The organism is Pseudoalteromonas sp. UBA2102, from assembly GCF_002331165.1.
Lineage (GTDB): Bacteria > Pseudomonadota > Gammaproteobacteria > Enterobacterales > Alteromonadaceae > Pseudoalteromonas > Pseudoalteromonas atlantica.
The window spans coordinates 1-46,750 of record NZ_DCYU01000138.1 but is presented as its reverse complement, the minus strand read 5'-3'; the positions used below and the strand labels follow the sequence as shown (position 1 = coordinate 46,750).

The 46,750-nt window shown below is 41.3% G+C and carries 42 protein-coding genes; 20 read left to right on the top strand and 22 right to left on the bottom strand.

Going from position 1 to position 46,750, the window contains the following annotated elements:
* Positions 1 to 2,106, bottom strand: a 2,106-nt coding sequence (katG, locus tag B2R65_RS17820) for a catalase/peroxidase HPI (RefSeq protein ID WP_286744875.1), incomplete at its 3' end; no start/stop codon positions are given.
* A gap of 658 nt (positions 2,107 to 2,764) precedes the next feature.
* Here katG and B2R65_RS17815 point away from each other — a divergent pair.
* Positions 2,765 to 3,643 carry a tetratricopeptide repeat protein gene (locus B2R65_RS17815; RefSeq protein WP_024032988.1) on the top strand — a complete coding sequence of 293 codons (879 nt, stop codon included), beginning with the start codon at positions 2,765 to 2,767 and terminating at the stop codon, positions 3,641 to 3,643.
* A 335-nt stretch (positions 3,644 to 3,978) separates the two neighbouring features.
* Here B2R65_RS17815 and B2R65_RS17810 read toward each other — a convergent pair whose 3' ends face one another.
* From B2R65_RS17810 to B2R65_RS17790, 5 genes are all read right to left on the bottom strand, one after another.
* Positions 3,979 to 4,299, bottom strand: coding sequence for a hypothetical protein (locus tag B2R65_RS17810; RefSeq protein ID WP_004589283.1), 321 nt, complete (start codon positions 4,297 to 4,299; stop codon positions 3,979 to 3,981).
* Between the two features lie 16 nt (positions 4,300 to 4,315).
* Entirely contained in the window at positions 4,316 to 5,047 is a 732-nt protein-coding gene (locus B2R65_RS17805) for a nuclear transport factor 2 family protein (RefSeq protein WP_029773547.1), read from the bottom strand.
* A 92-nt stretch (positions 5,048 to 5,139) separates the two neighbouring features.
* Entirely contained in the window at positions 5,140 to 5,883 is a 744-nt protein-coding gene (locus B2R65_RS17800) for a ferredoxin--NADP reductase (RefSeq protein ID WP_286744870.1), read from the bottom strand.
* A 398-nt stretch (positions 5,884 to 6,281) separates the two neighbouring features.
* Positions 6,282 to 6,983 carry a purine-nucleoside phosphorylase gene (gene deoD / locus B2R65_RS17795; RefSeq protein ID WP_004587192.1) on the bottom strand — a complete coding sequence of 234 codons (702 nt, stop codon included), beginning with the start codon at positions 6,981 to 6,983 and terminating at the stop codon, positions 6,282 to 6,284.
* A gap of 15 nt (positions 6,984 to 6,998) precedes the next feature.
* Complete coding sequence (locus tag B2R65_RS17790) at positions 6,999 to 8,216, bottom strand: phosphopentomutase (RefSeq protein WP_096042662.1); 1,218 nt, start codon at positions 8,214 to 8,216, stop codon at positions 6,999 to 7,001.
* A 194-nt stretch (positions 8,217 to 8,410) separates the two neighbouring features.
* On the opposite strand from B2R65_RS17790, the gene udk reads away from it, so the two are divergent.
* The 3 genes from udk to B2R65_RS17775 all read left to right on the top strand — a co-directional run bounded on the left by udk (position 8,411) and on the right by B2R65_RS17775 (position 11,337).
* Complete coding sequence (gene udk, locus B2R65_RS17785; protein ID WP_004587190.1) at positions 8,411 to 9,040, top strand: uridine kinase; 630 nt, start codon at positions 8,411 to 8,413, stop codon at positions 9,038 to 9,040.
* Positions 9,041 to 9,057: 17 nt separating this feature from the next.
* Positions 9,058 to 10,281, top strand: coding sequence for a NupC/NupG family nucleoside CNT transporter (locus B2R65_RS17780; protein WP_004587189.1), 1,224 nt, complete (start codon positions 9,058 to 9,060; stop codon positions 10,279 to 10,281).
* Positions 10,282 to 10,635: 354 nt separating this feature from the next.
* The gene (locus tag B2R65_RS17775; protein ID WP_054982063.1) at positions 10,636 to 11,337 is read left to right on the top strand and encodes a substrate-binding periplasmic protein; all 702 of its coding nucleotides are present in this window, start codon (positions 10,636 to 10,638) and stop codon (positions 11,335 to 11,337) included.
* A gap of 96 nt (positions 11,338 to 11,433) precedes the next feature.
* Here B2R65_RS17775 and B2R65_RS17770 read toward each other — a convergent pair whose 3' ends face one another.
* Positions 11,434 to 12,114: a substrate-binding periplasmic protein gene (locus tag B2R65_RS17770; RefSeq protein ID WP_095206752.1), complete on the bottom strand. Its 681-nt coding sequence runs from the start codon at positions 12,112 to 12,114 to the stop codon at positions 11,434 to 11,436.
* Positions 12,115 to 12,310: 196 nt separating this feature from the next.
* Positions 12,311 to 12,520 carry a cold-shock protein gene (locus tag B2R65_RS17765; RefSeq protein WP_004587186.1) on the bottom strand — a complete coding sequence of 70 codons (210 nt, stop codon included), beginning with the start codon at positions 12,518 to 12,520 and terminating at the stop codon, positions 12,311 to 12,313.
* Positions 12,521 to 13,078: 558 nt separating this feature from the next.
* Between B2R65_RS17765 and B2R65_RS17760 the strand changes: the two genes are divergently transcribed.
* From B2R65_RS17760 to B2R65_RS17750, 3 genes are all read left to right on the top strand, one after another.
* Complete coding sequence (locus B2R65_RS17760; RefSeq protein ID WP_286744857.1) at positions 13,079 to 14,875, top strand: glycoside hydrolase family 3 protein; 1,797 nt, start codon at positions 13,079 to 13,081, stop codon at positions 14,873 to 14,875.
* A 19-nt stretch (positions 14,876 to 14,894) separates the two neighbouring features.
* Positions 14,895 to 15,629: a 5-oxoprolinase subunit PxpA gene (locus tag B2R65_RS17755; RefSeq protein WP_248532887.1), complete on the top strand. Its 735-nt coding sequence runs from the start codon at positions 14,895 to 14,897 to the stop codon at positions 15,627 to 15,629.
* 362 nt (positions 15,630 to 15,991) lie between these two features.
* A complete protein-coding gene (locus B2R65_RS17750; RefSeq protein WP_286744853.1) occupies positions 15,992 to 18,028 on the top strand; it encodes a S9 family peptidase in 2,037 nt (678 codons plus the stop codon).
* Positions 18,029 to 18,518: 490 nt separating this feature from the next.
* Here B2R65_RS17750 and B2R65_RS17745 read toward each other — a convergent pair whose 3' ends face one another.
* Complete coding sequence (locus tag B2R65_RS17745) at positions 18,519 to 20,120, bottom strand: isocitrate lyase (protein WP_286744851.1); 1,602 nt, start codon at positions 20,118 to 20,120, stop codon at positions 18,519 to 18,521.
* 236 nt (positions 20,121 to 20,356) lie between these two features.
* Between B2R65_RS17745 and B2R65_RS17740 the strand changes: the two genes are divergently transcribed.
* Positions 20,357 to 22,549 carry a malate synthase G gene (locus B2R65_RS17740; RefSeq protein WP_286744848.1) on the top strand — a complete coding sequence of 731 codons (2,193 nt, stop codon included), beginning with the start codon at positions 20,357 to 20,359 and terminating at the stop codon, positions 22,547 to 22,549.
* Between the two features lie 292 nt (positions 22,550 to 22,841).
* On the opposite strand, the gene B2R65_RS17735 is transcribed toward B2R65_RS17740, so the two are convergent.
* From B2R65_RS17735 to B2R65_RS17720, 4 genes are all read right to left on the bottom strand, one after another.
* Positions 22,842 to 23,567 carry a YebC/PmpR family DNA-binding transcriptional regulator gene (locus tag B2R65_RS17735; protein ID WP_024032996.1) on the bottom strand — a complete coding sequence of 242 codons (726 nt, stop codon included), beginning with the start codon at positions 23,565 to 23,567 and terminating at the stop codon, positions 22,842 to 22,844.
* A 178-nt stretch (positions 23,568 to 23,745) separates the two neighbouring features.
* Entirely contained in the window at positions 23,746 to 24,363 is a 618-nt protein-coding gene (locus B2R65_RS17730; protein ID WP_004588262.1) for an HAD family hydrolase, read from the bottom strand.
* A 257-nt stretch (positions 24,364 to 24,620) separates the two neighbouring features.
* Positions 24,621 to 25,112 carry a DUF6702 family protein gene (locus B2R65_RS17725; protein WP_004588263.1) on the bottom strand — a complete coding sequence of 164 codons (492 nt, stop codon included), beginning with the start codon at positions 25,110 to 25,112 and terminating at the stop codon, positions 24,621 to 24,623.
* The gene (locus B2R65_RS17720) at positions 25,112 to 27,547 is read right to left on the bottom strand and encodes a M1 family metallopeptidase (RefSeq protein ID WP_286744845.1); all 2,436 of its coding nucleotides are present in this window, start codon (positions 27,545 to 27,547) and stop codon (positions 25,112 to 25,114) included. The genes B2R65_RS17725 and B2R65_RS17720 overlap by 1 nt, the downstream gene beginning before the upstream one ends.
* A gap of 382 nt (positions 27,548 to 27,929) precedes the next feature.
* Between B2R65_RS17720 and B2R65_RS17715 the strand changes: the two genes are divergently transcribed.
* From B2R65_RS17715 to B2R65_RS17695, 5 genes are all read left to right on the top strand, one after another.
* Positions 27,930 to 28,166, top strand: coding sequence for a hypothetical protein (locus tag B2R65_RS17715; protein WP_004588265.1), 237 nt, complete (start codon positions 27,930 to 27,932; stop codon positions 28,164 to 28,166).
* Positions 28,167 to 28,301: 135 nt separating this feature from the next.
* Positions 28,302 to 28,538, top strand: coding sequence for a hypothetical protein (locus B2R65_RS17710; RefSeq protein WP_004588266.1), 237 nt, complete (start codon positions 28,302 to 28,304; stop codon positions 28,536 to 28,538).
* A gap of 77 nt (positions 28,539 to 28,615) precedes the next feature.
* On the top strand, positions 28,616 to 29,863 hold the full coding sequence (locus tag B2R65_RS17705; RefSeq protein ID WP_286744840.1) for an exonuclease SbcCD subunit D C-terminal domain-containing protein: 1,248 nt from the start codon (positions 28,616 to 28,618) through the stop codon (positions 29,861 to 29,863).
* Positions 29,860 to 33,510, top strand: coding sequence for an SbcC/MukB-like Walker B domain-containing protein (locus B2R65_RS17700; RefSeq protein WP_286744837.1), 3,651 nt, complete (start codon positions 29,860 to 29,862; stop codon positions 33,508 to 33,510). The genes B2R65_RS17705 and B2R65_RS17700 overlap by 4 nt, the downstream gene beginning before the upstream one ends.
* A gap of 12 nt (positions 33,511 to 33,522) precedes the next feature.
* On the top strand, positions 33,523 to 34,179 hold the full coding sequence (locus tag B2R65_RS17695) for a class I SAM-dependent methyltransferase (protein ID WP_096042652.1): 657 nt from the start codon (positions 33,523 to 33,525) through the stop codon (positions 34,177 to 34,179).
* Between the two features lies 1 nt (position 34,180).
* Here the strand turns inward: B2R65_RS17695 and B2R65_RS17690 are convergent, their stop codons facing one another.
* Complete coding sequence (locus B2R65_RS17690) at positions 34,181 to 34,351, bottom strand: hypothetical protein (protein WP_157683944.1); 171 nt, start codon at positions 34,349 to 34,351, stop codon at positions 34,181 to 34,183.
* Positions 34,352 to 34,454: 103 nt separating this feature from the next.
* Positions 34,455 to 35,060, bottom strand: a complete 606-nt coding sequence (locus tag B2R65_RS17685; RefSeq protein WP_054982054.1) for a short chain dehydrogenase — start codon at positions 35,058 to 35,060, stop codon at positions 34,455 to 34,457.
* Between the two features lie 144 nt (positions 35,061 to 35,204).
* On the opposite strand from B2R65_RS17685, the gene B2R65_RS17680 reads away from it, so the two are divergent.
* On the top strand, positions 35,205 to 36,086 hold the full coding sequence (locus B2R65_RS17680; RefSeq protein WP_286744832.1) for a LysR family transcriptional regulator: 882 nt from the start codon (positions 35,205 to 35,207) through the stop codon (positions 36,084 to 36,086).
* A gap of 125 nt (positions 36,087 to 36,211) precedes the next feature.
* Here the strand turns inward: B2R65_RS17680 and B2R65_RS17675 are convergent, their stop codons facing one another.
* From B2R65_RS17675 to B2R65_RS17665, 3 genes are read right to left on the bottom strand one after another with little or no spacing between them, the layout of a single operon-like run.
* A complete protein-coding gene (locus tag B2R65_RS17675) occupies positions 36,212 to 36,604 on the bottom strand; it encodes an ACT domain-containing protein (protein ID WP_096042650.1) in 393 nt (130 codons plus the stop codon).
* A 17-nt stretch (positions 36,605 to 36,621) separates the two neighbouring features.
* Entirely contained in the window at positions 36,622 to 37,164 is a 543-nt protein-coding gene (locus B2R65_RS17670) for a DUF6942 family protein (protein ID WP_286744827.1), read from the bottom strand.
* A gap of 1 nt (position 37,165) precedes the next feature.
* Complete coding sequence (locus B2R65_RS17665; RefSeq protein ID WP_004588273.1) at positions 37,166 to 37,621, bottom strand: YaiI/YqxD family protein; 456 nt, start codon at positions 37,619 to 37,621, stop codon at positions 37,166 to 37,168.
* 120 nt (positions 37,622 to 37,741) lie between these two features.
* Here B2R65_RS17665 and B2R65_RS17660 point away from each other — a divergent pair, with 120 nt between their 5' ends.
* On the top strand, positions 37,742 to 38,263 hold the full coding sequence (locus B2R65_RS17660) for a lipocalin family protein (RefSeq protein ID WP_004588274.1): 522 nt from the start codon (positions 37,742 to 37,744) through the stop codon (positions 38,261 to 38,263).
* 238 nt (positions 38,264 to 38,501) lie between these two features.
* Here B2R65_RS17660 and B2R65_RS17655 read toward each other — a convergent pair whose 3' ends face one another.
* From B2R65_RS17655 to B2R65_RS17645, 3 genes are read right to left on the bottom strand one after another with little or no spacing between them, the layout of a single operon-like run.
* A complete protein-coding gene (locus B2R65_RS17655; RefSeq protein ID WP_248462103.1) occupies positions 38,502 to 38,843 on the bottom strand; it encodes a DUF3325 domain-containing protein in 342 nt (113 codons plus the stop codon).
* Positions 38,840 to 40,435: a PepSY-associated TM helix domain-containing protein gene (locus B2R65_RS17650; RefSeq protein ID WP_286744820.1), complete on the bottom strand. Its 1,596-nt coding sequence runs from the start codon at positions 40,433 to 40,435 to the stop codon at positions 38,840 to 38,842. The genes B2R65_RS17655 and B2R65_RS17650 overlap by 4 nt, the downstream gene beginning before the upstream one ends.
* A complete protein-coding gene (locus B2R65_RS17645) occupies positions 40,432 to 40,770 on the bottom strand; it encodes a hypothetical protein (protein ID WP_286744817.1) in 339 nt (112 codons plus the stop codon). Before B2R65_RS17645 ends, B2R65_RS17650 begins: the two co-directional genes overlap by 4 nt.
* A gap of 222 nt (positions 40,771 to 40,992) precedes the next feature.
* On the opposite strand from B2R65_RS17645, the gene B2R65_RS17640 reads away from it, so the two are divergent.
* The 4 genes from B2R65_RS17640 (at position 40,993) to B2R65_RS17625 (ending at position 45,372) form a co-directional block, all read left to right on the top strand.
* The gene (locus tag B2R65_RS17640; RefSeq protein ID WP_006793291.1) at positions 40,993 to 41,349 is read left to right on the top strand and encodes a VOC family protein; all 357 of its coding nucleotides are present in this window, start codon (positions 40,993 to 40,995) and stop codon (positions 41,347 to 41,349) included.
* Positions 41,350 to 41,499: 150 nt separating this feature from the next.
* Positions 41,500 to 42,090 carry a uracil-DNA glycosylase family protein gene (locus tag B2R65_RS17635; RefSeq protein WP_286744812.1) on the top strand — a complete coding sequence of 197 codons (591 nt, stop codon included), beginning with the start codon at positions 41,500 to 41,502 and terminating at the stop codon, positions 42,088 to 42,090.
* A complete protein-coding gene (locus B2R65_RS17630) occupies positions 42,087 to 42,824 on the top strand; it encodes a phytanoyl-CoA dioxygenase family protein (protein ID WP_286744809.1) in 738 nt (245 codons plus the stop codon). Before B2R65_RS17635 ends, B2R65_RS17630 begins: the two co-directional genes overlap by 4 nt.
* 163 nt (positions 42,825 to 42,987) lie before the next feature.
* Positions 42,988 to 45,372 (top strand): TonB-dependent receptor, encoded by a 2,385-nt coding sequence (locus B2R65_RS17625; RefSeq protein WP_286744806.1) that lies wholly within the window; start codon positions 42,988 to 42,990, stop codon positions 45,370 to 45,372.
* Here the strand turns inward: B2R65_RS17625 and B2R65_RS17620 are convergent.
* On the bottom strand, positions 45,356 to 46,285 hold the full coding sequence (locus tag B2R65_RS17620; protein ID WP_024033009.1) for a LysR family transcriptional regulator: 930 nt from the start codon (positions 46,283 to 46,285) through the stop codon (positions 45,356 to 45,358). The two genes, B2R65_RS17625 and B2R65_RS17620, sit on opposite strands and share 17 nt — an antisense overlap.
* 90 nt (positions 46,286 to 46,375) lie before the next feature.
* Between B2R65_RS17620 and B2R65_RS17615 the strand changes: the two genes are divergently transcribed.
* The coding region (locus B2R65_RS17615) for a class II aldolase/adducin family protein (protein WP_286744804.1) at positions 46,376 to 46,750 on the top strand (375 nt) is incomplete at its 3' end.

The window sequence follows — 46,750 nt, the reverse complement described above, 5'->3', positions numbered from 1 at the left end:
GTTGTCGTCTTGTGCGTAAAATTCGCTTAGTGCACGTAATATAGAGTTTGAACCAAACACTAAATCTATACGTGTTGCGGTCCATTTTATGGTGCCTGTTTTACGTTCAACAATGTTGTAAACACCTGGCTCAGACGGTTTCCAGTTGTTGGCCATGTCGGTTAAGTTTACAAAAAAGTCGGTAGAAAGCGCACCTACGTTGTCGGTAAATACGCCGTGTTTGCTGCCTGCGTAGTTTGTGCCTAACACGCGCATTCCACCAAACAGTACGGTCATTTCTGGCGCTGTTAGGCCCATTAACTGGCTACGCTCTAAAAGTAGCTCTTCTGGCGATACGCTAAAGTCGCCTTTAAGGTAGTTTCTAAAGCCGTCGTGTACTGGCTCTAACGGTTCGAACGACTCGGCATCGGTCATTTCGTCGGTTGCATCGCCGCGCCCTGGCGCAAACGGTACTGTTACATCAACGCCAGCTTGTTTTGCAGCTTGCTCTACAGCTGCTGTGCCACCTAATACGATTAAATCTGCAATACTGATAGGCTTAGCTAAGCCAGCTTTAAATTTTTCAAGGGCACTAAGTACGCTTGCTAGGCGCTCTGGCTCATTACCTTGCCAATCTTTTTGCGGAGCTAAACGAATACGCGCACCATTTGCACCACCACGGCGGTCTGAACCTCGGTACGTACGTGCGCTATCCCATGCTGTAGTAATTAAATCGGTTGCGCTTACGCCACAATCAAGAATTTGTGCTTTTAGCTCGCTAATTTCGTCATCAGATAGGGTGTAGTCAACCGCTGGAATTGGGTCTTGCCAAATTAGGTCTTCGCTTGGTACATCTTTACCTAAGTAACACGCTTTAGGACCTAAGTCGCGGTGCGTAAGTTTAAACCACGCGCGGGCAAACACATCAGAAAAATACTCAAAGTCGTTGTTAAAGCGTTCAATAATTTTACGGTAGATTGGGTCTACCTTCATGGCCATATCGGCGTCGGTCATCATTGGGTTTAAGCGAATTGATGGGTCTTCTACATCTACCGGCTTGTCTTCTTCTTTAATGTTTACAGGCTCCCATTGGTGCGCGCCTGCTGGGCTTTTAGTTAGCTCCCACTCGTAATTTAATAGTAAGTGACAGTAGCCGTTATCCCATTTTGTAGGGTGGGTAGTCCACGCGCCTTCTAGGCCCGACGTTACAGTATTGCGACCAAAGCCGCCTTCTTTAGTGCTGTTCCAGCCTAGGCCTTGCTCGTGTACGTCGGCCGCTTCTGGCTCTGGGCCTAAGTGCTCAGCTTTACCGTTACCGTGGGTTTTACCTACCGTGTGACCGCCTACAGTAAGCGCTGCGGTTTCTTCGTCGTTCATTGCCATGCGAGCAAATGTTTCACGTACGTGCTGCGCGGTTTTTTGCGGATCGGGTATCCCATTTACGCCTTCTGGGTTTACGTAAATTAAGCCCATTTGTACTGCAGCTAATGGGTTTTCCATGGTGTCGGGTTTTTCTACGTTGTCGTAACGCTCATCACTCGGTGCTAGCCATTCTTTTTCTGCGCCCCAGTAAATGTCTTTTTCTGGATGCCAAATGTCTTCACGGCCGCCCGCAAAGCCATAAATTTTTAGGCCCATTGATTCGTATGCCATGTTACCGGCTAAAATAAATAGGTCGGCCCACGATAATTTGTTACCGTATTTTTTCTTGATTGGCCACAATAGGCGGCGTGCTTTATCTAGGCTTGCGTTGTCTGGCCACGAATTTAGCGGCGAAAAACGCTGGTTACCGGTACTTGCGCCACCACGACCGTCTGATAATCGGTACGTACCCGCAGAGTGCCATGCCATGCGGATCATTAAGCCGCCGTAATGACCCCAATCGGCAGGCCACCAATCTTGGCTATCGGTCATAAAGGCTTTTAGGTCTGCTTTTACTGCGTCTAAATCGAGAGATTTGAATGCTTCGGCGTAGTCAAAGTCTGTGCCGTAGGGGTTTGATTTTGTGTCGTGCTGATGAAGAATGTCTAAATTTAGAGTATTTGGCCACCAATCTGTGTTTACTTTAGAAATAACTGAGTTACTACCGTGCATTACGGGACATTGACCCGATTTAGTGCTGCTCATTTTCAGCTCCTTACTTTAAATGAAGAGTTTAACTATTTTACTCAAGCCCCAGCGCTTACATTTAAAGTTGCACGCTAAGGTTTATTAATTTTGTGCATAATTTTTATTTACTGCTCAAACAATATAGACCCCTAATATTACATTCGCCAGCGTATTAACTTGAATTAAATCGATTGAAACCATTGGTTTAATGAATACAGTTTAAACTCCACAATTAGTGTGATCGGATTAAATAGATAACGCGTAATGGTATGTGAAGGGTTTGAAAGTGGCTTTTAATTGAGCGCACATTGGAATACCCCCCTTCACCATGAAATTAAAGTTGTTTATAAAGGTGCATTACTAAGCCCAATGCACCTTTACTTTATAACTTATTGAAATCTATTTTGAATAATTAAGTAAATGTTCAGATTAACTTGATTATTATGACCACTCACTCCTGTTATTTCCCTGCGACAATTTATTGTTGTTTTAAGCAGTTTTGCCAGCCCACATTGGGCTGGCTTTTTTTTGCCTAAAATTTAAAATCCTTTAAGGCTGTGTGAACAGTTGTATGATTTTGTTAACTTGTTTAATGTTCAAAGCCAACACGCCCTAGTGCCAATAAGCCTTGCATGTTAAAGTGCGATTAGTCACTAATAATTAACTAGGCGTACCCATGCGTTTTTATATAACTATTCTATTTGTTTGTTTTGTTTCGCTTTTAAATACTGTTAATGCCCAAGAATCTGCTGCACCAACAGAAGAGCAACAGCAACAAGCGTTAGCGCAATTAAATGAGCCCATGTATAAACCGCTTTTAGAACGCTATATTCTTGATGAGTTAAAAGCCGTTCGCCAAGACCAACAACAATTACGCGAAGATGTGACAAAACAAGTTACACACGCCCAGTTAGATACCGCCGACAGAGCGCTTATTTACACCACCGACACTATTAATAACGTGTTTTTTATTATTACTGCTACGGCCTCTATTTTGGTTTTAGTAGGCTGGAACTCGCTGCGCGATGTTAAAAATAAAGTAGAAGACATAGTAAATACGCGTGTCAGTGTGATCACTGACGAGTACGAAGATCGCTTAAAAATTCTTGAAGAAAAACTGCGTGTACGCTCAGAAGAAATACTCAGTAACCAAGAGCGTATATCGGTCACTAACGAGGTGCACTCGTTATGGATGCGCGCAAACCTAGAAAGCGACTTTGCAAACAAAATTGAAATATTTGACGAAATTTTAAAACGTAAGCCAGAGGATGTAGAAGCCATTGCCTATAAAGCCGATGCATTATTAGAGCTAAACGAAACCGCCAAAGCCATTGAGTTATGTAACCAAGCCATTGATATAGATAGCGACTACGGCTATGCCTACTGGCAGCGTGCGTGTGCGTATGCACTTACACACAAACATGCCGATGCATTAGCCGATATAAAAATGGCCCTTGAATACTCGCCAAACTTACGTAATGAGCTACTACACGAAAGTGCATTTGCCAGCCTACACGACAACGACAGCTTTAATACCATAGTAGCGGGAAGCTAGAGTTTTGTAGGCGCGTTATTGGCGTAAAGTGCGAAGCCCACAATAGCAGTAGCAGCGGCTTTATGCCGCGAAAAAAGTTCAATATAAAACGCGAGGTAAACTCGCTGCTACGTAGTTAGCTCATGCTTTCGTTTAAAAGTGATTATCTCACCACCGAGAAGTGAAGGAGGAGAACAGGAGAAAAACTGAAGAAATAAATCACCAATACCTGTGCGCGAAGCGCCTCTGTGCCCTCTGTGGGGCAATTAATGAGAAAATACGCATCCCCCTGAGTAAACTAGGCGTATACAGGCAAAATTAGCTACAGGGTAAAACTTGTATTCAGGCGTTTATAATTATCGTTTAAAGTATAAATCGATGGCTTTGGTGAGGAGTTCGTCGAGTTGCTCTTCGAAGGTATCTATATCAATTTCAAAATGGTTTAAATAGGCCTTGGCTTGCACTCGCGATAGGTTGCGGTTTTTTACGCTGTATTGACGCTCATCTTTTTGTTTGTCAAAACGTGGTAAAAACAAAAATTGCCCGTAATAAGGTGATTTAATATGCTTATTAGCATAACGACAAAAGTCTTCTATGTGATCTGCGCCCTGCGGCCCTAAACACCCTGGCTCAACGCGATACATTAAGCGAATTTTTTTGTCGTCTGCTAACTGCATAGTATGCCTTTTATAATTATCTAAAAAATAATACGCGGATTATTTTTCCGTCTTTTATTTGGTAGCTCGATACTAACTCAGAGCGTTTATCTACCACGTTTTCGTCTGTTGAACAGGTTTCTGATAGCTCGTGGTCTATTACTATATCGCCGTGCACAATACGCTTTATTGGCGAGCTATTAATGCACTTTAATTTTTTAAACATTAAGCCATAACGGGCTATTAGTTTTTCTTTTCCTTTAAATAATAGCTCATTAGGAAAAATATAAAACTCTACATCTTCATCGTACATACGAATAAATTGTTCAATATTACGTGCGTTATAGGCTTCTACTAATTGCTCTACAACAGCAAGCGACTCGCGAGATTGTTTAGCTTTAGCTTGCTGCTTAGCGGTTAATGCCTCTTTGGCTTGTGTTACCGCTTTTTCTGCCTCGGCCACAGCTGCTGCTTTTTCTACTTTGTTTTTTGGTTTTTCTACCGGTTTTGGGGTTTCGCTACCCAGTACTTTTGAGTCGTCAGGTTTAGTAGTATCTACTGTTGGCGTTTTAAGCTCAGGGGCTTGGTACTCAAGCGTGTTTAACTTTTCATCTTTTGCTTTTGTTGGTGAATTGCTGGCTTGAGTAGAGCTTGACGCTTGCTCGGTACTTTTTTGCTCTTCTTGAGTCTCTTCGGTTTGCTCTGCTGCATAACTGATCAGGGCAACAGTGGCAATAAGCGAGGCAAAAATAATAGATAACGATTTCATAACTTTCCTAATATGAACATATAACGCTGTTAATGCTGCAACATAACAAATTTGAGCGTTTTCGGGTAGCAATTAAATGATTGTTATACACTTTACCAATACTGCTCAACCGTTATGTGCCCTGGGTCTCTGCGACGATTTCGTTTAAAGTTTTTGTCTAAAAGTAACTGTGTGGTGTCTTTTACCATTTGTGGGTTACCGCAAATCATAAATTGCGAATTACTCGGGCTTGGGGTTTTAGAGGCTTTACTAAATAGCTCACCGTTTTGAATTGCTGTAGTTATACGCCCTTTTAGGCCTTGCTGTGGCTCCTCACGGCTTACAACCGGAATGTAGTTAAGTTGTGTAGGGTGTGCGTTTATTAGGGTGTGTATTAGATTTTGATAGCTTAAATCGGCATTAAAACGTACGCCGTGCACTAAATTAATCTGTGTGTATTTTTGCCATACCTCTTGTTGCTGCAAAATAGATAAAAACGGCCCTATTGCAGTGCCTGTACTTAGCATCCATAACTGCTCGCTTGGCGGTATTTCGTCTAAGGTAAAAAAGCCTGTGGCACGTTGCTCTATTAATACAGTGTCGCCTGGTTTTAATTGCGCCAATCTAGGCGATAATAAGCCGCTCTCTACATTGATAAGGTAAAATTCTAAATCGGGGTTATTAGGCCCGTTTACATAAGAGTATGCCCGAGCAATTCGTTTATCGCCCTCCATAATCGAGAGCTTAGTAAACTGCCCCGCTTTAAATGGCTCTACGCTTGCGTTTACTACCAGGCTGAAAAGTGTATCGCTCCACCATGTTACTTTTTTTACGGTTGCATCTACCCAGTTAGACATAGTCAACTCCATAGCTTAACGGTTAAACAACAAAAACAATAAATGGTTGTAATTTATACACTAGCATTAACTTAGTAAGAGTGACACTGGGTGTAGTGACTTTTTAAACGTAATGCTTTTACTTTGGGTGTTATATTGGTTTGTTTAAAGAAGATGAGTAGCAGCGGCTTTATACCGCGAAAAAGATTAATACCAAACGCGAGGTGAACTCCAGCTACGTGGTTAGCTCGTGCTGTGCAGCTTGCTGGCGCTTTAAAAACACCGCTTTTATAGGCATAAAAAAAGCCGCATAAAATGCGGCTTTGGGGGTTTAGTCTCACTTCACTTTGGGCGTGTCTCCAAAACTTAGTGAATACGTTACCAAGGAACTGTTTGCTAATTTAATAAAATTGCGTTTATTAAATAGACTCTAAAGCGATTTTAACCATTTCGTTAAATGTGCTTTGGCGCTCATCTGCAGGTGTTGCTTCACCGGTGATCACGTGGTCACTTACGGTAAATAGTGCCATTGCGTTAGCACCATACTCTGCAGCTACACCATATAAACCTGCTGTTTCCATATCTACAGCTAGTACACCTAGTTTATCTAGGTCTTTGTAGAATGTGTCGTCAGCTTGGTAGAAGGTATCGGTAGTAAATACGTTACCTACTTTTGCTTTAATGCCTAGGTCTTTAGCGGCGTTAACACCGTTTAAAAGTAGGTCAAAGTTAGCAATTGCTGAAAAATCATAACCACGAACGCGTGCACGGTTTACGTTTGAGTCGGTGCTTGCGCCTTGTGCAAAAATTACGTCGCGAATTTTAATATCTGTACCAATACCACCACAGGTACCAATACGAATAATATTTTTAACGCCAAAGCTTACAATTAACTCACGCGCATAAATAGACATAGATGGTATGCCCATGCCCGAACCCATAATACTTACAGGTTTACCTTTGTATGTGCCTGTAAAGCCGTACATGTTACGTACGCCTGTTACTTGTACTGCATCATCTAAAAAGTTTTCAGCAATGTATTGTGCACGAAGCGGATCGCCCGGCATTAATACTGTTTCAGCGAAGTCACCAACGTTTGCACTAATATGCGGAGTACTCATTAATTGTTTTCCTTTTTATTTAGGCGCGTTTAGCTTATTTAAAAAGCCGTCACCGTATTCAAGTGCAGGTAAGTTAAACCACTGTGCAAGGGTTTGGCCTATATCTGCAAAGCTATTGCGCTCGCCAAGCGGGGTATTTTGCATGCCCGGTTGATAAGCTATAACTGGTACATATTCGCGGGTGTGTTCTGAACCTGGAAAGGTTGGGTCACAGCCGTGATCTGCAGTGATCATTAACACGTCATCTGCATTTAATTGGTTTAGTATAGTTGGTAAGTAATCGTCAAATTCTTTTAACGCTTTTGCATAACCAACTGGGTTGCGACGGTGGCCAAACTTTTCGTCAAAATCAACTAAATTGGTAAAAATTAAGCTGTTATCTGGCGCACTTGCTAATACTTCGCTGCTTTTTTCAAGCAAATTCATCAGCCCTGGGGCTTTGTGTTTTTGGGTAATGCCTTGGTGTGCATATATATCTGCAATTTTACCAATGCTTATTACTTCACCACCGTGTTTAGATAGCACATCTAATAGGGTCGGTGCTGGCGGCAATACTGAATAATCGCGACGATTACCAGTACGGGCAAAATCTGCGTTGCTTGTGCCTAAAAATGGCCTAGCAATAACACGGCCTATATTTAGTTTATCAAGTAATTCACGGGCAATTTCACACACTTCGTAAAGGCGCTCGAGGCCAAAAGACTCTTCGTGTGCGGCAATTTGGAACACGCTATCTGCAGAGGTGTAACAAATTGGTTTGCCTGATTTTACATGCTCTTCGCCTAGCTGCTCTAATATGGTGGTGCCTGATGCATGGCAGTTGCCTAAAATGCCAGGTATACCGGTAGCGGCTATAAATTCGTCTACAAATTCTTGTGGAAAACTCGGCTGTGTTTTAGGGAAGTAGCCCCAATCAAATAACACAGGTACGCCGGCCATTTCCCAGTGCCCTGATGGCGTATCTTTACCGCTTGAAAGCTCTTTTGCATAACCCCATGCACCTTGCGATGCTTGACGCTCAGAAACTAAACACGTTTCACCGCCCGCTGCCTCACAGGCATCGATTAAACCTAATTTAGATAAATTAGGTAACGATAACGCTTTACCCGTTTCGTCGTGGTATGCTTTTAATAAGTGGGCGAGTGTATTTGCTCCAACATCACCAAATTTGTCTGCATCAGGTGCTGCGCCTATACCTAGGCTGTCTGCCATTAAGATGATTGCTCTTGCCATGTTGACCTCACTTTGCTTCTAGGTGGTTACTTTATCCGCTGATCGAATTTTCCGTACAGGACATAAGTCCTGTTTCATAAAAGCTAAACATTATAAATTTGCGTTCTTAAGCAAAGCAAAAGAGATTATTCGTGTCTTTTTTGCTATTGTGATCAACCAAACAACTTTTCCTTTCTGTGTGGGTGAGAACTTTAGTGACACGAACTATTATAGCTATTGCTGGCGCATCAGCGTCGGGCAAATCTCTTTTTAGCCAAACTATTTACAATGAGTTGGTTAATGAGCTTGAACCAGGCGCTATCGCCATTATTGAAGAAGATGCTTATTACAAGGATCAGTCGCATTTGCCTATGGAACACCGTACGCAAACTAACTACGACCATCCTGATGCATTTGAACATGAGTTAATGCTTGAACATTTAACTCAACTTCGTAGTGGTAACTCTGTCGAAGTACCTACTTATGATTATGCACAACACACACGAAGCGATGAAACTCGTCGCGTTGCTGCAGCTAAAATTTTAATAGTAGAAGGTATTTTATTATTAAGTGATAAAGCACTTAATAAAGAATTTGATATTAAGGTATTTATAGATACACCCCTTGATATTTGCTTAATGCGTCGTATGCAACGAGACATGGAAAAAAGAGGCAGAACATTACAATCTGTTGTTGAGCAATATCAAGCAACTGTTAGACCGATGTTTTATCAATTTATTGAGCCTTCAAAGCATAACGCTGATTTGGTTGTGACTCGAGGCGGAATGAACCGCGTTGCGATTGATATTATTAAAAGTAAAATTAAGTATTTACTACAAGAATAATAACGGGAAACATCTGTATGACAACATTTATGAGCTTAGTAGGCATGTTTGTACTACTAAGTATTGCTTTTGCGGCTTCGACTAATCGTAAAGCAATAAACTTACGCACCGTAGCGATAGCCTTTGCTATGCAAGTAGTTATTGGTGGGTTTGTACTGTTTTTTGAAGCAGGTAAAAATGTGTTAGCAAGTATGTCTAGTGCCGTCTCTTCGGTAATTAGCTTTGCAAACGACGGGATTGGGTTTTTATTTGGCCCACTTGCTTCGCAAGATACACTCGGTTTTATTTTTGCTATTCAAGTTTTACCGGTCATTGTGTTTTTCTCAGCACTTGTTGCTGTGCTTTACCACATTGGCATTATGGATTGGATAATTAAAATTCTGGGCGGCGGTTTACAAAAACTATTGAAAACCTCTCGCACAGAGTCGCTCTCAGCAACGGCTAATATATTTGTAGGCCAAACTGAAGCACCCTTAATTGTTAAGCCGTTTATAGCAACCATGACTAAGTCTGAGTTGTTTGCAGTAATGGTAGGTGGCTTAGCCACGGTAGCAGGCTCTGTAATGGCAGGTTACGTAATTATTGGTGTAGAGCTTAAGTATTTAATAGCCGCCAGCTTTATGGCTGCACCAGGTGGGTTTTTAATGGCCAAAATGATTGTGCCAGAGACCGAAACACCTAAAGATACGCTTGCTGATTTAGACACCGATGAAGACAAGCCAGTTAATGTTATTGATGCAGCAGCATCAGGCGCAGCTAACGGCATGCATTTAGCGCTAAATGTGGGCGCAATGCTATTAGCTTTCGTAGCATTAATAGCGTTATTAAACGGTTTACTAGGCGGTATTGGTGGGTGGTTTGATTACCCTACTTTAACGCTACAAGAAATTTTAGGTTATGTATTTGCTCCTGTTGCATGGTTACTTGGCGTACCATGGGATGAGGCAATCATAGCTGGTAGTTTTATTGGTCAAAAGTTAGTAGTAAATGAATTTGTTGCTTACTTAGACTTTATAAATTATCGCGATACGTTAAGTGCGCACACTCAAGCAATTGTAACATTTGCGTTATGTGGGTTTGCTAATCTATCGTCGATAGCTATTTTACTAGGTGGATTAGGCGGTATGGCGCCTAGTCGGCGAAAGGATATCGCACGCTTAGGGCTCAGAGCAGTGTTAGCAGGATCTATGGCTAACCTTATGAGCGCAGCAATTGCTGGGTTTTTCCTCTCGCTAGCTTAGAAACTTAATGAGATGAACACCGGTGTTGCAAAACAAGAAGATAGTACTTTAAGGGGTTAAAGCACTATCTGACTTGAACGATACTTCACCAAGGGCCGCAAGGCCCTTTTATCGTTTTAAGGCCCTTATAAATATATTCTTCCTGTTAAAAACAACTTTCTCTTTCTTACCTTTAAGTACATATATGCGCATGGTTTTTTATATTTTTGCGATAAATTTGTATTATTGAAAAGTGGTAAATTATAAATTTTAGGCCACACTTAGGTTTATCCTAATGTAACCTACTGTTTTATTGATGCTCTACCTTTAAGCACACTCATAAAATAGCCGCTGTTGATAAGTCGATTTGTATAAATGCGTAAACTTTTATTAGTATTGTTGTTTGTTTTTTTTAATAGCTACGCAAGCTCAGACCCTCTTTTAGTTGTCACGGAACTCTCGCCACCCGATCAAATACTCGTTAATGAAAAAGTGACAGGCAAAGGCACTGAGTTTATAAGGGCTATTTTTGCAAAGGCTAACCTAACGCCCGACATACAAATGTATCCATGGGCGCGAGCATTTAGACTTGCCAGTACTATTCAAAACACCTTTATTTACACCATAGCGCGCACCAAAGGGCGAGAAAACAACTTTCATTGGATAGGCCCAGTTTCGCATTTTGAGCTTGCTTTTGTTGCGCTTAAAGAGCGTGACGACATAATTATTAACAATACTGAGGAAGCAAAAAAATACAAAATAGCGATGCAACGTAACGACTTTTCTACTGATATATTAACCAACTTGGGGTTTGAGGTTGTGCTCACCACCGATATACAAAAATCGTATGCGTTATTGGTTGCCAAAAAAGTAGACTTAATTGTTGATGACCCCGAACTAATACATCAAATAAGTCAGTATTTGCCCACCCCTGACGCTGAATTTAAAGCCATATATAATGTAGAAGAACTCAAGGTAGATGCCTATTTAGCAGCAAATAAAAACACCGATATGCGCTATATAAACGCGCTACAAAAAGCCTTTTACACACTTAAAAATACCCAAGGGCTACCCTAGCACCTAAGCTAAACCTTGCTTATTTAAGCGCAGTTTAAACGCTTAGTTACGTTAATTAGTGGCTAAGTAATGAAATTTAAAATAGGGGCTTAGTGATTAATTATTGCTATATGGCGCTATGAACGAATCGAGACTGCGCTCTTGTTTTAGCACTTTAAAGGCACGTTGAAAGCGATCTACTATGTGCTGCGGCACCGCTTTATTAAACGCTAAATAATTATCTTTAAGGTCGTTACTTACAGGTAGCTCAGTAAGTTGCTCTACATCAAGTAAGCTCACGTTATAAGGCTTTAATTGGTTATAAATAACGTGTTCGGAGCCTAAAATAAGATCTATTTTATTGTTTATAAAAAGCTGAATATATTGTTGCTCTTCACCAAAAGTCATTAAGTTTTGCCCATTTACAAACCCTATTTTTTTGACCAATGATTGATATATATCTCCCCTTACCATGCCTAACGAATAAAGAGTGGTGTCGTTAAGGGTATTTACAGTGACATCAGGACGGCTTTTTAACTTATAAAAATAAGTTCGTGCAGTAGTTAACGGGCCAAGCCAATTAAATAAAGGAATTCGGTTAGTATGTTGCGCCATTGAAAAAATGGCTGAATAAGGCTTTTTATGCACAAGCATTGCGGCACGCTTCCAAGGCATGACTTTAAAGTCGCACTCTACTTCTGCTTTAATACACAGTGCGTTGACTATATCGTAGTTAGCGCCAACAAGTTGGCCGTGCTCGTTAATAAAATTATAAGGTGCAAACTGATCTGTATAAATAACTAACTTAAAATGGTTTGCATAAGTAAACGTGCTTAAGAAGAAACAAGCAATAAAAGGAAAGAGTTTTAGAATAACCGCACCACTACATTAATTTATATTATTAAATGATAGATGGCGCTATTTTACAGTCAAATTTTAGGCACAAAAAAAGCGCCTTAAGCGCTTTTTTTTATTTTTACTTTAAAAGTAAAAATTATAACGGAGTGATGTTATCCGCTTGAGGACCTTTTTGACCTTGTGAAAGAGTGAACTCTACACGTTGGCCTTCAGCTAAAGTTTTGAAACCTTCGCTTTTGATTGCTGAGAAATGTGCGAAAACGTCTGGGCCGTTTTCTTGCTCGATGAAACCAAAACCTTTAGACTCGTTGAACCACTTAACTGTACCTGATACGATGTTAGACATTGTAATATCCTGATATAAAAATAAAAAATATGCTCATAAGAGCGGGTGTAGCAAAAAATGAGATGGTACTTAAAAACTTCAGGACGGTACTACAAGTATTACTTATACAACAACGAAATAAAGATTTATAAATTACATGCTTTCTTTCTAGCTGCGGCCTACTATATAGAGTTAACTATTTATGTCAAGCCTTTATAGTAATGCAGGCAATAAATAGTGTTTGTGCTTAGCCTTTAATAACTCCCGTGGCTAGCCTATAGCTTAACCCCTGCGCGGCTTTAATAGTTAACTGGCCAATTAAAACAATGAACTATTTAATCTTTAGTTTTTAAAAACGGTGGCAATGAGTACAGCTAATTTAACACCTACTCACCATTTAGATAAAACGTATTCAGCCATGATACACGCCTTACAATTTACCCTGTGTGTACAAACAGCTGCACTTTGCAGTTGTACACAAAAATAGATAAGCTACTGCCACTTATCTATTTAGCGTTGGAGTGTGTTTTGCTAAATAAATGCTTTATTTCGTCTGTTGTTTTTTTATCTGGGTGTTTAATGCCATTACAATCTTCTTTTGCTAAGCCTACACTGTCTCTTGAACAACAATTGGGGCAAAAACTAATTCTCGATTTACGCTATTTTTGTCAGCAAGGGTCAAGCAAACAATGCAGAACACCGGTTACTACCCTACCTGATGAACTAGCAACGGCCATTGCAAAGCATAATATTGGTGGTGTAATTTTATTTTCTGAAAACACCCAATCTATTGAGCAAACCATTACCCTTAATAGTCAATTACAAGCTGCGGCGAGTAAATCAAGTTCAAAGCTGCCGTTATTTATTTCGATAGACCAAGAAGGCGGCCGAGTAGCGCGTTTACCACGCGATGTAGCCACTTCATTTACTGGTAATATGTCTATTGGTGCAACTTATAAAAAGTATGGCACTCAATACGCAACCCAAACTGCCACTGTTATAGCTAAAGAGCTTAATTCGTTAGGTATTAATGTTAACTATGCCCCTACGGTAGATGTAAACATGAACCCCGACAATCCGGTAATTAATGTGCGCTCGTTTGGTGAAAACCCAGCGCTTGTCAGTAAGCTAGGCGCAGCACAAGTGGCAGGATTTGAGAGCAACGGCGTTATTACATCGTTAAAGCATTTCCCAGGGCACGGCGATACCAACGTAGACAGCCACACAGGGTTACCACAAGTAAATCACTCCAAAGAAGACATATATCAACAAGATTTAGCTCCCTTTAAACACATAATTGCCACGCAAAACCCAGGTATGATTATGACGGCGCATATTCAATACCCACAACTCGATAACAGTACGTTTGTAAGTGTTGATGGCAAAAGCATGATAAAACCCGCCACTATGTCGCGTACTATAATTACTGACATTTTAAGAGGGGAGTTAAATTATCAAGGTGTGGTGGTAACCGACGCTTTAGATATGGCTGGCATTAGTCACTTTTTTACCCCAACCCAAGCGGTAATCAATACCTTTGCAGCAGGCGTTGACCTAGCGCTTATGCCAATAGAGATCAGAACACCGGCTGATTTAAACGCACTCGACAAACTAATGGATGAATTAGTCGCATCTGTTACTAATAAACAACTCAGTAAAGACGAAATGGCTCAATCGGCTGCGCGTATAACCGCTTTAAAAAATAAATTTAAATTAACCACACAGCTAGACCCATTAAGCACTTTGACTAAAGCAAAAGATATTATTGGCTCTCAAGCACATCGCAAAATAGAAGCTGAGCTTGCCGTAAATGCTATTACTGAGGTTAAAAATAACAATAATGCATTGCCTCTTAATTTAAGCAAAGGGCAACACATCCATATTATTATGCCCGATACCCGAAAATGCATAGCCATGCAGCAAGCGCTTAGCGCTATAAGTACTGCGGCGCTTAAATATAGTTGCAGTAGTTTACAAGGGTTTGACCCTGTAAAGGCGCGTAGCTTAATTAAAAATGCAGATGTGGTAATTGCAGGCAACGCTACGCCTAATCAAAGCGCTGTAGAGATTGGCGGAATGGATGATTTGAAAGACGACCCTCGCTTTGCACTCAACACCGCTGAGCAACCTAAAGCGCTGTCATCATTGCTGGATATGGCTGCATCAGTGAATAAAAAAACAATATTTATAAGTTTACGTGCCCCCTACGACATAGCGCAGTTTGGTAGCAGAGCTAATGCAGTTCTTGCTTCTTATGCGTATAATATAGATACAGATAAAAACAATGCTGTTGCGGGGCCTGCGTTTACAGCGCTTGCTAAGGTATTGTTAGGCAATGCACACGCTCATGGCGTACTGCCAGTTACCATAAAATAATAATAACAAGGGATAAAAAATGAAACTTAATTGCGATTTAGGCGAAAGCTTTGGCGCATGGAAAATGGGGTTAGATGATGAGGTAATGCCTCATATTGATATGGCAAATATTGCGTGTGGTTTTCATGGTGGAGACCCAGATGTAATAGCCGATACGTTGTATTTAGCAAAGCAGCACAATGTACAAATAGGTGCGCATCCAAGTTACCCCGACCAACAAGGCTTTGGCAGGCGCTCTATGGCGCTTAGCGCGCAAGAACTGACCAATTGCTTACATTACCAAATTGCCGCCCTTGATGGCATGGCTAAAGTACAAGGCTTAACACTTAGCTATGTTAAGCCACATGGTGCTTTATATAACGACATGATGAAAAACGATCATATTTTACAAACAGTTATTACTGCTATAGCGCACTACCCTGCACCATTAAAGCTTATGCTGTTAGCCACAAAAGACTCTGCAAAACACACCTTTGCCGCCAATAGTTTAGGTGTAGATCTTATTTTAGAAGCCTTTGCTGATAGGCAATATACAGACGAAGGGCATTTAGTATCTCGCCACCTTGATGGCAGCGTTCACGACAAGCCAGCACTTTTAGCACAAGTAAAACAGCTATTAACCGACGGCTGTGTAACCACTCGCTCAGGAAACACCCTGAACTTAAATGCCAACAGTTTGTGCGTACATGGCGATAACGCAGCCGGTATAGCACTTATTAAAGAAATTAAATCACTGTGTGCATCAGCAAGCTAACCTTGCTTTTAGCTCGTTATTAAGCCTCAAGCTACAAAACGCATGTTTGTTTCACTTTAATACTATTGAGCTGTAAAGGGGCTTTACAGCTTTAACCTCCATTTAGTCCAATCATGTACAACCTAATATCGCTTTAAAAAAGCGCAACAACACAGCACAGTAACAAAGCATAAGTCACACAGCGCTGAAATACATGGCGCTGCATATAAAAAATTTAACGCAGTAAGCCCGCTATTTATTACTATAAAGTAACCATGTTTTACTTAAACCGGTATTAAATTATAGTTTCACCGCATCGCGCTTTTCATCCCTTGCCTGCTGACATATAACTACATATACAAAAACCACAACAGGGAATACAAATGAAGACGCTTTTAGCACTTAGTTTAAGTAGCAGTTTATTACTTGGTAGTAGCCAGTTAGCTTTTGCAAAGGACAACACATTACAGCTACAAGATGTGTTTAATCTTGAATACGCCAATCAAATTGATATAACAGACGATGGTAAAACGGTGTACTTTGTACGTAACCGTATGGATATAAAAACAGACCGTAAAGTCAGTAATATTTGGTCAGTTGATTATAAAACTAAACAACTGCAACCGCTTACCTCGGGCGTGCATATGGATCACTCCCCGGTACTATCGCCAGATGGGCAACGCCTTGCATTTATATCTAACCGCGATGGCAGCAGCCAAATTTATATGAAGTGGCTTAAAACAGGTGCTGTAGCAAAAATTAGTAACCTAACCAGCAGCCCACGCGCAATTACCTGGCATCCCGACTCTCAGCAGCTTATTTTTAGTATGTTTGTACCAAGTAGCAGTGCACCACCTGTTAACTTACCTGGCAAGCCTAAAGACGCTACATGGGCAGAGCCTGCTAAATTTATAGACGATGTATACTACCGTGCCGACGGAGGCGGTTATAGCCAAAAAGGATTTAGTCAATTATTTGCAATAGATGCAAATGGCGGCAATGCAAAGCAGCTCACACACGATGAGTTTAATAACGCCGGCGAAGTAAGCTTTAGTAAAAACGGCAATAGCCTTTATTTTTCAGCCAATAGGCATGAGCAAAATCAACTAAAGCCCACTAATAGTGAAATATACCAGCTTAATTTAAGCACCTTAAAAATTGCTGCCATTACCAACAGAAACGGCCCTGACCAACAACCTAAAGTATCTCCCGATGGGCGTTACCTAGCCTTTACAGGGTATGATGACAAACGCACCAATTACGAAAACACGCAGCTTTATATTCGTGATTTAAAAACAGGCGATACAAAAAGCCTAACCCCTAATTTTGATAGAAGTGTGGGGCAAATTAAATGGAGTGCCAATTCAAAAGGGGTTTACTTTAGCTACGCAGACGAAGGCCAAACCGCCCTTGCCTACCAACCACGCAGTGGTAAGCGTAAAGTGCTCACCGAGCAAATAGGTAGCGTTGCGTTTGGTCGTCCTTATTCGGGCGGCGATTTTGATGTAAGCGAAGATGGCGAAATTGCTTTTACACTTGCCGATACTCAGCGCCCTGCAGATATAGCCACTATAAAACGAGGCAAAGCTCGTCGCCTCACTACACTCAATGCCGATGCGTTAGGCGATAAAGAACTTGCCAACGTAGAAGAAATTTGGCTTAAATCGAGCCACGACCAGCTGCCAATTCAAGGTTGGATTGCATACCCTCCTGGGTTTGATAAATCAAAAAAATACCCACTTGTTTTAGAAATTCATGGCGGCCCTGTGGCCAATTATGGCCCTCACTTTAGTACCGAGGTGCAATTGTTTGCAGCCAAAGGAAACGTGGTTTTATACATGAATCCACGAGGCAGTGACTCATACGGTAAAACGTTTGCCCAAACAATTCATCATAATTACCCAAGTAATGACTTTGACGATTTAATGACCGGCGTTGATGCACTAATAGCGAAAGGCTTTATTGATGAGTCTAAACTATTTGTAACAGGTGGCTCGGGCGGAGGTGTATTAACCGCATGGATTGTAGGACACACCGACAGGTTTGCAGCAGCAGTGGTGGCTAAACCCGTTATTAATTGGATCAGCTTTGTACTAACTGCCGACTTTTATCCATTTTTTGCCGATTATTGGTTTCCAGGTAAACCTTGGGATCATATTGAGCACTATATGAAACGCTCACCTATTAGCTATGTTGGTAACGTAACAACGCCCACTATGCTTTTAACAGGGGAGGCAGATTATCGTACCCCTATTTCTGAAACAGAGCAGTTTTACCAAGCCCTTAAGCTGCAAGGTGTTGATACTGCTATGGTACGTATTCCTAATGCATCACACGGTATTACGGCGCGCCCTTCTAATTTAATGACTAAGGTTGCCTACATTCAATGGTGGTTTGATAAACACTCAAACAAAAAATAAGCTCCGTGTTTAGGTTTAAAAATAGCCACACCTAAGTGGCTATTTTTTTGTAATTACCAACGCTTAGGTTAATAAATGCCAAACTGTAAACCCCCTTTACAGTTTTGTTCTTATCCATATCGGACTTAGGCGTTTTTCAGTTAGTAAAATTTCGGTTTATTGTAAATTTAATCGCTTGAGTTGGTAAAAAATCGGTTTGAGCCACTGTTTATAAGCACTCAGTTAGTAAAAAATTGTTTTATAAAGGCACCAGGTTAGTAAAATTTCGGTTTATTATTTTACTTATACTTAGTAAAACAGCTAAAAACAGCCTTTTAAAAGGGGGATTTTGCACTTTAAAGCGGCTTTACAGTAAAAAAGCAGCCATATAACTGTCCTTAATATCTACCTAGTTAAATTGTGATCCAAACTAAATTTAGCCGAGCCTGATTTATATTAATACAGCAAAAAAAAGGGCCTTACGGCCCTTGAGTAACACTATCTAGAAAAGTTAAAACTGGTTCATGGTGTTATCTTCACCACCGGCTTTAAGTGCGTTTTCACCAGAGAAGTACTCTTTGTGCGTATCGCCAATATTAGACCCAGCTAAATCTTGGTGCTTAACTGAGGCTTGTTCGCGGCGAATTTCTTGGCGTTGTACATCACGTACATAAGCAAGCATGCCCATATCACCAAAGTAACCTTCTGATAAAATATCGGTGCTTAGTGCAGCCGTATGGTATGTAGGCAGTGTAATTAAGTGATGGAAAATACCCGCTTCACGTGCACCATCGCGCTGGAAGTTTTGCACTAATACATCCGCTTCGGCAGCAAGCTCTGTATCGTCCATTTCTGGCGCCATTAGGCCTTTATTATCACCTAGGCTTGGGTAAGCGCTCAAGTCGCGACCCGCTTCTTGCCACTCTTGGTACACTTGCTCACGGAACTTAAGTGTCCAGTTGAATGACGGTGAATTGTTATAAACAAGCTTAGCATCAGGTACTTGCTCTTTAACGCGGTTAACTAGCTCTGCAATTTGCTTAACATGTGGTTTTTCTGTTTCAATCCACAATAAATCAGCGCCCGATTGTAAGCTTGTTACACAATCTAGTACCACGCGGTCTTTTTCAGTGCCTTCGCGGAACTGGTATAAACCGTTTTCTAAACGCGTTGGCTTACATAATTGGCCATTAATTTTCATTGCCGTATCGCCTTCGTTTAAATCATCTACACCGTTAATAGGTGTGGTTTCTAAAAACGCGTTGTACTGGCTAGCTAAGTCTCCTGGCGTTTGTGACACAGGCACTTTTTGCGTAAGGCTTGCACCTAATGAGTCGGTACGCGCAACAATTATACCGTTATCAATACCGAGTTCTAAAAATGCGTAACGTACAGCATTAATTTTTGCTAAAAAATCTTCGTGCGGTACAGTTACTTTACCTGCTTGGTGGCCACATTGTTTAGCGTCAGACACTTGGTTTTCTATTTGAATGGCACACGCACCTGCTTCAATCATCTTTTTAGCAAGTAGGTAGGTTGCTTCTTCGTTACCAAAACCAGCATCAATATCGGCAATAATAGGCACTACATGTGTCTCAAAATTATCAATTTTATCAAGCACCCCTTGCACATCGCCGCCATTGGCTTTCGCTTCGTCTAGATCATTAAATAAGTGGTCTAGTTCACGGGCATCGGCTTGTTTTAAAAACGTATAAATCTCTTCAATAAGCGCAGGCACTGAAGTTTTTTCGTGCATGCTTTGATCCGGTAACGGGCCAAATGCAGAGCGAAGTGCAGCAACCATCCAGCCACTTAGGTAAACATAACTGCGCTTAGTTGTTTTTTGATGACGCTTTATTGCCATCATCATTTGTTGCGCAGTAAAACCATGCCAACAACCTAAAGACTGTGTGTATTGGCTGGTGTCTTTATCGTAAGCGGCCATATCTTCACGCATTACATCTGCGGTGTATTGTGCAATTTCAATCCCCGTACGAAAACGGTTTTGTAAACGCATACGGCTTGCATATTCAGGGTTAATGGCTTTCCATGCGCTACCTTGAGATTGGCAAAGTGTTGCTAGAGTATCGGTTTCACGTGTGTATGTTGTCATAATAAAATCCTTCGAACGGGTCTATAAATTATTTAAATTATTGTGAGAGTGGCTAGGAGTGTGTGCTCCGTATCGCTTAATTCAACATTAGGCTTATTTTTTAGATTTAGTAAATTTATAGTTGTTATTACCGCTATATTTTTTGTGAATGGCTAAAAAGCACGCACTGAGCCTTTTTTGCGTTATTGTTGCTTTAACGCACACAACAACACCGCGACCGTTTAAGGAAGGTAAATATGGCACACACTCTCACACACTCAGGGCTAAGCGTAGATACACAGCTGGCCAACTTTGTAAAAACACAGCTACTCCCAGGCACTCATTTATCGGAGCAGCAATTTTGGCAAAGCTTTGCAAACATAGTACAAACGCTTACCCCGAAAAATAACGCTCTTTTAGCTAAGCGCGAGCAGCTACAACAACAAATAGATGACTACCATAAAACAAATAAAACGTGGGATAGCGCGCAGTACCAAGCGTTTTTAACAGACATTGGCTACCTAGTACCAGAGCCTGCAGACTTTGCCATTGAAACCCAAAATGTAGAGCCCGAAATAGCACTCAGCGCAGGCCCTCAGCTTGTTGTGCCTGTTAGCAACGCACGTTTTGCACTTAATGCGGCTAACGCGCGCTGGGGTTCGTTATACGATGCGCTGTACGGCACCGACGTATTAAGTGAAGACGACGGCGCTGAAAAAGGCACTACGTATAATCCGGTCCGTGGTTTTAAAGTAATGGCGTATGCGCGCCAATTTTTAGATAAAGCCCTGCCACTTAAAAATGGCTCACACATAGAAAGCACCAACTACTCAATTGTTGAAGGCGCCTTGTCTATCACCCTAAGAGACAGCTCGCATACTCAATTAAAAAACCCAGAGCAACTTATTGGCTACCAAGGCGAGGCGCAAAACCCAAGTGCTATTTTATTAAAAAACAATGGCCTGCATGTAGAGCTGCAAATAGACCATCACCACCCTATTGGCCAAGCCGACAAAGCAGGATTAAAAGATGTTTTGCTTGAAGCTGCACTAACAACCATTATGGATTGCGAAGACTCTGTTGCCGCAGTAGATGCCGAGGATAAAGTACAAGTTTACAAAAACTGGCTGGGGTTAATGCAAGGTAACTTGGTTGAATCGTTTAAAAAAGGCGATAAAACCATAGAGCGTACTTTACAAAGCGATAAGCAATATACAGCCCTTGATGGCAGTAGCCTTACGCTTAAAGGCCGCAGCATGATGTTTGTCCGTAATGTAGGCCACTTAATGACAAACCCTGCTATTACCGACATTTACGGCCAACCCGTATTTGAAGGCATTATGGATGCGATGTTTAGCGCAACCGCAGCCCTGCACGATTTAAATAAAAAAACAGGCATTAAAAACACCAGTGCGCAAAGCATCAATATTGTAAAACCCAAAATGCATGGCCCTGAAGAAGTTGCTTTTACAAATACGCTTTTTAGCATGGTAGAAGAAGCGCTTAGCTTGCCAAAAAACACCCTAAAAATGGGAATTATGGATGAAGAGCGCCGTACTTCAGTAAATCTAAAAGCCTGTATACACGCAGCAAAAGCGCGCGCGGTGTTTATAAATACTGGCTTTTTAGACCGCACGGGCGATGAAATTCATACCTCTATGCACGCAGGGGTCGCTTTGCCAAAGGCCGCTATTAAAGCTCAGCCGTGGATCAAAGCATACGAAGACCGTAACGTTGATACAGGCCTTGCCTGCGGCCTAAGCGGTAAAGCACAAATAGGTAAAGGTATGTGGCCAATGCCAGATAAAATGGCACTTATGATGGAGCAAAAGCTTGCTCATGTGCAATCTGGCGCTAATACCGCGTGGGTGCCCTCGCCTACCGCAGCCACTTTGCACGCTATGCATTATCACGATGTAGATGTATTTACCGAGCAAAAAGAAATTGCCAAACGAGGCATGGCAAGCCTTACTGATTTACTTACACCTCCTTTAATGGCTCAGCCGCAAACGCTCAGTAAAGAAGATATTCAAAGTGAGCTTGAGAACAATGCACAAGGCATTTTAGGCTACGTAGTACGCTGGATAGACCAAGGTATTGGCTGCTCAAAAGTGCCTGATATTAACCACATAGGCTTAATGGAAGACAGAGCAACCTTGCGTATTTCAAGTCAACATATGGCAAATTGGCTACAGCATGGGGTGTGTACTCAACAACAAATAGAGTCGATTATGGCTAAAATGGCTAAAGTAGTCGATGGCCAAAATGAGCACGACAGCGCTTACAAGCCTATGGCACAAAACGAAGAGTCACTTAAAAATAGTATTGCTTATCAAGCCGCTTTAGCGCTTGTATTAGAAGGTGCTAAGCAGCCAAGTGGCTACACCGAGCCCCTATTACACAGTTACCGCTTAAAATATAAAGCAAAACACCATAACCTAGCTGAATAGTTAACATTAGTTTAACAGCAAAAAAGCGCGTTTTGCCTACACAAAACGCGCTTTTTGTTTATTAGGGCGTGTTGATCTTTGCAGATTGAAATTTGTTCAACCTAGGCAGAACCCAAAAGGGCAGCGTATGTTTGGCATTTATGCTACGTTATCGCCTATTTATGGGGAATAACCACACTTCAGAGGCTCTGCCTTGCCTAAAAACCAAACATACTGCTGCAAATTCAAGCGCCAAAGGTCAACACGCCCTAGTACCGTTATTTATTTAGTGCTCACTGTACCTAGCGCTAAATTAATTTTTAATTATTGCATTGTGATACACGTTTTGAACGTCATCACAGTCTTCAAGCATGTTGATGAACTTGTCAAAATTAGCAATAACTTCTTCATCTTCAATTTCTACATGCACTTGCGGAACAAACGTAATTTCATCTACTTCAAAGTTAATCCCTTCAAAGTTTTCCTCAAGCGCTGTTTTCGCTTTATAGTACTCAGTATGAGGTGCAAATACCGACACTTTACCATTTTCAACTTCAACGTCGGTTACATCAACGTCGGCCATCATTAGTGCTTCAAGGACCACTTCGTCATCGTCACCGGCAAAACCAAGTACAGCAAGATGATCAAACATATGTGCTACACAGCCCGGTGTACCAATTTTTGAATCTGTTTTGGTAAACGGTAAACGTACGTCTTTAATTGTACGGTTTGGGTTGTCGGTTAAGCAATCAACAATAACCATGCAGTTACCTGGGCCATAGCCTTCGTAACGTGCGGGAGAATAATCTTCCCCTGCCCCACCGGCTGCTTTTTCAATTGCTTTTTCTATTACGTGAGCAGGAACCTGGTCTTTTTTTGCTTTTTCAATTAGACGACGCAGTGATTGATTGACATCGGGGTCTGGTTCGCCATTTTTAGCGGCAACATAAATTTCTTTACCGTACTTTGAGTTAACTTTAGTTTTTGCGTTGGCTGTCTTAGCCATCGAGCTCTTACGGACTTCAAATGCTCTGCCCATCTTGTGCCTCTAATCAATACGTTAATTTTGCCATATTTTACCAATTCAAACCCTATTGGGCTAGGGTCTGTTGAACTTTACAAACTGAATTTAAAACAACCTATTTGCTAAATAAATAAGGCCGAGCCTATGCAAAGAACACTGGAGTAATTACACAAAAATAAAAGTTATGCGCTATTTAACATAACTCCACTTTTTGTGAGTAACTTTCGACTAAAGTAACTAACTCTGTAAATTCACGTAAAACGTAATCAGCTTGGTCGGCATAAATAGGCACCGCGTTTGGCGCGTACAAACAAGCGCGCATATTTGCATTATGTGCTGCTTGAATGTCGTATAAAAAATCCCCTACGTATAACAAGTTGCTGGCGTTTATATTCCAAAGCGTGGCAATTGCATTTAAGGCACTGGGATCGGGTTTGGCTGGGGCATCGCTACGGGTTAATACCGTTTCGATAGGTAGCGGGTTATTTTGTAGCTTTATTGCTGCCGCTTTATCAAAATTGCGGGTAACAATAGCCATAGGAATATTTTTAACTTTAAGGGCGTTAACGGCTTCGGTTACGCCTGGCAATATAGTGGCAAACTGAGCGTCTTGCAGCTCGTGCTGATGCACTATATTCATCGCTTCTTCACGCATGTAGGGCGATGGAAGCTGGGCAATATAATCAAGTAGGTCTTGCTCGCATGGGCAACCTATTTGTGCTTTTATAAGAGAGAAATCTAACTCAGACGATACTAAAGTGCCATCTAAATCAAATATAACTCCTTGAATAGCCTCTACTTGAGCTTTCATATCATTCCTTGAATGGGGTAAAAATCAATACAACATGTGTACACATAATGACTCTACTTCATGAGAATAATTTAGCAAATGTTTATCAAACAAATTATTAGAAAAGTATTCACTTATCTATTACTTAGCCTTATAAACACCAATTAATTACTAAAATTCTACGAACAGCTAGTAATAACAGATCAAAAATGAACACAGCATAAACAAAAGGAGAATACGCGCACATAAACTGCAGTGCGCGTAGGTTGGGGAAGTACTTATTGCTCGAACTTAGCCTCGAGCCAGGTATCGTTTTGGGTAAAGTGAAGGGTTTTAATCTTGCCTTTACCTTCTACGTTTACCATATTTACTTGAGAAGGCCATAAGTCACGCAGTGCGCCGTTACTCATTTTTATGCCTTCAATCCCTTTTGGGATAGGAGCTTCTTGATACACCCAAAAAAACTTTCCATCAATTTGCGCACCTACTTGGCTAAGCGTTAATGGCTTACCCTTTAAGGTTTGCAGCGCAACATGCGACTCAACATACTCTACAAAACGTTGTTGGTCGGCCTTGTTGCTAATGATATCGGCTTTTCCATTAAATAAATGCGCTACAGCATGCTCAGTATCATGTAAATAAAAGCGATGCATAAGCTCAATATTGTTAGTACGTTTATTAAAAAGCACCGTAGTAACCGATGACTTTAGTTGATGCGCCATACTTGGCGCAGCAACTAAAAGGCAAACAATAATAAGCAAAAAGCGCATTATTGTTGCTCCTCACCATCTTTTTTCTCGTCTTTTTTAAGCTCAGTTTTAATGTCTTGCATAATATCTCGACTTACTTTCGCTTTACTCTTTTTCTTTTTATACACTTCAATACGTGAAGGAATAATACGACGAGGGTAGTTGTTGTTCTCAACATCTACATCAGCTGTTTCCCAGCGAGGGTCAACGCTTACCGATACCAATGGCTTATTTTTATCTGTAACAATAAGCTTTTGTACATTTTTGTGATTACGGCGCCAAATTTCAGCCGGAATGTAACGCTCTTCGGTTGTGCCATCTTCATAAGTTAGCTCTAGTAAAATAGGCATTACCAAGCCACCTAAATTTGAAAACTCCATAACATAGTAGTTTTTATCTTCTTCAAGCGCGCGTTCTAGCGTTTTACGCTCCCACGGCTCTAAGCCTTTTAAAAACTTGTTGTACGCGTTACGTTCTTTATTGGTAACAGTAAAGCGGTCGTTTTCGTCGTAAAAGTCGGTAATATCTGGATTTTTTTCAACCCAAGTTTGCTTACCTTCTTCACGGTTGCGCTTAACAAATAGTGATGTTGGTTTGTCTGCTTCTATATCGCGTAAGCGTTTAAAGTCAATATCAGGGTTTTTAGTATCTAAACGTAATTGATACACTTTATCTAACGAGATATCTACATGGTCGGTGCTGTAAAACCAGCCGCGCCAAAACCAATCTAAATCAACACCCGAGGCTTCTTCCATCGTACGGAAAAAATCTGCTGGAGTAGGGCGCTTGTATTTCCAGCGCTGTGCGTACTCTTTAAACGCAAAGTCGAATAAGTCACGGCCTAAAATAACTTCACGTAAAATATTCAGTGCCGCAGCTGGTTTAGTATAAGCATTAGGGCCTAAACGTAGTACGCTGTCTGACTGCGTCATAATAGGTACTTGGTTTTGCGATTTCATGTAGCTTACAATATCGCGCGGCTCAACACCCCACGGTATAGTTGGGTCCCATTCACGCCCTGCAACGCCATCTAAAAAGCTATTTAAACCTTCATCCATCCAGGTCCATTGGCGCTCATCAGAGTTTACAATCATAGGGAAGTAAATATGGCCAACTTCATGAATAACCACACCAATTAAAAAGCGTTTTTCAGCTTGAGAATAAGTGCGCGAGCCATCATCTTGCAGCTCTGTACGGGGGCCATTAAAAGTGATCATTGGGTATTCCATACCACCTACAGGGCCATTTACCGATTGCGCTACAGGGTATGGGTAGTCAAATGAATAGCGAGAATACACTTCCATCGTATGTACTACAGATTCAGTTGAATACTTTTTCCATAAATCGCCACCCTCTTTAGGGTAAAACGACATAGCCATCACTAAAGGTTGTTCATCGCCACCTTGCTGATAGCCCTTTGCATCCCACATAAATTTACGCGACGACGCCCACGCAAAGTCACGCACATTTTCTGCTTTAAAGTGCCACGTTTTTGTTTTATCGGTACCTTGTTTTTCGTTTTCTAACGCTTCTTCTTCAGTAACAATAAATACAGGGCGTTTTGCTGTTTCAGCTTTTTCTAAGCGGTTACGCTGCGTGCGAGTAAGCACTTTGCTTGCGTTATCTAACTTACCTGTTGCCGATACAATATGATCAGCAGGTACAGTAATTTCTACATCGTAATCACCAAACTCAAGCGTAAACTCACCACGGCCTAAAAACGGCTTGTTTGTCCATGCTTCGTAATCGGTGTACGCTGCTAAACGCGGAAACCACTGCGCAAGTAAAAATATATCGTTGCCATCTTCTTCAAAGTGCTCGTAACCAGAACGCGCCCCTACGGCATCTTCTTCAACAATGTTAAAAGCAAAGTTCATACTAAACTCAGCTTCTTTGCCTGGTTTTAACGGCTCGTTTAAATCTATACGCATTAGCGTATCAACAACAGTTACGCGCAGTTCATCGCCATTGTCATCTTTTACATTGCTAATTGTATAGCCTAACTCGTTGTCGCTCATAAATTGTTGACGACGTAGCTCACCTAAACTTAATTTAGCCGGCTTTTGTGCAGGTAAACTATTTAGCGTGCTTTTAAACGTTTTTGTGGTTTCGGCAATTGAGTCGCTTTTAAAAATATTTTGATCTAACTGTAACCACAAATATTTAAGTGTATGCGGCGAGTTATTTTTATACTCAATGCTTTGGCTTGCTGTTAAGCGGCGCTTTTTTTCATCAAGCTTTACATCTATGTCGTAATTAACACGTTGCTGCCAGTATTTTTCGCCAGGCTCACCGGCGGCACTACGATAAACATTTGGGGTAGGAAGCGCTTCGTCTAACTGACGAAATTTATCAACGAATGAGCCTTTAGTTTGCTCAACGGATGACGCTAACACAGCGCTCGACATTGCCAAAGGCAACACAAACGCGCTTAGCGTAAGAACTATTTTTTTCATTATGAGTCCTAGTGGAATTTTGTGAGCGTACTTTGACAAAGTTACTATTTTTGTTCAATTAATTAGCGACCAACCGCCCATTAAACACGGTAATATTCACGTTGTTTTAACATGGTTTTTGAATCAGTAAATTAAGTCACTTTTAAAACTGTAAAGGGGGTTTACACTTTACAGCTAGTTGATGTGTATTAATTAAGGTACAAACACAGTATTTATAAGGGTTCAGGCCTAATTCATGCCATTAGCTTAGGATTAAATTAAGGTGCAAAAATATGTTGTTTAAATTGAGTTTAAATTTATAGCGTTAGCAGTGTTTACACGGTTTAAATGCGCTCAGGTTCAATACAAATTAAGCAGCATATTTAAACTAAAGGAGCCCGATATGAAATTTTACATTGTAAAAAAAGATCATCAGCTCGAAGCTATCCCTGCTGATAAAGACTTACTAGAGCGCTACGAATCAAACCAATATTCGTATGTGAATGTGGTGTCGGCATGCAATAAGCAAGATGCACTAAAACGCCTATCTACTGAACAAAAACACAGTAAAAAGTGGCTAATAATTGGCGCAAATATTGCCGTGATCTCACTAATATTAACTATTTATACGATAAATTAAAAATAGTGAAATTTTAGGTTGATATTTAGTGCATTTTATATTTAAAATCGCCCACTTTTTTTATTTGAGCATAAAAAAATCGTTACAATTATTCTCAAATATGTACTTATTACCAGTAAGCAATGTGGTGGGTGTATGGATTTTTATATCCTAAAAAAACAACAAGAGCTAATAGCCATTCCAGCAAATCAGCAAAGTTGTAAGCAGTATCTAGACTCAGGTTATTTTTATATTGATAAAGTAGCCGCCTGTAACGAAACGAATGCCATAAAAGCATTGCAAGCAAAGCAAACTAAAAGTTTAAAAATGCCGCTAGGTATGGCTTTGTTAGCGCTTCCTGTCATTATTATTGCTATATATAGTTTTACCTAAACTAAAGCCCTCCCGAGGCTTGCATCTTTACTTGCCTTGGGTATATTGGCGCTCTTATGGTTTTTTAAGAGCGCGATATGAAAGTTCTCCACACCTCAGATTGGCACCTAGGCCAACAATTTTATGAACATGACCGCCGTGATGAGCACGCTGCATTTTTTACTTGGCTACTTAGCACCCTTGTAGAGCAACACATAGATATACTTTTAGTTGCAGGCGACATTTATCATACAGCCACACCCAGTGCCAGCGCCGAAAAACAACTCTACCAATTTATAAAAGATGCTAAAAAGCGTTGCCCGCAATTGCATGTTGTTATTATTGCCGGCAACCACGACTCAGCAAATCGTATATTAGCGGCGCAGCCCTTACTTGCTCAGTTTGACACCCATGTAGTTGGGCGTTTTGAAGTAACCGACCCAGCTTATACCGTGATTGAAATAAATACGCAAAATAAACGCGCTGTAATCGTCGCTATGCCTTTTTTACGTACCAGCGATATAAGTTCACTTAGTCATACTAAAAACGGCCCTAGTTACGCACAAGGCGTTGAAAAAGCCTATAAGCTTGCACTGGATCACGCCTACAGCATTAACGCGCAAAATTCGCCGTTAATTGTAATGGGGCACTTACATGCCAAAGGCGGTGATATTTCAAGTGACTCAGAACGTAATTTAGTGATTGGTGGGGAGGAGTCTATTTCGGCCAATGTATTTGGTAACAAGGCAGACTACGTAGCACTGGGGCATTTACACAAAGCGCAGCAAGTCGCTAAAAAAGACGTTATTCGTTACAGCGGTACGCCTATTCCTATGTCGTTTTCAGAGCGTAACTACACGCACCAAGTTAATATAGTAGAATTTAAAAGTGATGAAAAACAAACTATTAGCACATCTGTAAACCCCCTTTACATTCCACGCTCTGCTGAAGTGATTATTTTACCAAAAGGGGAGTGCGTGCCATTAAGCGACTTATGCGAGCAAATTAAAGCGCTCGATACATCACAACATACTATTGCCCCTTATTTACGCGTAAAACTTAAATCAAGTGATACCGACACCACCTTTAGAGAACAAATAGAGCAAGCACTTGAGGGTAAACACGTAAAATTTTGTGGCATTGAGCGGGTACGAGAACAAACCATAACAAGCGATAACAGCGCCGTATTTGAAGATTTAAGCGAAATTGAAATGCTCAACCCATTAAACTTATTAGAACAAGCCTTTGCAAACGACAAAGATATGGCCGGCCAAGCTGTACCAGATGAGCTAAAAACACTGTTAAACGATGTAATAAGTGAGCTGACGGAGCAAGAGCAACTATGAAAATAACCGCAGTTCGTATTCATAATTTAGCCTCAATAGTCGATGCCGAAATCGACTTTACTCAAGCTCCACTAAAAGATGCGGGCTTGTTTGCTATAACCGGCGACACAGGCGCAGGTAAAAGCACCTTTTTAGATGCTATTTGTTTAGCGCTTTATACTAAAACAGCCCGCTTAAAAGGCGATAAAGGCAACTTAATTGATTTTAACGGCGACAGCATAAAGCTAAACGATGCGCGTAACTTACTGCGCAGAGGCAAATGGGAAGGCTTTGCTGAAGTTGATTTTGTTGGCCAAGATAAACAACTATACCGCGCACGCTACGTTATTACCCGTACCCACAAAAAAGCAACAGGCAAGTTAAAAGTAGCTGAGCATACGTTACTAACCTTGCCCGATGAAACCCTAATAGCCGATAAAAGCCAAACCATAAAAGAAGTAGAAAACAAAATAGGGCTAAGCTTTGATCAGTTTTCGCGTGCGGTATTATTAGCACAGCACGAGTTTGCAGCCTTTTTAAAAGCCACAGGCGATGAACGCGCACAACTTTTAGAGTGTTTAACCGGCACCGATAAATTTAGCTTAATTGGTAAACGTATTTTTGAGCGTAATAAAGCGCTAAAAGATCAATATGAATTACTTAATGCAAGCCTTGCAAGCTATACCTTGTTAAGCGATGACGAATTAAGTGCTAAACAAACTCTGCGCGATGAATTACTTAAAAAAATTGAGCAAACTAAAAAAACGCATGCAGCAACAGAGCAAAACTTAAATTGGTATAAGCAAGCAGCTAGCTTATCGCAGGCACTGGAACACGCAATAAAGCAGCAACAACACGCGCAACAACAGCTTGATGCAATAGCAAAGCAAAGTGAGCAAGCTAAACAAGCACAAAGCGCCCTTGAAATAAAAGACAACCGCAAACGTCATGAGTACTTAACGGCGCAAAACAACGCACTTAGTACGCAAATAAGCGATTTAAAAGCGATTGACCATGCTGCGCTTATAAAAGAGCAGGCCGCAACACTTACAACAAAGCAAAGCGAGTTAAAAACAGCGCAAGAGCAAAAGCAAACGGCAGAGCCAATTATTGCAAAAGCCCGCGAGCTCGACAGCCAACTTGCTATACACGCACAAACTATTACAAGCCTGACTCAGCAAAGCGAAAAAGAGCAGCAGCAACTTAGCGAATTACAAACGCAGTACACGCAAAGCCAACATGCACTTGATGCGGCAAACAAACTCAGCACTGGGCATCAAACGTGGCTAAACGAACACACGCAGCTTAAACCATTGGCTAATGATTGGAATTATTACCAACATAGCTTTAATACGTATTTAAGTGCCAATGAGCAAATAAAGGCAACCGCTTCGCAAAACCAACTGCTGTTAGAAGAGCAAACTAAACAAGCGGCGCTGTTAGCTGAGCAAACTAAAAAAGTAGAGTTGCAAGAGCAACAACTTGCGCATCAACAAAAAGATCTTAACCAGCTAAGTGAACAACAACGCCAATTTAATATTGAACAATGCGATAGCAAACTTAAAAATATTGAATATTTAAAAGATCAGCGTTTGCGCTACCAGCAGTTTAATCAAGAAATAAAACACAGCACACAACAACAAGCTGCGGTAGCGGCCAAGCTTGTACACAGTGAGCAAACGCAAACAACATTGCAACAAAGCTTAGCCTCGTGCGAGCAAGCACTTAAACACAGTGAATACGCATTAAACCAAGCTCGCCTGCGTGCCAGCGAAAACGTAGAGCATTTACGCACGCAGCTTACCCCTAACGAGCCATGTGTAGTGTGCGGGGCAAAAGAGCACCCGTATGCAAGCAGCCAAAACCCGCAATTAAATAACCTAATAGCCGATTTTGAAACAAGTTATAACCAAGCTAAGCAGCAACACGATAGCGCCCAAGCTAAGCTGCACCAGCACCAAACTCAACATGCTGTACTTGTCACTGAGCACGCCCAATACAGCCAAGCCATACAGAACGCACAGGCAAAGCAGCTAGAAATTAAAACAACAATGCAAGGGGCACGTACAGAGCTTAACGACTTAACAGCACAGCAGCTTGATGAAACATACGCCCAGCTCAGCAGTCAAAAGTCGCACTATTTTGAATCGCAAAAACAGCAAACAGCCCTGCAAGAAAAAGTAAATCAGCTAATAAATAACTTGAAAGCCGAGCAACATACACAGCAGCAATTGCATAATCAGCATGTTGAATTAACCAATAAGCTTGGCCAAATAAACACTAAACATGCAGAGCTAAATACGCAAATTAACGAGCTTAGCAGTACCCTTAATGCACAGTTTGAGCACAGTGACTTTTGGCAGCAATTGCAAAACAACACGCTTAATATGAGCGATTTAAGCCAGCAGGTTGAGCAATACCAGCAAACACAGGTTCAGCTTGAACAAAGTCAAAAACAAATAGACAGCGCTAATCAGCAATTACAGCAACTCACACCGTTAATTGCTAAAAGTGAGCAAGCGCTTAAAGTTTTAAAAGACGATTTAGCCAAAGCGCAACAACTGCAAAACACCACACGCACAGAGCGCCTTGCTTTATTTAACAACGAGCCACTAAGTGCCGATGATTACCAAGCAAAACTTAATGCGCAGCTTGAGCAGTGCCAAAAGGAGTTACATACAAGCCAACAAGCCCACGACAGCGCAATTAAAAAACGCGATGAGCACGCTATAACACTCAAAAACATTGAGCAGCGCTTGGCAGAGCAAATTCAAGAGCAAAGCACACTTGAAGAGCGCTACAATGCCTGGTTTAGCGGCTTTAAAGCGCAATATAGCGAGGCAAATCACGAACAGATCGCTATTTTACTAACTCTGACTAGTGAGCAAATAAAAGAGCAATTAATGCAGTTTGAGCAGCGTTTAGCAGCACTTACAGACGCAAATGCAGCGCTTAAGCAACAGCAAAAGGCGCAAACAGATCACCAAAATACTAACAAGCCCGAAAAAAGCGAAAGCCAATTAGCAGAGCAAGAAACGACCTTAGCCAATGAGCAAACTGAGCTACAAAATAGTTTGCTTGGCACTAATACCGCACTTGAGCAACACAATCAAAACGCCAAAGCACTTAAAGGCAAACACGCTGAACTTGCTACCCTTAAAAAGCAGGTAGAGCAGTGGCACGTGCTTAATAAAGTATTAGGGGATGCAACCGGTAAAACCATGCGTAATTTAGCGCAAACACAAACCCTTAAAATATTGCTGCATTATGCTAACAGCCATTTAAAAACCCTCAATAAACGCTACGAGCTCACTGCCATTGCGCAATCGCTCGATATAGCCATTATTGACCGCGATATGGCCGACGAACAACGCTCTGTTAATACGCTCTCTGGTGGTGAATCATTTTTAGTATCACTAGCACTGGCTTTAGGGCTTGCATCGCTTTCTTCAAACAAAGTGCAAATCAACTCTTTGTTTATTGACGAAGGGTTTGGTACGTTAGATAGCGAAACACTCAGCGTTGCTATGGACGCACTCGACTCATTACAAGCACAAGGCCGTAAAGTAGGGGTTATATCGCATGTGAGTGAAATGAGTGAACGCGTAGCCACGCAAGTACATGTAAGTAAAAAAAGTGGTGGATACTCCACTGTTGAAGTCTTATAAAGGAGTTAAAAAATGCCAACATTCACAGGCGAGCAAGCAACGCATTACAACGACCGCATTACCCGTTTAGTCCCTGGTTATGAGCTATTGCACCAACTTACTAATGCACAACTTAAAGCAACCCTTAAAGATAACGCACATATTTTAGTCGTGGGCGCAGGCACAGGCAAAGAAATACTCGCCCTTGCCGCGCTTAACCCTACTTGGCAATTTACCGCGCAAGATACCTCAAGTGATATGCTCGCAATTGCTAAACAAGCATTTGAAGAGCACGGCATAGCAAAGCGCGTTAACGTTATTGAAGGCGAGCTCGATAAGCTATCAACTAAGGCCGATGCGGCGCTATGTCTACTCGTAATGCACTTTTTAAAAGACGACGGCAGCAAAAAGCAGCTACTAAAAAACATTAAAGCTAATTTAAATAAAGACGCAAACTTATTTATTAGCGATTTAATGAAACCCGAAACCGACTTTGAGCGCGAAGCACAAATTACTGTGTGTGCCGATTTAGGCTTAAGTGATGCAGGGCAAGCCTACACAGCTCAAAACTTAGACAGTGAATTTTACCCACTTGATAGAATGCGCTTTAGCGAGTTACTTAATGAATGCAAATACGGTATTCCTAAGCTTTATTTTAAAGCGCTTGGTTTTAGCGGATACGTTGTTTAACTTATCTTGAAGGATGCGGCCTGCACCATTTAACCGTATGTTTATGGCGCGGTATGGTTTTACATTCTTTATTAGAATCGGCACCTGGCTCGCTAACATATTGCGAGCTTGGTGCTACACTGGCACAGCCTGCGGCCAATAATATCGCAAATACGGGTATTAATTTTTTCACTTCATCACCTATTAAAATCTGTATTTAAGCGCTTTGCAGTTACTGTTAATGCAGAGCGCTTATTTGTTTAATTTGCCACGTCACTCACCAATATGGCGGGTAGTTATGCATCTACAAAAATAACTTCGCCAGTAATAAAGCCATCAACCGAGCGCTCAAACGCTTTACCTACAAGCTTGCTTGGTACGGGTTGAAAACCTGGCATCATTTCGCCATATACGTCCCACGCTTCTTCAAGCACAGTAGGGTTAACCACATTAATACGCGTGCCACGTGGCATTTCTAGTGATACGCATTTTGCAAACGTATCTATTGCGCCGCTTGTTGTTGCATCGGCAATCGCAAAAGGAATCGGTTTAACGTTTAAAATACCGCTAATTAGCGTAAATGAGCCGCCATCAGCAATGTACTTTTGACCAATACGTACAAGGTTAATTTGCCCCATCATTTTGCTCATAATGGTCGTCATCCACTGCTCTTCGCTCATATCAGCAAAGGTTTCGTATTCGCATAAACCCACTGTATTTACTAGGGCATCAAAGTGGCCTACTTTTTCGTACAAAGCGGTAATTGACGCTTCACTCGTAATATCAACAATATGATCTACATCGCCCGAGCGACCCGCTGTAATTACTTTATGCTTAGATAAACCGGTCAATGCCGCTTGACCCATTTTGCCCAGTGCACCGATTAAAATTACTGTTTTCATTGTTTGCTCCAATCATTCAATTTAGTGTGTAGGGGCATAATAAGGGGGTAGCTCGACAATTAGAAACAACCACTTCATGTAAGTGATACAAAAATAAATGGTAATGTGATACGTTAATAATGCTAAAACAACAAAGGCATTGGCATGAGTAAGTTAGACAGGCTAGATATAAAGCAGCTGCGTATTTTCCAGGCGCTCATTCGCGAAAAAAACGCATCAAAAGCGGCGAGTAAATTAGGCTTAACCCAACAAGCTGTGAGTGAGCAACTCAAAAAGCTGCGTGATGTATTTAACGACCAGCTGTTTTTAAGAAAAACCACCGGCTTTGTGCCAACGCCTTATGCAGAAGAGTTATCGGTAGATATAGACAAGCTGCTAAACGATTTTCAGGCATTATTAGCGCCTAAAATATTTGACCCAAAAACAGTTGATGGTGCGTTTGTAATAGCCGCTACCGACTACGCACAGCAAGTTGTTTTGCCAGCGCTTGTAAAAGAGTTAAGAGAGCAAGCGCCTAATTTAAAATTAATAATAAGAGACTTTGAACTCGATAGCCTGCACGATTTAATGGAAAACGGTAAAGTTGATTTAGCCATTGCCTTCCCTGACTACATCCCAAGTACTTACCCCATTATTAAGTTATTTGAGGAGCAACATATTTGCGTTACTTCAGCTAACTCATCAATAGCAGGCACAAAACCAACCCTTGCACAAATAGCCAGTTACCCAAGCATTATAGCCTCGCCTTCGCGCCCAAATTTTAAAGGCTCTATTGACGATTGGTTTAAAAGCTTTGATTTAACGCGCAATGTTGTTGTATCGGCACCGTGTTTTTCAATTGTGCCTATGTACCTAGAAACCACCGACTCCATCGCGTTTTTACCCTCACGCGCGGTAAGCTCCGAACTGGTAAAAATAGAGCTACAGCAGCTGCCAGCTCCGTTTGATGTAATAGCCGCGTGGCATCCACGCTACAATAAAAACCCACTGCATAAATGGGTAGTGTCAAAGTTATTGGTTGAGTAATTTGGATATATTAATTCTGATCAAACGCTTAAGACAAGCTCATCCTAAAACGTAGGTCGGTTAAGCGAAGCGCCACCCGATGCGCTAATATCCACATCACCTAACATGTTGCTGTGCCCGCAAACTCAAGAAATCTCACCAAGTGCTTTCATAGCGGCCTGCGCTTTATCGGTTTGTACAAAAATATGATCGTGATAAAACGCAGCTACTACGTTAGCGCTTATATTATGCTCGGTTAATTTGGCCGATACCGCAGCGGTTAACCCAACAGCCTCAAGGCTTGAATGCACATTAAGGGTAATTAAATTATATTTAGCTTCATAAGTAATACCGGCTTTATTGGCGGTATCTGCATTTAAAATAAGGGTTAGGCCTTCTTCTTCAACGTAACTGGCAAGCGGGTTTAAATGAACGTAGTCAGCAAGGTTGCCTGCTAAACAACAAAATATATATTCACCTTGTTTAAGCTCGGGGTTCATTGATTTTAATAACGTATTTAGCTCTAAAATTCCCGCCATGTTGAGTCCTTACATTTTTAATTAGATGTTTTAAGTTTCGCAACTAGCTCGCTTAATCGGGCTATTTTAATATTACTTAACTGCCGGTAATCAAAGTACGGGCACACAATAATGTTATTCGTTGTATCAATTGCAAACTCATCGTCTAACCAATTAAATTGCGCATTAAGCTTACCTTGCTGTAATAAGTTTTTAGCATGGGTTCGCCCAGCAATAATATGCAGTTGGTTTTTATTTGTGCCGTTAATGATGGGCGCACTAAATAACAGCGCTGTTTTACTGTTTTTTTGCAGTAAAAGTGTATCGCGATAAGCTTGCCAGCTAGCGGCTTGTTTAGCAAAGCTGTAATGCTCACTCGGTAGCGCAAACAACACTTTAGCGTATACGTTAAACACTTTACGCCAGCCATTACCACAGTGCTGGTTTATGGTATTTATTTGCTCGTTTATTACAGGCTCAACACTGTGTAGAGTTGCAAAGTAGGGCATAGGCGGCGCTTTTGCCACATAAACGGCTACGCTAAAGGCTTGCTCACCTAAGCCAATTAGTTGCTCACTCACACTAGCTCGCCTTTTTCTGCGCTAAAATACGGTCGAGGTTATTAGCAAAGTTTTGGCGGTCGGTTTGGCTAAGCGGTGGTGGCCCGCCACTCATTTCTACGCCGCTTGAGCGCATGGTATCCATAAAGTCGCGCACGTTTAATAACGAGCGAATATTCTCTGGCGTGTAAAGCTCACCCCGTGGGTTAAGTGCTTGGCCACCGTTATCTATAACTTCACTGGCTAGCGGTATGTCGCCAGTAATAACTAAATCGCCTTTTTCTACACGTTTTACTATTTCGTCATCGGCCACATCAAACCCGCTCGAAACCTGTACCCGGCTTATAAATTTTGAAGGCGGAATACGCATTGCATGGTTAGCTACTAAAATGGTTGGTGTTTGCGTGCGCTCAGCGGCTCTAAAAAGTATTTCTTTTATTACCACAGGGCATGCGTCGGCATCTACCCATATTTTCATGCTTAAACCTTTTAATTGCTCTAGTATTTAGCTGATCCTATAGCAATTTATTTTAATCGGCTAGCAAACTTTATTGGCTTAGAGCCGTACAAACAACATCACTTTTAAAAAGGAGCTTTCATGAAGGCCATTACGACTATTTTACTCATTACAGGGTTATTTTTACTCACCGCCTGCACAAGCGCACCGGAGGGCATTACTCCGGTTAAAAACTTTGACCTTGAGCAATACAAAGGTAAGTGGTACGAAATTGCCCGCCTTGATCACTCATTCGAAGAGGGCATGGAGCAAGTAACCGCGACTTACACCGTAAATGACGATGGCACAGTAAAAGTGCTCAACAAAGGTTTTATAACTAAAGAGCAAAAGTGGGATGAAGCACAGGGCTTAGCTAAATTTGTAGAAGGCACTGACACAGGCCATTTTAAAGTCTCGTTTTTTGGTCCATTTTATGGTGCTTACGTTATTTTTGAATTAGACCAAGACGACTACCAATATGCGTTTATTACAAGTTATAACCGCGACTTTTTATGGTTTTTATCGCGTACACCGACCGTTAGTGACAAGCTTAAACAACATTTTATAGCTAAAGCAAACAAACTAGGCTTTGCTACAGAGCAAATTATTTGGGTTAAACAGTAGGATATTTAGCTATGTAAAGGGGCTTTACAGTTGTTGAGCAAATGATTGTTACAGCTGTAATAAAACGATCATCTCACTGTAAGGTAAGTTAAATATGTTAGGGCTATATTAGCTGCACTTGCAACGAGACATGCAAGTGTTGGACATACTGAATATCCCCCTATTGTTGGCAAGCTTTATAGCTTGCCATTTTTTTTGCCTAAAATTAATGGCTTTCTTTGGATCAGGTTTTTACTAACTAAAGTGAATTTACTGCCAGTAATAGCCCAGATAAGCCAATCAGTAACATATTTAAAAAGCTAAATGGCTTAATCAACTTTTCTATAAAATTATAAAAAATCGTTATAATTAATACACTTAGCCCCATAAAGCCACAAAACAGTAAAGCACCGTATCCCTGCTGAGTAACCACACAGAGCAATAAGCTTAGTAAAATACTGATCCAGGCAACTATTAGCAGTAAATTACTTTGCAGCTTAGAGGGACGCGTTGTAAACACCGTTTTAAAATGTGCAGGCTTTGCCAAAGCAAAACCATTAAAAGCAAACAAACAGAGGCTAAAGCTTAGTAAATCAATCATGCTTTTTGCCTCTTTTTATTATTGGCTAGGTTATTAGCTGTTTTTTTAGATGCGCTAGAAGCAGTACGTAATTTTTCGGTTTGTACTAAAAACAGTATGCTAAACAGTAAAAATACCGCATCGAAAATAAACAAGGCCCATTGCTTATTAAGTAAGTAGCTCACTATATTGCCCTGTGTGGTGAGCGCATTTATTGCCGGTACACTCAAACACGCTAGGGCACTTATGGCTGCCATTACACGCCATTGCAGCCTATCGCGCTTTAAAAGTGCCATAACGGCAACCACTAACCATGCTAAAAAGAACGCTGTAACTTCTTTGTCACCACGCCCTGCTACGGTCGGGCTAAGTAACCTATTGGCAATAAAAAAGGCGCAAGTAGCCAGTGGTAAACCCATAATGGTGGCAAGGTTTAAACCTTCGACTAACTGTAAGCCAAATGAGGCTTTTCCCTTATTACGCTCGCGTATGCGTTTAGCCCACATTATGCAGCCAGAGGCAATCATTACACAGCCTGCAATACCGCCAAGTACGTATAACCAGCGCAGTAAAGGCGTAGCAAAGCGCCCTGTATGCATAGAGTTAAGTGATTCATAAAGTGCTTTACTACTGCTAAGTTCGTCATCAGTTTGTGCAACTAATTCGCCGGTAGCACCACTAAACAAAAGCCGTGGAGATTGATCGCGAAGCGCCTTTGCAGGGCTTACCAATACCGTTACTGTTGAAGCGGCCATATTCGGTTTACTAACCTGAACACGCGTAATATCTGCACTAGGCCACTTAGTATAAACTTGATCCAAAATAGTGTTTATAGGGAGCAAATCTGCACTGCCTTGGGCGTTATTAGTCACGTTATTGCTAGGTGTTACATCGTTAAAAAAGCCACGCATACCCTTGTCGTAAGTCGTTAACGCAGGGTAGGGGAACAACATAAATATAAGCGTAATGATGCCTGTGTAGGTAATCATTAAATGAAACGGTAGGGCAAGTACCGAGCTTAAATTATGCGCATCTAACCAGCTACGAGTCCCTTTATCGCGCCTAAAGGTAAACATATCTTTAAATATGCGCTTATGAATAACCACGCCGGAAATTATTGCCAGCAGCATAAAAAAGCTGGCAAAACACACTACCCAGCGACCTGTTATGGCATCTAAATAATAAAGCTGATAATGCAACCGGTAAAAAAAGTTACCACCTTTACTTTCAACAAAAGGAGGCAGCGCTTTCATGGTGTTTGGGTTTAATTGGGTATTTACAAACTGACTGCGGCGCTGCCCCGGCTCTTTAGGTTTTGCATAGCCATATACCAAATACGGTATTCGCTCTTCCGGCAAGGTAATACGCCAACTAGGGGAATTTGCAGCGTGCTGATTTAAATAATCAAAGCCCTTAATAATTTGCTGCCTTTGCGCGGCCACTCTGTCTGTTTGGGCTTGCACATTGTGTATAGCCGGCTGATTCCACAGATTTATTTCGTCTCTAAAAAAGCTCGCTGTGCCTGCAAAAAATATTACGTAAATAATCCAACAGGTAAGTAAGCCCACCCAGGTATGTAGCCAGGTCATCGACCTAAAAAAACTGTCTTTCATAGCCAAGCCTTCAGTAATGCCAATACAGCAACAAAAAAACCTGTGCTTAGTAAAATACTGATCCAAACAGTTTTTAACGACTTAACCGAAAACGCATAAATAAACACTGCGGCGTAAATTAAAATACTGATAGACACACACAGTAATACGGCATCTTGCTTAGAAATGGGCAGCAGTACACTTAATAATGAAATACACGCTGAGGTAAACGCATAACCACCCACTATGGCAATAATAAAACGCAAAAATACTAACACTCTATAGCTTTGGGCCACATTTAAAAGCGCAGCTAGGTTAGTTGTTGTAAAAGGTGCTATGTGCAGAGGTGCCTGCATAGTTAACAAATCCCTTATTCAAATACGAGAATAAAAATAAGGCGTTATTATAAAGCTTACAAATACAAAAGATAGCGATTCTCATTTGTATATTCTAGTTAATTTAACATTAGTGCCTAGCATGTTAGTAAAATACTGATCTCTGCTGTTTTAGGGTTATTGCTTAGCTAATTACGAAGGTTTACAGTGGTCAATACTGGCAAGCCAAAGAGTAAATTTAAAATGAGCAACCACGAAAAACTAAATTATGTAGAGTTTCCCGCGTGCGATTTAACAGCTACAAAAAGCTTTTTTACTAACGTGTTTAACTGGCAATTTACCGACTATGGCCCAGAGTATACGGCATTTAGCGGCCAAGGGCTTGATGGTGGCTTTTTTAAAGCACCGCTTAAATCACTTACTCAACATGGGGCCGCACTGCTGGTGTTTTACAGTAACGACATTCACGCAACCTATAAAAAAGTAGCGCAATATGGCGGCAAAATAGTAAAACCTATTTTTGAGTTCCCCGGTGGCTGCCGATTTCACTTTACCGAGCCCAGTGGTAACGAATTTGCCGTATGGTCAGAAAAACAATAAATATATCAAATAATTAGTTGTTACTTTCAAGTGAGATCACGATTTTACCAACTAATAACTAATTTGAGTAAAATAAACCGATTTTTTACCAACTCATTAGGTCTAAATGGCCATTTAGAACAAAATTCAAGCATTTAAGGCCAGATTTATATGGATCCGAGCAATTTAATTGAGCAAGTTAGTAAATGCGTGATCTGTGAACCTCATTTACCGTTAGGTGCTCGCCCCGTTATACAATTTAATGCCAATGCGCGTATTTTAATTGCCGGCCAAGCACCGGGCATAAAAGTACACGAAACCGGCAAGCCTTTTAACGACGCAAGCGGAAACCGCCTACGCGAATGGCTTGGGCTAAGTGTTGATGAGTTTTATGATCCGCAAAAAATAGCTATTTTACCTATGGGATTTTGTTACCCTGGTAAAGGTAAGTCGGGCGACTTACCCCCGCGTAAAGAATGTGCACCCGCTTGGAGAGCGCAATTACTGGCCGCTCTGCCAAATTTAGAGCTTACAATCGTGCTCGGTAAATACGCGCAGGCTTATCATTTACCGCATACTAAAAACAGGCCCTTAACCGAGTTAGTAAAATCGTGGCGTGAATATTGGCCAGAGCATTTGGTGCTACCACACCCAAGCCCACGCAATAATATTTGGCTTAAAAAAAATCCATGGTTTGCACAAGATGTACTGCCAGAACTTGCTGAGCGCGTTGCTGCAATATTAAATGAAGAACCACAATGAACAGCTATAAATCAAACGGTTATATGCTTGTAAAGGGGCTTTACAGCACCGAAGAGCTAAATAAAATTAAGCTCCTAGTTAATGCCTTTCATACACAGTGGAAAACTAATAACCGTGAGCTTTATAAATCCCGTGCAATTAACAGCTCGGGCATAACAAATAGTGAATATTTAACGGCGCAGCAAAATGAGTTTTTATTTAGTTTAATAGCTGATAACAAATTAATTAAGCGTGTAAAACAGGCGATTAGTGAGCCACTGTTTTTAAATACTCAGTTATTTTTTAATCCCGTTAATGTTACACAAAAAAATTATTGGCATCGCGATATGCAATACCATTTAAATGTGCAAGAGCAACAAGCTGCGTTAAACGGGCCCGACGTAGTGCACTGCCGGTTAGCCCTTGAAGACGAGCCAGGTATAGAGCTTGTGCCCCACTCGCATAAAAATTGGGATACACCAGAGGAGCTAAATGTACGTTTTGCAAAAAATAATAAGCTGCCAAGCGATAACCTAACTACAGGCAAAGTTATTAAACTTAATGCGGGTGACTTACTGTTGTTTTCAGCCAATATGATTCACCGAGGCTTATACGGCAAAAACCGTTTAGCACTGGATATTATTTTTTGCGAAAATGCACCACAGCTTACTGCCTTTATCAATGCAGCAAACACCCCAAGCTCGGCAGTAGCAAATAAAACCGCTAATCCACAAGTATTTTTTAACCCACTTTAAACCCGCTATAACCCCATTTAAAACAACACTTTTTCGCTTAACTATAAATATTACTAATAGTGCTGAATAAATAAACATCACTGTTATTTATTTTAAGACTCGTCAGTATGAAATAGACGCAAAATCATCCAATAAAAATAACCTCTATAATGGAGTTGCAGCTATGACAACTGAACACACACAGTCACACACACGTTTAAAACCTGCTTTTTTAAAACAAAAAACACTTACTTTATTTACGCTCAGCGCATTAAGCGTGGGTATGGCACAAGCTGGCGAGCAAAAAATAAATAAAAGTGAGCTTGAAACCATTACCGTCACCTCGCAAAAGCGGGTGCAATCGCTACAAGATATTCCTACCTCTATTCAAGCGCTTTCTGGCGACTACCTCGAGCAAAACAGTGTTGACGATTTACTCGCCCTAAGCGAAAACCTACCTAACGTGCATATAACCGAAACCTCAAGCAGCAAACGTATTTTTGTACGCGGCATAGGCTCGGGTACTAACTCAGGCTTTGAGCAATCGGTTGCTATGTATAAAGATGGCGTGTATTTAGGGCGCGGGCATCAGGCTAAATTTCCATTTTTAGATATGCAGCGCCTTGAGCTTATAAAAGGCCCGCAGTCGGTTATGTTTGGTAAAAACGCCACAGCAGGAGCCTTTAGTATGATCTCAAATTCGCCAACCGATGTACTTGAAGGCAATGTATCGGCAGAGTTTGGATCAGATAACGAAAAGCGTTTTACCGGCGTTATAAACATTCCTATTAACGATGATTTAGCCATGCGTATTGCCGCGTTTGACCACTCTGTTGATGGCTTTTTATATAACCAAGCGCGCCAAAGTGATGAGCAATCTAACGACTCATCAGGTGCACGTTTATCAATAGATTGGCAAATAAACGATGATATAAACGCATTATTTAAATGGGAACACGGTGAGTTTGAGTCGCACGGTTCACGCTATCAATACATTATTGATACTCCCAACCGAGATTTACAAATAGCAAATGACCCTACTAACCCAGGCAATGTAGGGTATCGTTCACTTTTATTAAGCGACAACTCGGGCCTTGATTACACAAGTTCAGTATCGGGCGATGGTCACCCAGGTGGGCTTAATGAGCAAAGTAAAACCACGCTTGATAACGCATCACTTAAATTAACCTATAACCATGGCGAATACGAATTTACCTCTGTAACCACGTATAGCGAGTATGATTGGGACTCAACTTTTGATGCCGACTTTTCAGAAATCCCGCTTATAAAACAAGACTACTTAGAAACCTATAACCAGTTTACGCAAGAGTTTAGAGTAAGCTCGCCAACAGGGCGCACGCTTGAATACGTAGCGGGCATTTTTTACATGAGCAGCGAGCTTGAACACCCAAACGATATTTTATTTGGTGCATCGTTACTTATTCCTGATTTAGTGGGTACATCATTGGGCGTAAATGCGCTGTTTGATCAAGACCAACAAAGCTACTCAGCATTTACCGCCCTTACTTGGAATGTAAACGCGCAATGGCGCGCTAATTTTGGCCTGCGTTATCAAAAAGAAGAAAAAGAAGTAAGCAGCGTACAAAGTGTGTATAGCGTATTTGAGCCAAACACACCGCAAGCCGTACAACAATTTGCTAATGCCGCTGCGCCCACTATTGCAGGGCAGCTTTCGGGCGCGGGGGTACATAACCTTAACGCTAAGCGTGATGAATCGCACTTATCACCCAATATTAGTGTGCAATATTTAGGGTTTAACAACACCATGTTATTTGCAAGCGCTGGCATAGGCTACAAAGCCGGTGGTTTTGATGGCTCTGGCTTAAATGGCTCACAAGGTAACACGGTTGATGAAAACTCAGGCTTTGAGTTTGACGACGAAAAAGCCACAAACTTTGAATTTGGCATAAAAGCCGAGCCAATTAAAAATACTCTACAAGTAAATGCTACACTGTTTTACACCCTGTACGATGACCTACAAGTATCTGAATTTAATGGTAATGCATTTGTAGTTAAAAATGCCGCCGAAACCAAAGTAAAAGGGATTGAGCTCGATTCGCGCTGGGCAATAAATCAAAGTTGGCAGCTATCGGCAAACCTTGCGGTGCTTGATTTTGAATACGAACAATACGCCAGTGCATCGCCAACGGTTATGCAAAGCGAGCTACTTGGCCAAGCATTTCAAGATTTAACCGGGCAAACTGGCGCCTTTGCTCCCGATTACTCAGGCAATATAGCGATTGATTACAATACCGAGGTGTTTTCAAACCTTACTTTAAGTAGCAATTTAGCGCTTAACTTTAGTGACGATTACTTTTTAGAGCAAGATCTTGACCCAATAGCCAAGCAAAGCGCTTTTGAAAAGCTAAATTTACGCATAGAGCTAGGTAGCAGTGAAGGAGATTGGTCGGTGGCGTTATTGGCTAAAAATTTAACCGATAAACACACTTTTTCGCAGGCCAACGATGTACCAGTAATTAGCTACGCACACCGTTTTTTATCAGAGCGTGGGCGCAGTTATCACGCACAATTTAATTACCGCTTTTAAGTTTGTCAGCAGGGATAAGTTGCTGGGCTAAACCTAGCAGCTTTTCTCGCATCCAACTATTTACTAAATCGTCATCAGCTTGTTCGTGCCAATACATGTGCACGGGCATTAACGGCACATCAAACGGCAAGCTAGTTACATGCACAGGCATTTGCTCTTTTAATACCTGCGCGTACGCGTTTGGCATTGTCATTATCATGTCGCTTTGGCTAATCACTTTAGTCGCCGCAAAATAATGTTCACATTTAAGCACTACATTACGGGCAAGTGCATGCTTTGCCAGCGCCATATCAATAATATCTACCTGCGCACCTTTTAACGACACCAACGCGTGCGATGCCTTTGCGTAATTTTGTACGGTTAAGTCATTTAATATTGGGTGATCGTGCCTACAAATTAGCGAAAAATGCTCATTACAAATAAAGGTGTTTTTTATGTGGTTACTCGTTGGGGTAAGCACATCAATGACTATATCGAGCTCTTGGTTTTCGAGTGATTTTTCCATATCAACATGCGACACCTGTCGGCTGTTAATCGTGATATTGGGGGTGTTTGTGAGTAGGTCGCTCATTAGTGGCGGAAAAAATATCGATTCTAAAATATCTCTAAAGCCAAATTTAATTTCGCGCTTAAAGGCGGCTATATCAAAAAGCCGTTCGTTATTTAAGGTTGACTCTAATACCTGCACCGACTCAATAACTTGCGCTATTATTTTTTGGCAAAAAGGAGAGGGCACCATACGCCGCCCGTGGCGAATAAATAATGGGTCGTCAAACTTTTCTCTAAGGCGAGAAAGCGCATGGCTAACAGCAGGTTGCGTTAAATGCAGTTTATCCGCTGCAGTGGTAATACTGCCCTCTTGATATACCGTTTTAAGTATTACAAACAGGTTTAAATCTATCTTTCCATGCATAGTATTTATGTTTAACCATTAATTAACATCACTTCTATTTATCTTAAGCGAGACTAAACTAAAGTCAACAGAGTTTAATTTAGGATTATTATGAGCAATACACTAGAGCAGCAAGCCGCAAAAATGACCATAGGCAGCGACAAATTTAAACTTATTATGCCGCCTAAATTTAACACCCTAAACGAGCAACGCAGCTACGAAAAACAACGCCTAGCCGCTGGGTTTAGAGTATTTGCCATGTACGGTTTTGATGAAGGACTTGCTGGGCACATAACACTTCGCGACTGCATAGAGCCCGATACCTTTTGGGTAAACCCTGTGGGTATGCACTTTGCGCATATTAAAGCGTCAGATCTTATTCGAGTTGATCATAAAGGTAATATTATTGAAGGCAGCACACCGATTAATAACGCCGCGTTTACTATCCATTCACGCATACACATGGCGCGACCCGACGTAAACGCA

Bases quoted from the DNA above. Each gene is read 5' to 3' on its own strand.
- B2R65_RS17815 (WP_024032988.1), top strand. From the start codon at position 2,765: ATGCGTTTTTATATAACTATTCTATTTGTTTGTTTTGTTTCGCTTTTA.
- B2R65_RS17810 (WP_004589283.1), bottom strand. From the start codon at position 4,299: ATGCAGTTAGCAGACGACAAAAAAATTCGCTTAATGTATCGCGTTGAG.
- B2R65_RS17805 (WP_029773547.1), bottom strand. From the start codon at position 5,047: ATGAAATCGTTATCTATTATTTTTGCCTCGCTTATTGCCACTGTTGCC.
- B2R65_RS17800 (WP_286744870.1), bottom strand. From the start codon at position 5,883: ATGTCTAACTGGGTAGATGCAACCGTAAAAAAAGTAACATGGTGGAGC.
- deoD (WP_004587192.1), bottom strand. From the start codon at position 6,983: ATGAGTACTCCGCATATTAGTGCAAACGTTGGTGACTTCGCTGAAACA.
- B2R65_RS17790 (WP_096042662.1), bottom strand. From the start codon at position 8,216: ATGGCAAGAGCAATCATCTTAATGGCAGACAGCCTAGGTATAGGCGCA.
- B2R65_RS17780 (WP_004587189.1), top strand. From the start codon at position 9,058: ATGACAACATTTATGAGCTTAGTAGGCATGTTTGTACTACTAAGTATT.
- B2R65_RS17775 (WP_054982063.1), top strand. From the start codon at position 10,636: ATGCGTAAACTTTTATTAGTATTGTTGTTTGTTTTTTTTAATAGCTAC.
- B2R65_RS17765 (WP_004587186.1), bottom strand. From the start codon at position 12,520: ATGTCTAACATCGTATCAGGTACAGTTAAGTGGTTCAACGAGTCTAAA.
- B2R65_RS17760 (WP_286744857.1), top strand. From the start codon at position 13,079: ATGCCATTACAATCTTCTTTTGCTAAGCCTACACTGTCTCTTGAACAA.
- B2R65_RS17755 (WP_248532887.1), top strand. From the start codon at position 14,895: ATGAAACTTAATTGCGATTTAGGCGAAAGCTTTGGCGCATGGAAAATG.
- B2R65_RS17750 (WP_286744853.1), top strand. From the start codon at position 15,992: ATGAAGACGCTTTTAGCACTTAGTTTAAGTAGCAGTTTATTACTTGGT.
- B2R65_RS17745 (WP_286744851.1), bottom strand. From the start codon at position 20,120: ATGACAACATACACACGTGAAACCGATACTCTAGCAACACTTTGCCAA.
- B2R65_RS17740 (WP_286744848.1), top strand. From the start codon at position 20,357: ATGGCACACACTCTCACACACTCAGGGCTAAGCGTAGATACACAGCTG.
- B2R65_RS17735 (WP_024032996.1), bottom strand. From the start codon at position 23,567: ATGGGCAGAGCATTTGAAGTCCGTAAGAGCTCGATGGCTAAGACAGCC.
- B2R65_RS17730 (WP_004588262.1), bottom strand. From the start codon at position 24,363: ATGAAAGCTCAAGTAGAGGCTATTCAAGGAGTTATATTTGATTTAGAT.
- B2R65_RS17725 (WP_004588263.1), bottom strand. From the start codon at position 25,112: ATGCGCTTTTTGCTTATTATTGTTTGCCTTTTAGTTGCTGCGCCAAGT.
- B2R65_RS17720 (WP_286744845.1), bottom strand. From the start codon at position 27,547: ATGAAAAAAATAGTTCTTACGCTAAGCGCGTTTGTGTTGCCTTTGGCA.
- B2R65_RS17715 (WP_004588265.1), top strand. From the start codon at position 27,930: ATGAAATTTTACATTGTAAAAAAAGATCATCAGCTCGAAGCTATCCCT.
- B2R65_RS17710 (WP_004588266.1), top strand. From the start codon at position 28,302: ATGGATTTTTATATCCTAAAAAAACAACAAGAGCTAATAGCCATTCCA.
- B2R65_RS17705 (WP_286744840.1), top strand. From the start codon at position 28,616: ATGAAAGTTCTCCACACCTCAGATTGGCACCTAGGCCAACAATTTTAT.
- B2R65_RS17700 (WP_286744837.1), top strand. From the start codon at position 29,860: ATGAAAATAACCGCAGTTCGTATTCATAATTTAGCCTCAATAGTCGAT.
- B2R65_RS17695 (WP_096042652.1), top strand. From the start codon at position 33,523: ATGCCAACATTCACAGGCGAGCAAGCAACGCATTACAACGACCGCATT.
- B2R65_RS17685 (WP_054982054.1), bottom strand. From the start codon at position 35,060: ATGAAAACAGTAATTTTAATCGGTGCACTGGGCAAAATGGGTCAAGCG.
- B2R65_RS17680 (WP_286744832.1), top strand. From the start codon at position 35,205: ATGAGTAAGTTAGACAGGCTAGATATAAAGCAGCTGCGTATTTTCCAG.
- B2R65_RS17675 (WP_096042650.1), bottom strand. From the start codon at position 36,604: ATGGCGGGAATTTTAGAGCTAAATACGTTATTAAAATCAATGAACCCC.
- B2R65_RS17665 (WP_004588273.1), bottom strand. From the start codon at position 37,621: ATGAAAATATGGGTAGATGCCGACGCATGCCCTGTGGTAATAAAAGAA.
- B2R65_RS17660 (WP_004588274.1), top strand. From the start codon at position 37,742: ATGAAGGCCATTACGACTATTTTACTCATTACAGGGTTATTTTTACTC.
- B2R65_RS17655 (WP_248462103.1), bottom strand. From the start codon at position 38,843: ATGATTGATTTACTAAGCTTTAGCCTCTGTTTGTTTGCTTTTAATGGT.
- B2R65_RS17650 (WP_286744820.1), bottom strand. From the start codon at position 40,435: ATGAAAGACAGTTTTTTTAGGTCGATGACCTGGCTACATACCTGGGTG.
- B2R65_RS17645 (WP_286744817.1), bottom strand. From the start codon at position 40,770: ATGCAGGCACCTCTGCACATAGCACCTTTTACAACAACTAACCTAGCT.
- B2R65_RS17640 (WP_006793291.1), top strand. From the start codon at position 40,993: ATGAGCAACCACGAAAAACTAAATTATGTAGAGTTTCCCGCGTGCGAT.
- B2R65_RS17635 (WP_286744812.1), top strand. From the start codon at position 41,500: ATGGATCCGAGCAATTTAATTGAGCAAGTTAGTAAATGCGTGATCTGT.
- B2R65_RS17630 (WP_286744809.1), top strand. From the start codon at position 42,087: ATGAACAGCTATAAATCAAACGGTTATATGCTTGTAAAGGGGCTTTAC.
- B2R65_RS17625 (WP_286744806.1), top strand. From the start codon at position 42,988: ATGACAACTGAACACACACAGTCACACACACGTTTAAAACCTGCTTTT.
- B2R65_RS17620 (WP_024033009.1), bottom strand. From the start codon at position 46,285: ATGCATGGAAAGATAGATTTAAACCTGTTTGTAATACTTAAAACGGTA.